Genomic DNA, 57,099 nt, shown 5'->3' on the forward strand with positions numbered 1-57,099 from the left:
GGTGGTCGTCGGCAGCGGCATCGCTGGTGCGGCAGCCGGTTACGAGCTGACTCGGGCCGGGGTGGATGTGGTCCTGGTGGACTCGCTGGTCCCAGGCCGCGCGACGTCGGCCGGCGCGGGCATCATCTCCCCGTGGTCGTCCCGGGTGGACGACGAGGACTGGTACCGGCTCGCGGTCGCCGGGGCAGAGCACTATCAAGAGTTGCTGGCGGCGTTGGCTGCTGACGAGGAGACCGAGTTCGGCTACCGGCGTGTCGGCTCGCTGCGCCTCGTCGATGAGGCCGAAGCCACTCAGGCGCTGGAGCGCGTGGCCGAGCGCGCCGCCAAGTCCCCGATGGCCGGCGAGGTGGAGTTGGTCAGCGCTCGCCGGGCCCGCGAGCTCTTCCCGCTCCTCGCACACGACGGCCCGGCGATCCACGTCCCGGGAACGGCGCGCCTGGACGGACGCTCTGTCCGCGACGCGATGCGCCGTGCCGCGGTCCGGCGCGGCGCCCGGATCATCGAGGGCACGGCCGCGATCGTCGCCGACGGCGCGGTCCGCGGGGTACGGGTCGACGATGTGTTCGTCGGCGCGGACGCCGTGATCGCGGCGGCCGGTGCCTGGTCGCCACAGCTGCTCGAACCGATCGGGGTCCGGGTACGCATCGCGCCCCAGCGCGGCCAGATCATGCACCTGCGGCTGCCTGGCGTGGAAACCGTCGACTGGCCGGTCGTGCTGCCGCGGTCGCAGCACTACATCCTTGCCTTCGACGACTCGCGGGTCGTGGTCGGCGCAACCCGCGAGGACGACGTCGGTTTTGACCACCGGGTGACCGCGGGCGGGATGGCGGAGGTGCTAGGCGAAGCGCTGTCTGTGGCCCCCGGGCTGGCCGGGGCGACGCACGTGGAGACCCGCATCGGGTTCCGCCCGGTGGGGCCCGACGTCCGGCCGCTGCTCGGCGTGGTTCCGCAGGTCGCCGGGTTGGTCGTGGTCAACGGCCTCGGGGCGTCCGGCCTGACGGTCGGCCCCTACGCGGGTGCGGTCGCGGCGCGGTTGGCCCGCCAGGTCGATCCGGGGATCGACCTGGCGCCCTATGACCCGCTGCGCTGAGGGCTCAGTCCCACCCGCCGACCCCCGACCTGCCGCAATGTGACGTCGCCGCACAGGAGTACGGCGGCATCACCTGCGCAGGCGCCGCATCCTCCCGGCCGCGGCCTGGGACGGTGAGCGGAATCCGCGCGCCGTGTGGTGGGCCGGTCCGTCGCCGGCCGCCTGTGCACCGGGCTCGCCGTGGACACGCCGGGGCTGGTCCGGGCGAGGCGGCGTGTGTCCGCAGCGGCCCGTCGGCGGGGACCGCGAAGATCGAGGGGAGACGGTCGGGTTGAAGCGGTCGGCGGGGCGGGGCCGACTGGACGGGGAGACTTCGAGGGCGCTTCCCCTTGGCCCCTCGCCGCACGGGGCGCGATCGGCGAACCCGGGGCAGCGCCGTTCTCGCTGGATGTGAAGGTGCGGGCCGGTATGAATCCGCCGGGGAAGGGCCCGGAGGAAGCCGTGGCGCATTCCCGCGGTCGTCCTGGCCGGCTTCCGCCCAGGGGCGCCTGATCGGCCGCACCGAACTCCCGCCCCTTCAACCGGCTCGCTTCGCGGGCCAGCAATGACCAACTCCTGCCCGGGCATCTGTCCATGGCGGCAGCATCGCCGTCGGCAGGTGAACCTGCCCAACCAAGGGCCTCATGCCATCCGCTACTTGACGAACAGTCAGTGCTGAGCACCTCGCGGTTCGTTCAGCCAGCGGATTGCTCCTCCTCGGCACCGGTGGCCAGGACCGTCGCGCGGAACGACGCGACGACCGGCCGTAGATCGATCTGGTGCCAGACCGCCCACAGGCGCACGGAATTTTCGAACCAGGGGAGTGGGCGGACGGTGACGCCTGACGTACGGCCATGCAGCATGCTCTTCTGTACGAACGCCGTGCCGAGCCCGGACGCCACAAGACCCAGCGCGGTGAGGGGTTCCGGAGCTTCGAACCGGATGTCGGGGGTGAACCCTGTTGCGGCGCATGCTGCGACGAAGCCGTCCCGCCACACGAGGTCTTGACTGTTCTCGATGGCGATCCACGGCTGGGCGTCGAGGTCTTCGGGCAGGATTTCTTCGGCCTCGGCCAGTGGGTGGCTGCTGGGAAGAGCCAGGAGCAGGGGGTCTTGAAGAAGCAGCGCGCTGCGCAGATCCGGATCCGTCTCGGGTGGCGCCTCGGGTACCAGGGCGATGTCCAGGCTGCGTTGGCGCAGGCCTTCGAACTGCTGCGAGGCGGTCAGGTCGTAGAGGGCGACGTGGATGCCGGGGCGCTCTTCGTGCAGGGTGCGCAGGGCCTGGGGCAGGAGGCCGGTGTGCATGGCGTCGCCCACATACCCCACGCACAGGCCACCTTCCTCGCCGCGGCCGAGGCGTCGGCCGAGGTTCTCCAGCCGGTCCGCGTGGCGCAGCAGGGCTGTGGCCTCGGTGAGGAAGACGCGGCCGTCGGAGGTGAGCCGGATGCGCTGCTGACTGCGCTCGAAGAGCGTCAGGCCCAGGTTCCTCTCCAGCTGGGCGATCTGCCGGCTGAGCGGGGACTGCGAGATGTGCAGGCGTTCGGCAGCCCGCCCGACGTGCTCCTCTTCGGCCACGGTCACGAAATAGCGAAGTTGTCGCAGGTCAAGCATGTAAGACCTCGGGGGACTCAAGTGTGTCCAAGCAAGTCTTGGACAGTCTGATTCCTCGATCCTAGCGTCGGTGGAGCAAGAGGCGCGGATCAGGAGAAACCTCCTCGAAGCCGCGTATCGCCAATCGAGACAAGGATCTTCCCCATGGGCATCAAGCACCTTCTGCCCGGCTCCCTCGGCTTCGGTACCGCGCCGTTGGGCAACATGTTCCGCAGCATCCCGGACGACGAGGCCGCGGCCACCGTCGAGGCCGCCTGGGACCATGGCGTCCGCTACTTCGACACCGCCCCGTTCTACGGCGCCGGCCTGTCCGAGATACGCCTCGGCGAGGTGCTCGCCGGCCGGCCGCGCGACGCGTACGTGCTCAGCACCAAGGTCGGCCGCGTCATCCTCGACGAGCTGGAGGACCCGGCCGCCCGCGACCTCGGCGAGAAGGGTGGCCTGTTCGAGCACGGCCACCCGAACAAGATGATCGACGTCTACACGGCCGACGCCACCCTGCGTTCGATCGAGGACAGCCTCACCCGCCTGAAGACGGACCGCCTCGACATCGTCTGGGTCCACGACGTCGCTCAGGACTTCCACGGCGACGACTGGCTGTCCGTCTACGAGACCGCGCGCACCGGCGCCTTCCGCGTCCTGCAGCGACTGCGCGACGAAGGTGTCATCAAGGCCTGGGGCCTGGGCGTCAACCGCGTCGAGCCGATCGAGCTGACGCTCGACCTGGACGAGCCCAAGCCCGACGCGTTCCTCCTCGCCGGCCGTTACACCCTCCTCGACCACGAACGGTCTCTGCAGCGCCTGCTGCCCGCGGCCACCGAGCAGGGTGTCGACATGGTCGTCGGCGGTCCCTACAGCTCCGGCGTGCTCGCCGGCGGGACGCACTTCGAGTACCAGCAGGCCCCGGCGGACATCGTCGCCAAGGTAGAACGGATCAAGGCCCTCGCCGCCGGGCATGGCATGAGCATCAAGGCCGCTGCCCTGCAGTTCGCCCTGGCCCACCCCGCCGCGGCCGCCGTCGTCCCCGGCGCCACCCGGCCCAGCCGTATCGCCGAGGACGTCGCCGCCCTCGCCGAGTCCGTCCCGGCCGCCTTCTGGACCGCCCTGCGCGACGAGAAGCTCATCGCCGCAAACGCCCCCACCCCCACAGCCTGACCCCCTCCGTACCGGAAAGCACTCACCATGGCTTCCACCGCCGCATTCATCGACATCCCGAAAAGCCCCGACCGCGTCTGGCAGCTCATCGGCGGCTTCGGGTCCCTGCCGGACTGGCTCCCCTACATCCCCGGGAGTGAACTGAGGGAGGGCGGGCGCGTGCGCCGCCTGACCAACCAGGACGGCGGCGTCATCGTCGAACGCCTCCAGGCCTTCGACCACACCGCGCGCAGCTACTCGTACGCCATCGAGCAGGCGCCATTCCCCGTGACCGGCTACCTCTCCACCTTGAGCGTGCATGCTGTCCCCGGCCAACCCGACGCCTCTCGCGTCGAATGGTCCGGTTCGTTCACCCCCGTGGGCGTCAGCGACGCCGATGCCGAGGAGCTCTTCCACGGCATCTACACCGACGGACTCGCCGCGCTCCTGAAGACCGTACGAGCCTGAGGAACAAAGGCATCACCGAGCGGCCGACGGTGCCGCTCGGTGATGCCACGCGTGAACTCACCTCACGCCGTGTCGGCGAGGGCTTCAGCGCCCTCCTTAGGTTCGCGGGGGGCCGTCGCCGCGCGCACCGCATCCGCGTCGAACGGGTCCGCCGCGTGCGCGGGCATCGGCAACAGCCGCCTGTCCCGAGCACCACTCGCGGCCGTGTCCCGGCTCGGCCATGTTGATCCGTATCCTTGCTTCGACACAACCCGGAGGTAAGGACCCGTGGCGCGGCGGCCGACTCCCTGACCGACGTCACCCAGACCCTCGCCCTGGTCGACGGCATCCCGCCCGTGGGCGGCAAGACCGGCAGGTCACGGCGCCGACCCGACGCCGTGCTCGGCGACAAGGGATACGACGGCCACCCCGACCGCCGCGAACGGTAAAGGCGCCGCCTCCTGCCGGTGATCTTCCGCAAGGGCGCTCCGACATCAGGGACCTGGCAAGCTCCGTCACGTCGTCGAGCAGACCCTTCTCGCTCCTGCACCACGACAAGCGCCTGGCCGTCCGGTGGGAGAGATGCCGCGATCCAGGCGACGCCCTCGTATGCCTGCCCTGTCCGCCGCGGCCGATGCCCGGCTGTCCGCGCCGATCGTCCTGGCCGGCCAAGCACCGTTCGACTTGCTGGTCAGTACGTGGCGCACCGGTACCGACCTCGTCGGCCACCTGCCCGCCGTTCTGGCACATCCCGCGCCTGCACCCGGTCTCTGCCGCAAGTGGTCCGAGGTGAACCGGTCAGTTTTCGAGAAGCGCCGAGCACCCGGCCGTTACTACCGTCGAAGGTATGAACTCCATCGATGCCGTCGTCTTGGAAGTGGCTGACCTCACGGCTGCCACCCGTTTCTACTCCACCGTCCTCGGGTCGGACTCTTCGCACGTGCGTCTGCGCGCATCCGGGGAGCTCACGGCCGGCTTCCGAGGGTTCACGCTGTCGCTGGTGGTGTCCCAGCCGGGCAACGTCGATGCCCTCATCGAGGCTGCCCTCCAAGCCGGCGCCACCAGCCTCAAGACCGCCTCGAAGTCGCTGTGGGGCTACGGCGGGGTCGTCCAGGCCCCGGACGGCACGATTGTGAAGATCGCGACATCGGCGAAGAAGGACACCGGCCCGGTCACCCGGGACTTCGAGGAGCTTGTGCTCCTGCTGGGCGTCGAGGATGTCAAGGCCAGCAAGCAGTTCTACGCCGATCGGGGCCTGAAGGTGGGCAAAAGCTTCGGCGGCAAGTACGTCGAGTTCGCCACGGACTCGGGTCACGTCAAGCTCGCTCTGTACAAGCGCCGCGCTCTCGCCAAGGACGTGGGTGTCCCCGCCGAGGGCACCGGATCGCACCGCCTCGTGCTCACCGGCGCTGCCGGCCCGTGCAGCGACCCGGACGGCTTCCTCTGGGAGGCCACTGTCCCGCTGACCGCCACGGCCTGAGCGGAGGGCCGCTTGCGGGTGGAACCCGAGCCCTTCGACCGGCTCCTGGCTGAACCGCCCCTGTTACATGGGAACGAGCAGTTCCGCGCACCGGACGCCTACCAGCAGCTACCCGCGCTCGCCCCGGCCGGCAGTCCGCCCGCCGACGACACTCCGCCCGGGGCCCTACGCGGACGCGCATCTGATCCGGGCCGCTCGCGGCTGCCGTTTCTGCCTCGGTCCTCGCCTCTCTGACCAGGACCAGGATCGACGACGCTATGCGCAGGGCGAACTTCGTCAAGCGCAACTCGGCCGGCTACATCGACAGTAACGCGCACGGTTCACCGGCCGGGTGGGGAGAGCTTCGTACGGGCCGTCCAGGGCCTCGCCCGCCGGCGCAACCAGCGCTCCGCAACTCACGAGGAGCTTCCCCAGGGGTGCTCCCAGAGCCCTGGATGGATCCCGCGATACCAGGTGAACGAATCTGCTCCTGCCGGCGTCGGTCTACTGTGAAAACTTACATGCTGGATCGTCGCACTGTGTCAGTGACCGTCGCGGCCCTGGTCGCCCTGACGGGATGTTCAGTATCAGCAGCAACCGGGGCGAAAACTGTCACGAGGAACGAGGCGATCACTCAAACGGTCACGGTGAGCGGCGACGATCGCACTCTCACCGTCATGGTGCAGTCGGGTGGATGCGACGGCCCTGCTCACCTGCGGGCATCCGAGACCCGCACGCGGGTCCTCCTCACCGTGCAGATCACCACACGGACGGGTCCGGACGTCGTCTGCCCGGCTGACGCCCGCATCGGCCCTGCCCGCGCGACCCTGCACGCGGCCCTCGGAACGAGGACCGTGACCGACGCGACCACCGGCCGCCGGTTGGCGGTGCGGAGCCATGCCGTCAGAGGCCGAAATTGACGCAGGCGGACCGGCCTTCTGAGCGTCGAGGCCGCAGCAGCCCGCGACGCTGTCGATCGGGCTGCGTACCCGTCCCTGATTGATGAGGTACGGTCCGGTAGTTGACCCAGACCCTGCTCGCGCTGGAACGGGATGGCCTCGTGAACCGCAAGGTCTACCCCACCGTTCCACCTCGCGTGGAGTACGGACTCACCGAGCTCGGGGTCGAGGCCGGACGGCTGACTGGTGTGATCGGCGCACGGTCCGTGGAGCATGCCCAGCAAGTCCTGGCAGCCCGCCAGGACTTCGAGAGTCAGGCCACCACAGCACCAGCACCCGTTCGATAGCCGGTCCGAGACCGATCGGCAACCCGGCGAAGCTATGCGGTCACAGCCCCAGCGCCCTGGCAGGCAACGTTCGCCCCGTCGCGACGCCCGGCAAGCACTCTCGCCGCACCCGTCCACTCCAGCGATCCCCGCGCCACAGCCGGGTCGGTGGTCGACGGGCACAACGTCAGCGGAGCATGAAGGCCGTGGTCCGTGAACAGCGCCTGAATGAGAGAGTCCGGACGCGTGGGCCGTACGGGCAGGCCAGTCCTTCTTGGTCAGCCCGCAGGGCCAGTACGACGTCGCCTAGTGGTGGCGCCGCAGGGACGAGCAAGGGCCACGGCCGGAGGACACCAGGTCTACGGACGTTTCAGCGCTGCTCACGACAGATCTCCGTGCGTACCGAGCACACCGGCCAGCCCTTTGACGACTTCGGCGGCCATCACGGCCTGGCCCGTGGCGGCGAAGTGGATGCCGTCCGTGCTCAACAAGTCGGAGCGGTCATTGACCGGGTGATCCCACATGTCCACCAGCACGGCGCCGTAAGAGCGGGCCAGGTCCCGGGTGATGGCGTTGACGGTATGGATCCTGTGGTCCCAGTCCGGAAAGGCCGCGACCTGGAAGGCCCGGCCGAGCGTGAACACGGTCAGCTGCGCACCGGTGGCCGCGGCGGCGTCGAAGACACGCCGCAGGGTTTGTTCGATCAGTGCGTAGTCCGGTTCCGGGCGGAACAGGTCGTTCGCGCCACACGGCACATGGACCAGATCCGGCTGGAAGTCGGCCAGCCGCTGCGCCTGTGTCGCCAGGATCCGTGCGGTTGTCGCGCCTATCTCGGCGATGTTCGAGTAGGCCAGGCCGGGGTGGATCCGGCGCAGCACGCCGACGACGCGGCCGGCCCAGCCGCCGGCAGCGTATCCGGGGCGCGGGTCGCCGGTCCCGGCCGAGAGGCTGTCGCCGATGACGGCGAACCGGCGCCAGGGAGCGTCGGCGAGCAGCGCGGCGGCGCGGTCCGCGGGCAGGCAGAAGGGGTCTGATTCCTCGTTCACGGGTGTGGTCAACTGAGTCACGAACAAACCGTACGACCGATCGTACGTATTCTTCAAGCATGGCAGGATGGAGCTATGAACGAGCTCCGGAAGGCTGAGGCTCCGGAACGCGCGGACCTCCGCCTGGTCCGCGGCGACCGGACCCGCAAGGCGATCACTCGCCACGCCGCCGACATGGCATCCCTGGAAGGGCTGTCCGGGCTGAGCATCGGCCGGCTGGCCACCGACCTGGGTCTGAGCAAGAGCGGGGTGGCGACCCTGTTCGGGACGAAGGAAAAGCTCCAACTCGCCACCGTCGAAGCGGCCCGTGACGCGTTTCTGGACGAAGTGGTGCGCCCGGTTCCGACCACCCCGCGGGGCGCCGAGCGACTGCGTTCCCTCACAGAACACTGGATCGCCTACGCGAGCACGCCGCTTTTCCCGGGTGGCTGCTTCTGGGCGGCGAACCTTCCCGACTTCGACAGCCGCCCCGGCCCGGTCCGTGACGCGCCGGCCCGGCAGCGGCGGGAGTGGCTGGCCCTGCTCGCGGACGAGTTCCGCCATGCCGCCGAGGTGAGGCAGACCCCAGAAGTCGACGCCGAGCTCGCCGCGTTCCAGATCGACGCAGTCCTCCTCGCAACCAACACCGCCCTGCGGCTTGGCGACACCGAGGCAGCGGATATGGCCCGGCGGGTCGTTGACGGCTTCCTGCCCCCTGGCTGAGGTGCCGACCAGAGGCTCCTCGAGAAACCTGCACAAGCCCCGACCCGGATCGACCGGCCGGCTCGTGTCGCCCGCTGATCCGGTGTCCGGTGGATACGCCGCGTCGACCAGATCAGCGGACGGTAGCGGTTACAGGTCGCGGACCGGCCACCAGTTGGCCTTCAAGTGCGCCGGGCCGCGGCCGTAGAGTTCTCGCTGTGACAGTTCGCCGAATGCCCGCCGCGGAGGTTTCGGTCTCTGTCGGCCTGGTGCGCCGTCTACTCCACGAACAGCACCCCGACCTGGTGGACCTGCCGGTCGAGGTGCTGGCCAACGGCTGGGACAACCTCGTGTGCCGGCTTGGCGAGGAGTTCCTCGTCCGATTGCCGCGGCGCGCCATGGCTGCCAAGCTCGTCGCGCATGAGCAACGGTGGTTGCCGGAGTTGTCCCGCCGCTTGCCGTTGCCTGTGCCGGCGCCGGTGCGTGTCGGGAGGCCGACGGCTCAGTACCCGTGGTCCTGGAGTGTCGTGCCGTTTTTCCCGGGCCGGATCGCGGCGCGGTCCGAGCCCGACGATCCTTGGTCGGCCGCGGCGGCGCTCGGCGGTTTCCTGGACGCGCTCCACGTCCCGGCCCCTTCGGAGGCGCCCGTCAACCCGTTTCGCGGGATTCCGCTGGCCGGACGCGCCGAGGGTGTCCTGACTGGGCTGGCGCACGTCGACCTGGCCGACCGTGCCACCGCACTGAGGGTCTGGGAAGCGGCTGTCGCCACGCCCGCTTGGGGCGGACCGCCGGTGTGGCTGCACGGGGACCTGCACCCGGCCAACCTCGTGGTCGACCGCGGCCGGATCAGCGCCGTGATCGACTTCGGTGACATCACCTCCGGCGATCCCGCCACTGACCTGTCCGTGGCCTGGATGCTGTTCACCGCGGAGCAGCGTGCTGCCCTTCGACAGGCGTATGGCCGTGCGGACGACGCGACCTGGGAGCGGGCCCGCGGGTGGGCGCTTGCCCTGTCCCTGATCTTCCTGTCGCACTCGGCGGACAACCCACTGATGCGCGGCATCGGTGAGCGTGCCTTCCGTGCGGTGCTGGAGTAGCGGTCGGCCTCCAGGTTCTACCCGGCAGAGCATGGCGCCGTGCGCTCCAGGGCGCTTGACCCGCAATAGCGGCCGAGGGGTGGAGGGCGGGCTGGTCGCGGGCGGGGCCGGGCGAGGTCCCCCACGCAGGCCCCGACGGTCAGCAGCCCGCCGGCGAGGAAGATGCCCCACACATCGTCGAGCGGCAGGACCAGGCCAATGGGCATCGGCGTGCGTTCTTCGTCAGCCGAAGGGGATAGGGCGTGACATCGGTGGGCGGCGGCGCTGAATGGGAGTACTGGTCTGGAGCCCCCTCGCCTTCGGATTCCTCACCGGCAAGCACCGCAGGCACCAGCCCATCGACCTGGCAGCCGGCCGCGCCGCGCTCCGCCCGGCATTCTTCGATCCCGCGATCGCCGAGAACACCGCCAAGCTCGACGCCGTCGAACAGCTCATCGAACTCGCGGCAGGCATCGGCTGCACCCTCCCGCAGCTCGCCGTGGCTTTCACCGTGGCCCACCCCGCCGTCACTTCGGCGATCATTGGCCCGCGAACCATGCCGCAGCTGGAGGACCTACTCGAGGGCGCCGCGCTCACCCTGGATGATGCGACCCTCGACCGGATCGACGAAATCGTGCCGCCCGGGGTGAACCGGTACAACCCCAGCGCGTCCCTCCCGCCACGATCACTGACCGACACCGCCTTGCGGCGCCGCCCACTCGCCGAACGCGCCGCGGCCTGAAGTTGGCCAAGGGGCCGCGACGACTCCGAGAGGTCCAGACCCTCACCCCGGGCACCGGCGTGCCCATGAGGCAACCGTGCGATGCAAGGGGGCCGCGAACGCAACGACGAACAAGCCGAAGAGTGTGATGGGCAACAGCCAGAGCAGCTGCGGAGGATCATCCCGCAGCCAGTGCCGGTTGCCCCACCAGTTCGCGCTGACGTCCATCACCATCACAGCACTTGCCAGCCAGATCCCTTCCCGCCGCACAAAACCCACCAGCATTGCAGCCAGCGGATCGAGGATCACCAAGCTGACGAGGAACACCTGCACAGGGACCTGATGAAACGACGCATAGGCGTGGATGCCGCCACGGATCAGGTCTGCGATGTGAGAACACGTGCCCTCAGTGAAACCGATCAGGTACACCGCGAGCACCCATCTCGCCCACAACGGCTGCGCACCCCACCGTTCTTGCAGCTCAAAGCCCACCGTGCCACCCTAGACGAGCGCCCGAGCCTCTGTGGAAGAGATGGGCGGCATCGGCGTGATCAAGCGGTCCGTCGCCCGGCAGCTCGGCATGACGCTCAACACAAGGCGCAAGATGGGCTGCGCGGGCGTCTGTCTCCTGGCTCTTACTGGTCCCCTTGCAGGCCGCGTCGTCATCGGCAACAGCGACGGCTACTGGGGACCCGATGTCTCCTCGGCCCAGGACTTCCTTGTTTGGTACGAGCGGTGGCTCGACCACATGGCCCCAGTCCGGGACAACTGAGCGCTCGAACTCACTTCGCCGCAACTCCGCAGCCATCCAAACAGACATCGGCTGGCGCCGGAGATCTGACTCTCCGTGGTTGCGGCACAGAAGGTGAGCCAGAGCCCGGACGTCGTGAGCAAAGCCAGTTGGGCGCTGGGCGGGCTGGAGGCGACGGTCGGCTGCTCCAGGGCGGCGAGCAGGGCGCAGGCCTTGGCCCGGTGCGTGGAGTTGGCGCTGAGTGCTGCGAGGTCCTCGGCCACCGTGACGCTCCTGTGGCGGAGGTCGTCCTCCGGTTTGCGGTGCGGGGTGAGCAGGGGGACGCGGCGGCGGGCGCGCAACCGGTGCCCATGGCGGATCGCCCCCAGGCGCGGAAGATCCTGCGGACGAGGGAGCCGGGCGCCAAGCTCCGGCTCTACGCCGCGTACGTGCGCGGAATCCATGAAATGTTGGGCCGGAGGCGGATCCGGCCCACTTGGCGGACGCCGTCTGGCCCTGACCGGCCCGCAGTTGTACACCCAGCTCACAGCGGGACGGGGCTGGTCCGCCGACACGTACGAGGATGGCTGGCAGACACGCTCACCGCCACGCTCGTGGCCCCTGCGCCCGGGAAGCGATAGGCCCCACGAGTACCTCGAGAAGCTGAACAAGGGCCAGCCCGGCGGCGGGAGCACTCGTACGGGCTGGAACCGAGGCGGCTCGTCCGGCATCAGTTCCACAGAGCCAGAGCCTGGTTCGCCGCTCACGGCATTACCTACATGGAGCGCATCGTCACCGACAAGGCGCGTTCTATCGCGCCGAAGCGTTCGTCCGGGCACTGTTCGCCTCTCGCCACCAGCGGACCACGCCCTACACTCCTCGCCACAACGGCAAGGTCGAGCGCCACAACCGGATCTTCGCCGAAGAGTTCCTCTACGCCCGCACCTGGCCGTCCGAAACGCAGCGCCACGAGGCCCTTTGGACCCGCTGGGTGTCGCTGCCGGACAGGCGAGCTCGCCGGCAGCCAGGGCCCGAAACCGCACCGGGGCGTGTGGGACGGGCCGAGCCAGCACTGTTGGGACCGGTGGCCTCAGGTGGACACGTCCAGCGCCCGATGCCCTCAATCGATCCCGGACCGTTCCACCCCTGCCACGATCCACCGCTGGAAGCACAGGAACACGATCAGCAACGGCAGGATCGATACGGCTGCCGCGACGAACAGCTCGTGCAGCCTGACGACCTGCGACGTGGTGAAGGACGACAGCGCCACCTGCACCGTCCATGCATTCTGGTCCTGCCCGATCACCAGCGGCCACAGGAAGGAGTTCCACGCGCCGATGAACACGATAGTCCCGACGGCGGCGAAGACGGGTCGGGCGTTCGGTACGACGATCAGCCAGTACGTCCGCCAGTAACCGAGCCCATCCACCTGCGCCGCATCCTCCAACTCCGCAGGGAATCCCAGGAAGTACTGCCGGAAGACGAAGCAGGCGAAGGCTGAGAACAGCGTCGGCACGATCAGGCCCCGGAAGGTCGAGATCCAGCCCAGCGACGACACGAGTACGAAACTCGGGACGAAGGTGACGGCGGCCGGAACCATCAGGGTGCCGAGGACCGCGTAGAAGACCTTGTTCGCGTGCCGGTAGGGGATGCGGGCGAGACCGTACCCCGCGAGCGAGGCGAGAAGCAGCGTGCCGAGTGTCGTCGCGACCGCGATCAGCGCGGAGTTGAGCAGGGAGCGGGCGAAGGGGACGGAGGAGTCGCCGAAGAGCTCCCGTACGTTCCCCCACTCCAACTCCGAGGGGAAGAGCGTCCATTCCGGTGAGGTGATGTCCTGCTCACTCGACAGCGCGTTGCGGACGAGGAGATAGAAAGGGATGAGGAAGAGCAGAGCCAGCCCGACCAGCAGGACGAACCGCAGGGCCCGCCCGACCCGTACCACCGCGTCCTCCACCGTCACCCCTCCTTCTTGCCCAGCCCGAACCAGCGTGCCTGACCCACCGTCACGACCACGATGACCAGCGCGAGGATCACCGCGCCGGCGCTGCCGAGCCCCAGGTTCTGCCCCTGGCCGAGGGCCACGTAGTAGAGATAGACGAGCGGCGGACGGGCGTACGGCGGGTATCCGCGGGCGTCCGAGAGGAGGTTGTAGAACTCGTCGAAGGCCTGGAAGGCGTTGATGACGAGGAGCAGGACGACCGCGATCGACGTGGCGCGCAGCTGTGGCAGCGTGATGTACCGCAGCACCTGCCAGCCGGGCCGGGCCCCGTCGACCTCGGCAGCCTCGTACAGCCCGCGATCGATCCGTTGCAGCCCGGCCAGGAAGAGGATCATGTAGAAGCCCGCCTGGAGCCACAACCGCACCGTCACGATCACCAGCCAGTACCAGGGCGGGTCGGTGGTCGAAAGCCAGGCGACCGGGTCGCCGCCGAACCAACCGAGCACGACGTTGGCGAGCCCGAACCGCACGCCGTTGAACACGGACATCTTCCAGATGAGGGCGGCGACGACGTAACTGCACGCTGCCGGAAGGAAGAACACGGACCGGAAGAACGCCTGCGCCCGGCGTACCCGGTTCACCATCAGGGCGAGGGCGAGCGAGAGGACATAGGTCGCGGGCACGATGAACGCCGTGAAGACCAGGAAGGTGCGCAGGCTGTCGACGAAGGCGTCGTCCGACAGCATGGCCGTGTAGTTGTCGAAGCCGACGAAGTGAGTGGGCGTGACGGTGTTGCGGGCGTCGAACAGGCTGAGGCCGACGCTCCACAGCAGCGGCACGTACGTGAACAGACCGAGCCCGACAACGAACGGGCCGACGAAGATCCAGAACCAGAGAGTGCGGTTGCGTACTCTGCGTTCGGCCGTCACGGCTTCTTCTTCACCCGGTCGAGTTCGGCCGACACCTTCCGGACGACCGTCCTCAGTTCGCTCTCCGGATCGGCTCCGCTCTTGATGATCCGGCTCAGCGCATCCTGGTAGGCGGTCTGGCTGGCGGGGGTCCACAGCAGTGGCTGGGCGTAGCCGTGTTCGGTGGTGAAGCGGACGGCGTCGGCGGCCGCACCCGTCTTCAGCTTCCCGGCCTTCTTGGCCAGAGAGATTCGTGCAGGGATGTGGAACCCGTAGGAGAGTGCGAAGTCCTCCTGATAATCGGTGTGTTCGACCCACAGCCACTTCACGAAGTCCTTGGCGGTCTCCTTGTGCCTGCTACGGGCGCTGACAGCGGCCCCGAACGCACCGACGGGGACGGAGGGACTGCCTGATCCGTCCTTGGGGAACGGCAGCACTCCGAAGTCGTCGCCGAGTTCCTTCTGCACCTGGGGCAGCGCCCACAGACCGGACCACTGCATGGCGGTGAGGCCCTGGAGGATGGCGGATGGGTCCGACCAGTCGGCGGGGGCGCCGAGGAGCAGAGACTTGTCGGCGTACAGCTGGTGGACCTTCGCAAGGGCACGTGCGGCGGCCGGGTCGTCGAATCCGACCTTGCCATCGTCCGTGACCAGCTGAAGTCCCGCCGCGTACAGCGGAGTTCCGCCGAGGACACCGGCACCGCCGTCGTTGCCGAGGAAGAGCCCCTTGATCTTTTTCGTGGTCAGTTTCCGGGCGGCTTCGACCAGTGCGTCGAGGGTGGCCGGCGGCTCCACACCCGCGTCCTTCAGCAGACTCTTGCGGTAGTAGAGCAGCTGCATGTCGATGACCTGCGGGATGCCCCAGATCTTCCCGTCGTACGTCTTCGGGGTGAGCACGGCCGGGTTGAAGTCGTCCTTGACGTCTTCGAGCAGGCCGGTGAGATCGACGACCTGGCCTCCCTGGATCTGGTCGAGGGTGGGGCTGCCCTCGAAGACGTCCGGACCGGAGCCGGTGAGCAGCGCGGCGGCGGTCTGCTGGTCGTAGTTGCCGGGCCGCCACTGCACGCTGACATCGGCCTTCTTGTAGGCCGCGGCGTACCGCTTCACCGCCTGCTCGGTGCCCGCCTCGCCGTACTGGTGGTACCACTGCGACAGCGTTGCCCCCGCACCGCTGCCCCCGCCGCGCCCGGTATTGGACCCGCAGGCGGTGAGCAGCCCGGCGCCCACCCCCGCGGCGAGCAGTGCCCTGCGACTGATGGTCATGGTGCGCGCCCCCTGACGGTTCGTCGATTCACGGCCCGAAGGTAAATCATGCGCCCTGTTTGCGGCAGGAGTGTTGCAACGGTTTGTACGTGTCAAGGGGCGCTGTTGCGCCGAAGGGATCCCGCGCGCGGGCACGGCCCCAGCTCAGTGTGTCACCGACCAGGGCGAGGGTGGGGGGTGCCGGCCTCGAGCCAGGTGCGCTTCACCGGGTCGACGGCGAGCGCCCAGGAGAGCTGGGCCGCCACGACGGTCGCCGCCGCCGCTTTGAGGTGTCTTCGCGGAACATCTCATGCACTGTGACCGCCTTCGCCCTTGAGCCGCCAGACACGGAAGTCGCTGATGTGGAAGTGGCTCCAGGTGGTGCGGAAGGCGAACCAGCCGCTGGTGTACGGGTCCTCGTCGGTGTAGTCGGAGACCAGCTCACCGTTGCCCCAGTACTGGATGTGCTTGCCGTCGGAGACCAGCCGGATCCGATTGGGCTCGTTCGCGGTGAGCAGCGGCGAGGTGTAGTCGTAGATCAGTGGCCGGGAGCCCGCCACGCCGACGTAACGCCGCAGCCGGGTGGTGGTGTTGTAGTTCGCGCCGATGCCCGCGTAGTACGTGGTGAGGTAGTCGTAATCGGCCAGGGCGCCGCTGCGGGTCGTGTCGAACAGGTTCTCGGAAGACCGAGAATCCCGGGCGTTCCAGAAGGAGTTCAGGTCGCTGACCCGGTCGTTGGGACCGCCCTGGAAGACCGGTGTCGCGGTGAAGTCGATCTCGTACTGGCCCGAGAAGGGCCGTTTGAACCACACGGACGCCCCGGCGGGCACGTCGACGTCCAGCATGCCGTTCTTCGCCGTGACACTGCCGCCGTTCTCCAGCTCGGCCGACCATTGGCCCATGCCGTGCCGGAAGTCGTCTCTGGCCAGCAACTGGCGGTGGTGGTGCGGGCCTTGACGGGCCGGGGTCGCGGCGGCACCGGTGGTGAGTGCGGTGGTGGCCGCAACGGCGAGGCTCACCAGAGCGGCGGACCAGGTAATGCGCATCGGCGGATCCCTTCCTGTGGACGGCCAGGAGCGTACGGAAACCAACACATCCGAGTAATGGAAGCCACGCAAGCGAAAAGAAGCCTTCATAGACAGTCGAATTCGCCGCCGCCGCTCGCGGATGCGTAGGGGGAAGACCCGACGTGCAGTCACTCAGACTTCGAAGGCGCAGATCACCCCCCCTCTTCCGGGCGCCCCCGTCGCACCAGGCCCTGGAGATGGGCGGCGTGGACATCGGGCGCTACGCCCTGCGTCGTCCCGTCCCCTCACCCGAAAGAGTTTGGTCGTGGTCGATGACAGAGCGCCGTTGACCAGCAAGGCGGATGCGGGGGGCGTCCTGTGGACGCTGAGCGCGCCGTCCGCAGGGCTGGGGCGGCCCGTCGTGGTGGGCGGCACCGTGTACGTACCTGTGTCGGGCGGTCGCATCGCCGCGGTCGACAGCCCGGTGCCGGGCGGGACGGTGGCGGGCAGGCCGACACAGTGGATGCCGTAGTCCCCCGGATCGGCCGCTTGGGGCGGTAAAGCCGGGTGGCTCGCCGTCGACCGGGCCCGCGGCCTCGATCCCCGACCGGTCGTACCGCGGAAAACGGTGTCCCTGCCCGCCTCCGCAGCCGTATGGCACACCTTGAAGACCCGCCGGTTGCCGGAATCGTCCGCGCACGACAAACCCGCTCACCTTCGCCTACCAGTTGCTGGACGCCGCCGGACTCGAACGCGGCCGTTTGACCAGCCTCGCGCTGAAGAGCGGATCGAAGACGAAGCTCTCCGGTTGACCGCCGGGCGACGCGACACCCGCATCGTCCGGCGCGATGTGAGCCGCGTGGCGGTGGTGCGTGCCGGGAGCGACAACACCTGGACGGTCGCTGTCTGGTTCAGGGACGGGGCGCAGATCCCGACGCCGTGGCACGTCGGCCGCTGCCTCCGACCGTGGTCCGGGGGGAGTACTCGTCACCCGCTGCGACGCCGCACTGCATACCGGGGTTACGGCCGGCCCCGCTTGGGTGCAACAGGCGTTACGACGGTTCGGCGGTCCCGCTTTTCGCGAAGGGCCCCAGGACTGACGCGGCCGGGTACAGATCAGGCGCCTGCGGCCCTACTGGGGTCGGGCTTGCGCATCCCTCCACCGCACGGTCGGCCTCCGCTGACACGCCGACATCCTTCAACCGGATTGCGCTTTTACGGGTTGCCGCAGAATTGTCCTGAGCTTGGCGGGGTCAGTCCTGCGTGGGTCACCGAGGTAGATCTCGTGGTGCAACCCCGCCTCCCGCAAGTTGTTGGCGGGGAGGTAATCGTGGTGCAGCCTGGTCAGGATCGGTGTCTCGTCGTCGTAAGGGCCGATGTGGAGGACCTGGGCGCTGGTGCCCTCGTGCAGCGTCTCTGTCCGAACGTCCGCAATGGCTTGAAGTTTCTTCTTGGTCAGGGCGGTGCGCTTGGCGTCTTCGATCATGCCGCCAGTAATCCAGTCGGGGACGTTGATGAGAAGTCTCCATCGCCAGTTGTCCTTGAGCCTGGCCAGAAAGTCGTCCATGTCGTCCGCCCACCACAGTCCCTCAAGTGGGCCCACGACGAAGTCCTTGCCAAGGTCGCCTTTGCTCGCGAACTTAGCGGTATAGGCGACCGCGTAGAGCGCCTCGACCGCGTGGCGGTACGCGGCGGTGGTGTTCGGGTCGCCGTGCCCGTCGATGGCGAGGAAATGGAGCTCGGGGATGTCGACGAGTTCCCAGTCAGTGTTCTTGGGCGAGTAGCACCTCTTGAACTGGCGCTTGACGTCGTACTTGGTAGGCATGCCGAGAAACCTTCCTGTGAGTACTGACTTCGGCTCGTCAAGGTGACGCTGGAACGTCGAGGGTGAGGCCGGTGCCCGCTGAAGCCATCGAGGGTGTCGGGCCGGTATTTGGTGGCGTTTGAGCCGGTTGTGAACGAGTGTATCCAGGCGGTCGAGGGCGACGACGGCGAGGTTGACCAGGCTGCGTTTGACGTGTGCCCACACGCCCTCGACGGGATTGAGGCCGGGCGAGTAAGCGGGCAGGGGGTACTCGACCGGGAACGGTGTTGGTCAGATCCCACCTCCAGCACCTACTGCATCGAGCTGGTGGCCGAGCACGACACCGGCAGGCGACGGACCGTCCGTCTCCAGGCCATGTCCGGCGGCACCTTCCGCACAGCCGTCGGCGACAAACACCTCGCCCATGCCGCCGCGCACCGGTGTGCCAGACCGACACCGCTCTCGCCGTCGCACCCCTTCCCCGGCCGTCCCGGTACTTCCCGAAGGAGCATGCCTCACACCTGCTCATCGCGACGGCCGGCGCGCTCCTGTCCGTGCCGTACCTGCTGGGTGTCGTCCCGCACTGGGCCGGCGTGCTGCTGGCTGTGGTCTCGGGGATCGTGGGGCTCTTCGCGGGGATGACGATGGGCGGAGTGGGCGTGGACCAGGAACCGTGGACCGTGAGCACGACGTCGCATCCGTCGCTGCGGTAGGAGCAGCCCGTCACAGACGGGCAGGTCTCAGATCGCGGCCGGCTCGCGCCGCGTCGTGCGCATGCATCAGCACACCGGCCCGCCCCGGACCGCTGGTCGGAAAGTCGGGGCTGGTCCTGTCACACCCCATGCACATTCCGATTCGGCGGCCGGTGCCCATTACCTCCCGAAATGGTGGACAAACGCTGCCGGGGAATTGACGGCAGCGTCGTCAGTGAGGGCGTTCCGGCAACCCTGATGTGACTGGTAACTCCGGTGCCTCCGGCTGGTCATGAACAGTAGCCTCGGGCCATGACCGTGGGCTCGGTGGCAGATTTTTACGACGAACTGGCCGACGACTACCACCTGCTCTATGCGGACTGGGACACCGGCATCCGCCGACAGGGGGAGGCTTTGGACGCCCTGATAGGCCAAGACCGCGCGGTGGTGCTCGACTGCTCCTGCGGCATCGGCACGCAGGCCATCGGCCTGGCGTTGCGCGGCCACTGCGTCACCGGGACGGACCTCAGCTCCCGCGCCGTTGCCCGTGCTGCCCGTGAGGCCGGCCACCGGGATGTGACGCTGCGCGCGGCTGCCGCAGACATGCGGCGCCTGCCGTTTCCCGATGCCCGATTCGACGCCGTCGTCTGCGCCGACAACGCGCTGCCCCACCTTCTGACGGAGCAGGATGTCCACGCCGCCCTGGCGGAGATGCGCCGTGTGCTGCGTCCCGGCGGCCTGCTGCTGCTCAGCACGCGCGCTTACGACGACCTGCTGCGCAATCGCCCCGCATCGGCGCTCCCACAGGTCCACCGGCCCGCGGACGGGGGAGAGCGGACCGTCACCTTCCAGCTCTGGCACTGGCACGAGGACGGCGAGCACTACGACGTGGAGCACTTCCAGCTCCTGCCCACGGGCGGAGAATGGCGTGTCAAGGTCCGCCGGACCGTCTACTGGGCGCTCGCCCGCGACCGGCTGACCGGCCTCGTGGCCGACGCGGGGTTCGTGGACCCCGAGTGGCGTATGCCGCAGGAGACAGGCTTCTTCCAGCCGCTGCTCACGGCACACGTCGGCGAGTAGGTGTCTCCACGCCACGCCGCGCTTCAAGAACTCGGCCGCGCGGTTCGAACGGTCTTCGCCTGCGGCTACTTGGGCAGCCCCGGTCTGCGCCGGGAGATCCACGGCGGGCTCCAGGACAAGGAGCACTGAGACCTCGATGCTCGCCTTGCACCGGCTCCAGTCCGCCCTCGTCCACGCCAACACCCTGCTGGTGCAGCAGGTCCTGGCCGAACCGGCGTGGGCGAAGAAGTTGAGCGACGAGGACCGGCGCGGCCTGACCGCGCTGTTCTGGTCCAGCGTCAACCCGTACGGCACCTTGCGCCTCGACATGGACAAGCGCCTCGACCTGGGGCCGGTCGCGGTCTGGCCGGCAGGGCCGGCTCCCTTCACCGCTGAGCGTCGCCGGACGCGCCCGGCACAGGTGACCGCGGCGACGTTCACAGCGGTAGCCGTCTCACCTCCGGCCGGCGACCGAGCCGGAGCTCCCTGGCGAGGTGAGAGATGCGGTTGTTCCGCGGCTGGGCCATGCGATGTCGTCAACGGCGAGAAACGGCTCGCCGGCCATGGTCGCGGGGGTTGCCCCGGTGAACGCCATGACGTCTCGATGCAGGTGGGACTGGTCGGCGTAGCCGGTGTCGGCGGCGACTTGGGCCGCGCCTTCACCCGCGACCAGGCGGTGGGCGGCATGGTCGAAGCGGACCAGCTTCACGGCGCGCTTGGGCGGCAGGCCGAGCTGCGACCGGAACCGGGACCACAGCCGCTTACGGCTCCACCCGACCTCGGCCGCGAGTCCGTCGACCCGGGTCAGGCCACGGCTGACGACGATCCGGTGCCAGGCCCAGGCCACCTCCGGGTCCACCGGCGGCCGCGCCTCATGCCGGCGGGTGAGCAGCGCGTCCGTCAACGCGAAGCGATCCTGCCACGACGAGAGATCGCCGATTTGCTCGCGGATCCGTGACGCCTCCCGGCCCCACAGGTCGCCCAGGGACACGACGGCGCCGTCGAGGTCGGCGGGGGAGGCGCCCAGAATCGCGCGTGCGATCACCGGGGACAGGCGCACCTGCACGCACTCGACGTTCTCTCCTCGCGCCTGAACCGCGCCTGCGGACCCGAGCCCGGGCCCGGCGACGATGCTTCCCCGCTGCTGCCGCCCTGCGGCACAGTCAAGGACGGGCGAACCGGTGCCGAACTCCAGGAGCAGCGTCACGGCCGGGTGCGGGACTATCCGGAGTGCTTCCAGGTCACGGACGCGGAACCCGGCCATGGTGACACCGGCCACCCGGCTGGGCCGCCGCGGGCATTCGACGTCCCACCTTGCCGCACCGTGCACGAAGGTCCGCATCAGCCCATGCTATGTGAGCCGGCTGAGGGGAACATTCGTCCAATCCACCGGCGCGTACCGGCGGAGACAGTGGGCTCATGACTGTTTCTGACGGCGGTCCGTACGCGAACGGCGGCGCCGAGGCCACCGAGAGTTCAGCCCTGTCGCTGGACGACGGCGACATCTACGTGTGCCAGGACGGCCCCCGCGACGCCCCCGCACTCCTGCTCATCCACGGGTCCGCATCCTCGACCCGCTCGTGGAACCCGATGGTTCCGCTGCTGACCGGCTCTCACCGCGTCATCCGGCTCGACCTGCTCGGGCACGGCCGGTCGGCCAAGCCGGCCGACCGCAGCTACGCCATCCCGGACCAGGCACGTCGGGCCGGCGTGGCGCTGGACCGGCTCGGCGTCGAGCACGCCGTGGTCGTCGGTCATTCCAGCGGCGGCGTGGTCGCCACCGCCCTCGCCGAACAGCGGCCCGACATGGTGACCGCGCTCGCGCTCGTCAACACCGGACCCAGCCTGGACGCCTTCATCGCACCGGAGTCCGCCGCGATCGGCCCCTCGCAGTGGCCGCCGACCGACGAGCAGCTCCGGCGGATGGCGAGCACGGGTTTCAGCCGCGCGGGCTACCAGATCCCAGAAGAACTCCTGGACGACGTGCGCGGTATGACCCACCACACGTTCACCACGACGATGCGGGCCACCCGCTCCTACCTGGAGCAGCGGGCGCTGCCGGATCGGCTGACGGTCCTGGGCAAGCCGCTACTGGTGATCTTCGGCGAGGACGACCGCAGATGGCGATCCTCATCCGCCTCCGATTACCGCGCCGTCCCGGGCGCGAAGGTCGAGTTGCTGCCCGGTCTCGGGCACTCGCCCCTGCTGGAGGATCCGACGCGGACCGCCGCCCCCCTGCTGGCCTTCACCGCGATCCACGCCGCACGGGTGGACTGAATGAAAGGGAGGGGTGCCATGCGGATTCTCGTCTCCGGCGCCAGCGTCGCCGGTCCGGTACTGGCCTACTGGCTCGCCAGGCACGGCTTCTCCGTCACCGTCGTCGAGCGCGCGCCGGCTCTGCGCAAGACCGGCGGCCACGCGGTCGACCTGTTTCGGCCCGCGATGAACATCTCGGAGAAGATGGGCGTGCTCCCGCATGTCGAGGAGCGGGCCACCGGCACGGACCGGATGACCGTCTACCGGGAGGGCTCACGGCGTCCCGTCCGGGCGGACCTCTCCAAGATCTTCAGCGCCGGCTCCGACCGGCACATCGAGATCATGCGCGACGACCTGAGCGAGATCTACTACGACGCCGCACGCGACGACGTCGAGTACGTCTTCGGCGACTCGATCACCGCGATCTCGCCCGACGGCGAGGTGCGGTTCGAGAACGCCGCGCCGCGCCGCTTCGACCTCGTCGTCGGCGCGGACGGGCTGCACTCCAACGTGCGCCGCCTCGTCTTCGATGAGGAGTGCCGCTTCAACGCCTTCATCGGGGCCTACCTCGGGGTGCTGACCCTGCCGAACGTCTCCGATCTCGACGGCGAGCTCCTCATCCACGTCGGCGTCGGCCGCACTGCCGGCATGTACGGCGCGCGGCACCTCGGTGACGCGCGGCGTTGTTCCTGTTCCGGAGCGAGCGCGAACTCGACTACCACCACCGCGACGTGCCCCGGCAGAAGGAACTGCTGCGTGGTGCGTTCGCCGGCATGCACGCCCAGGTGGACCGCTGGCTGGACGAACTCGACCGCACCCCGGCGTTCTACTTCGACTCGATCACCCAGCTCCGCATGGACACCTGGTCCCGGGGGAGGGTGACGCTCGTCGGCGACGCGGGCTACTGCCCCGGTCCGGCCGTCGGCGGCAGCACCAGCCTGGCCGTCGTCGGCGCGTACGTCCTCGCCGGAGAGCTGGCACGGGCGGGCGGCGACCACGAGCGCGCCTTCCCCGCCTACGAGCGCGCGATGGCGGAGCACGTGCGCGGCAGCCGCGAGGTCGCGCTGAGCGCGGCGAAGACCCTGATCCCCACATCCCGCCTCGGCGTGTGGGGACTGGCCCAGGGCGCCCGCCTGATCTCCGCCCTGCCCGCGGGCCCCAGCCGCGCCCTCGTCCGCCTCACCACCAAGAGCGCACGCCTCTACAACTCCGTGACCGTCGACGACTACTCGCCGTCGCCCGCCGCATCAGGAGGTCGGGGCGGCCTCGCGGGCGACCGCGGAGGTGGCCTCCGGGCGGAGTGAGGAGTGCTCGCCGCCCTGCTGTCGCCCCGGCGTGCGGAATGGTCAAGAAGTAGCCCAACGAACGCCCGCGACGTTGTTATGGCGTCGATCGGCCTGGGCGGGTGTGTTTCATCCGTGGCCCCAGCCCTGCTCAGGGTCCTCGCTCTAGTGAAGAGCTCGACGGCTCCGGCTGATCGGGAGGTGATCCTGGACATGGCTCGAACCACGGCAAAGTACGGCGCCCCGAAGCGACACGGCAGGGGCTGGAACACCGGCCCTCTTGTCGAAGCGCTCCGGCGCCGCGTATGTCCCAGACGTCTCCCCAGCCCCCGCCTGGATCGGCCCAACAGCCAACTCACATGGCTATTACGCGTACTCCTCCCGCGCGATCCGGTTCCATCTGCGTCGGCGCAGGATCCGGGCGGTGATCCCGCAGCCCGCCGACCCGACCGCCCACCGCAAACGCCTCGGCAGCCGCGGCGGCAGGCCACCGGCCTTCGACCGCGAGGCGTGCAAACAGCGGAAACTCTCCTGAAGTCCGGGGACGTGCTCATCACGGTGCCGGGAGCCGGCGTCGGCAAACCTTCGGAAAAGCTTGAATCCGCCTAGGACCAAAGGTCGGTGGCGCCCAGAGTGTGGCGTGGAGATGATCGGGAGACGCAGGGGGTGTGATGGCCACGCGCTTCGCAATCCTGGGGACCATCGAGGTTCGGCGGAACGGGGTCCCGATCGACGTGGGGCACGGGATGCAGCGGCGAGTGCTGGCGGCGTTGCTCGTCGACGCGGACCGGGCGGTGTCGGCCGACGCGCTGGTGGACCGGGTGTGGGGGGAAGCCGAGCCGACGTACGGCCGCCGGAAGCTGTACGGATACGTCTCCCGGCTGCGGCGCGCACTGGCGGCCGACGGCACGGCCATCACACGGGAGCGGGGCGGCGGCTACCGGCTGGCGGTCGAGCCCTCGGTGGTGGACGCACACTGCTTCCGCGATCTGTCGGGCCGGGCCCGGAAGGCGGGCAGTGACGAGCAAGCGGAGGCTCTGTGGCGGGAAGCCTTGGCGCTGTGGCGGGGCAGCGCGTTCGCCGGGGTGGACACCCCATGGTTCAACGCGCAGCGCCACCTCCTCGACGGCGAGTGGCTGGCCGCCCAGCTGGAGCTGGTCGATGTGCGGCTGCGCCTGGCGCAGCACGATGGGATGATGAGCGAACTGGCCGCCCGGGCCGAGGCGTATCCGTTCGACGAACGGGTGATCGGACAGTTGATCCTGGCCCTGTACCGGTGCGGACGGCAGGCCGAAGCGCTGCAGGTGTACGAGCGCGCCCGGCGGCGACTCGCCGACGAGCTGGGTGTCGACCCCGGCGCGGCGTTGCGGCGGCTGTACGAACGGATCCTCGCCGGCGCCCCGGAGCTGGCCGTGCCCCGTCCCGCTGCACCGCCCGCCACCACGAAACCGGTCGGCAAGAGCGGCACGGTGGTGAACCCGCCGATGGCACGCCAGCCCGTACCCCGGCTCCTCCCGGCGGACCTGTCACTGTTCGTCGGCCGGGAGCACGAGGTGGACGAGGCTCGTCGGCTGCTTGGCGAAGAGCGGCCCGGTCCGGTGACGCTGCTGGTCACCGGCCCCGCCGGAGTGGGCAAGACTGCCTTTGCCGTACGTACGGGGCACCTGCTCGCCTCCCGCTTCCCGGACGGTCAGCTCCATGCGGATCTGCGGGGCTTCGGCGACGAGCCAGCCGAGCCGTTCACGGTCCTCGGCACCTTCCTCCGCGCGCTCGGCATCCCCGGCGGTACTGTGCCCGCGGAGCTGACCGGCCGCGTCCATCTCTACCGCACCCTGCTGGCAGGGCAGCAGATGCTCGTCGTCCTGGACAACGCCGCCAGTGCCCAGCAGGTGAGTGACCTCCTGCCAAGCGGCGTGCGCTGTGCCACCATCATCACCAGCCGGACGACCATGGCGGAACTGGGCGGCCGCCGGCTCCCCCTGGGCGTACTGGCCCCCGCGACGGGGCTCGACCTGCTGCGCGAGATGCTGGGCCGGGACCGGACCGACGCGGAGTCCGGGGCGGCCCGCTCCATCGTGGAAACCTGCGGTGGCCTTCCCCTGGCGGTATGGGTCGCCGGTGCGCGGCTGGCCGCCCGACCGCACTGGCCTCTGGCCAAGGTGGCGCGCGCCCTCGCCGACGAGCAGCGCAAGCTCGACGAGTTGGCCGTCGGCCACATCGCCGTACGGGCCAGCCTCGAACTGACCTACCAGCAGATGGCCGCGGCTACGCAGCACGCTCTACGGATGATCGCCCTGCTGCCCGGACCGAGCTTCGCCGCCTGGGCGCTGGCCGCGCTGCTGGACGCGGGCCTGTCCGAGGCGGAGGCCGTCCTCGACGACCTGGTCGAGGTACACCTGGTGCAGATCGGTTCGGCGAACGCCACCGGAATCCGCTATCAACTGCACGACCTGGTACGGATGTTCGGCAGGGAGCGAGCGGAGCAGGACGTCCCGGAACGGGATTGTACGGCCGCGCTCACCCGGTTGCTCGGCGCGAGCCTGCACCTCGCCGACCTCGCTGCGGACACCCTCAGCGTCGACTTCCAAGGCATCTCACAGCTGGACCTGGCCTCCTGGCGGCTGGCCGCGGCCGATCAGCTGCTCGCCGATCCGCTGGCCTGGTTCAACGACGAACGCCAGTTCCTTATCAACGTGGCAGAGCAGGCACTGGACGGAGGGGAGGGCGTCGCGCCCGCCGCCGGGCTTGCCACCGCCCTCACGACCCTCTTCCAGGTCGGCAGCCACTTCGATGATTGGGAGAGGCTCCAGAACCGGGCGCTCAAGGCGGCCCTGAGCAGCGGCGACCGGCACAGCGCCGCGAAGGTCCACCGTTGCCTCGGCGAACTCACCACCATCCTCGACCGCTATCCGGAAGCACTGAACCACTTCGAGCAGGCCCTGCTGCTCGCCGAGGGTCAGGGGCCCACCTATCGGGCCAGTGCCACGGCCGGGCTGGCCTATGTGCACCGGCTCCTCGGCCAGTACTCCTCCGCCGTGCTCCATTTCGAAGAGGCCGCCGAGCTCGCCGAATCGGCAGGCAACGTCAACTGCCTCGTCTACGCGACCAATGGCCTCGGCGTCATCGACCTCGAGCAGGGACGTGTTGAGGCCGCCGTCGCGCGGTTCACGAAGTGCCTGCGGGTCAGCCGGGTCGCAGGCTACCGGCCGGGGGAGGCCCAAGCCCTGCGATGTCTTGGCCAGAGCCATCGCGCACTCGGCGCCTATCCGGCCGCCGCCGACGCCTACCGGCGAGCCGCCGCGATCAGTGAGGACCTCGGCGACCGCCTCAGCGCCACACACGCCACCTGCTGGCTCGGGGACATCCTGGTCCGGCAGGGCGAGCATGGAGAAGGACGACGCCTGCTGGCCCGGAGCCTGTGGACCTACCGGGAATTCGGCAACCTCTGGGGCGAGGCGGCGACACTGTATGCGCTCGCCGAGGCACAACTCGCAGTGGGCCGTTCGGTACCCGCCCGCAGGCGCGCCGAAGCCGCCGTCAGGCTCTGGAGGCAGATTGGCTCCAGCAGGTGGCTGGCCGTCGGCCTCGACACCCTGGCCGAGGCACACGCCCTGGCCGGGGATCACACGGCCGCGGCTCGTGCCCGCGACGAGGCCGAAGAGGTACGGACGGCTTGAGCCGACGACCCCGCCCAAGACCCAATCATGCTTGCAATCGCCACGGCCCTAACAACGATGACGAGGGGATGGACGGGTACATCACCCTCACTTCCCGTGCGTTCACCAACCGGCCCACTCTGCGCGGCGCCCGGGCCGTCCTGACTGCGACCACCACACTCAGGTGCGACGCCGCAGCCGGGCTCTACATCGTCTACCGGCATGATGTGGACCAGGGCCAAGGACACTCCGGCAACTGCTGCACCACGGGGCCGAGATCGCCCTGCTGCGCGACCTCTTCCGCGCCCGATCGCACCGACCCCCGCCACCGGCGGTTGACGCGCCGCGGCAACCAAGTCTCGCTTCAGGGAGAGACCCGTGTGAGGCGGCGGCGGAGTTCTGCCGCCCGTGGCCCGGGGGGACTTCGCGTCCAGAGGGCAGTGGCGCCACCCACCCACATGTGATGATCTCGGCCGTGGCTGGTGTGATCACGGCGTCGCAGCCGTCTTGGACAGCCTCCTTCACCGGACTGAGCCCGCGCTGCTTTGCCAAGCTGGTGGCTGCCCTGCGCCGTGAAGGTGCGGACCCGGTTCCGCAAAGGCCGGCCGTGGAGCCTGCCGCCTCAGGACCGGGTGCTGCTGGTGGCCGCCTACTGGCGCACGAACGTGACCATGCGGCAGCTCGCCCCGCTCTTCGGCGTCTCGGAGTCATCCGCGGACCGGATCATCGATCACCTCGGTCCCCATCTTGCACTCCGGGTCTGAGTGACCTGGGCCTGCGGCCGCCCGGTGGCGGAGGCGGGGCCCGTGAGGGCGGAGCGAGTGACGCTTCCTACGCCGGTCCCAGTCCGGCGATCCGGGCTAGTCGCCGGTACGAGTCCACCAGCGCTGTTCGGTCGTACGTGCTGGTCGTGACGAGCACCTCCTGTGCCCCGGTCTCCTTGAGCAGTCCCTCCAACTCGTGCGTCACCTGCTCCTCGGTGCCCGCCATGTGACCGACGAGCCCGGCCTCGTAGAAACCGCGTTCCTTGGCGGTCATGGTCAAGGACCCGACGCGCTCGGCCGACGGCAGAGGCGGGAAGGTGCCGTGGGTCCGCGCGTGCGCCATCGACCACGCCTCGGGAAGCAGGATCTGGTGGGCGTCCTGCGGCGTGTCCGCCACCACGACCGTGCCGGAGACGACGACATACGGCTCGCTCGCCCACTCGGAGGGCCGGAAGATCTGCCGGTAGCGCTCGATGCCACGCAGCATCCTCTCGCGGTTTCTCAAGTCCCCGATGACCAGGGGCAGCCCGGCGCGGGCGGCGATCGCGGCGCCCTCGCCCATGGCCAGCACGAAGGGCGGCACGGTCAGGCCCTCCGGGGGCCGTGCGTGGACGCCGGTGGCGGAGGTGCCCCGGAACCACCCCAGAAGCTCGGCTAGTTGGCCGGCGAAGTCGTCGGCGTCGTCCTTGTCGCGGCCGAGCGCCTTGCGCACCCCGTCGGTGAAGCCGACGGAACGGCCGAGGCCCATGTCGATCCGACCAGGGAAGAGCGCCTCCAGCACGCCGAACTGCTCGGCCACGATGAGCGGCCGATGATTGGGCAGCATCACGCCGCCGGTCCCCACCCGGATGCTCCGGGTGGCGGCTGCGACGGCCGCGGCCAGCACTGTGGGCGCGGAGCCGGCGACGCCGGGCACTCCGTGGTGCTCGGAGACCCAGAACCGGTGGTACCCGAGCCGCTCCGTCTCCTGGGCAAGTCCCACGGTGTCCCGCAGGGCGTCGGTGCCGTCGTGCCCCTCGCGCGTGCGGGAGCGGTCGAGCACGGAGAATCGGGTTTCTGCGATTGGTGAACTCACAACGTTTTCAACACCCGGGAGAGCGTGGGATTCCCTGGCGCCCCGGCCTCAGCCGCCGGAGACGTTCACGGTGAGGAGGCGCAGCAACTGTTTGGCGGTGGCGTCTTGCCGGGGGAGACAGGCCCATGGCGTCGCCGACGGCGAGGGGAATCGTGCGCGCCCTCTCCCGTGGCCGGGCCCCGGCGTCGGTGACCGGCATGACGCTGGGTTGGCGAAGATCTTCCTGACCTTTGATGTGGAGGCTAGCGAGCCGACCCCGGGATCGAACCGGCTCCCGTTCAGCGCAGACGCAGCACCGGCGGCGTGCGGGCGCGGTCGGCACCCTGGCACAGGCGGCCTTCGATGCCTCCAAGAAGGTGGCGAGCACCGAGTACGGTGACATCACCCTGAGGTCGGAAAGTGGCTCACGGCCATCCAGGGCATCATCACGCGGAGCCGCGCGGCGGCGCACCCTGTGCCGGACGAGACAGTGGTAAGCGGGCACGCCACGCACTTGCCCGGCACCGGCGGTGGTGACCGTCAGCGCCCGTCGTCGGCTACGACCTGAGCGGCCCCCATTTCGTTACCCGGGCCGCGAACGCCGTCCCTGCCCGGGTCAGGGCGCCAGCACAACTCTGCCGAACACCTCCCTTGCGTCCATCTGGCGGTGGGCCAGCGCCGCCTGGTCCAGAGGCAACACCTCGTGCACGACCGTGCGCAGGTCCCCGTGGGCAGCATCGGCGAACTGGGACGACCGCACGGTCTGCCGGTCGGGGCCGGGCACGGTGTCAGAGCTGAGAGTGGCGAACGACAACGACCTGCGGAAGGCGTCCATCAGCCGCATGCCGAAGTCCGCCGGCGGCTGCCCACCGACCACACCGACAGCCACAAACCGCCCGTTGGAGTTCAACTTGTCCAGGAAAAGTGGAAGCTGGGGACCCCCCACGACATCGATCACCACGTCGAAGCCCACCGGTGTGTCCGGGCCGCCCTCGCCGGAGCGGTCAAGGACATGGGTCGCGCCCAGGTCTCGCAGGCGGGTGCCACGTTCCACAGACGAGGTGGTGACCGCCACCGCACTCGCGCCGTGCCTGGCTGCGAGCTGGACCGCCGTGATCCCGATGCTGCCCGCCGCACCGCGCACGAGCACCGTCTCGCCGGGCGTGAAGCGGGCCCGTTCCAGGGCGAAGTGGGCGACCACGCCGGAGCCGCCGAGGGTCACCGCGTCGGCGTCGGTCAGATCGTCGGGCAGCGCGAGGACGTCCTCGACCGCGGCGATGGCCTGCTCGGCATACCCACCGGACAGGCCGGTGAACGCCCACACCCGCCGCCCGATCCACGAGTCGTCCACGCCCTCTCCCACCGCGGCGACCCTCCCCGCGACCTCGCTGCCGAGGAGATGGCCCTCCCGGAAGCCGTAGGCGGCAAGCGTTCCCCGGCGGATCGCGGCGTCCACGCCACCTACCCCGATCGCCTCCGTGGCGATCTTCACCTGCCCCGGGGCAGGAACAGGCGCGGGTACATCGACGACCTCCAGGCCATCGGGGTCGCCGAACGTCCTGATCACGACGGCTTTCATCTCTGCTCCTCGAGTCGGTGGAGGGACGGATCGCAGCTGCTGCGGCCATGGCCGACGAGTCCGCCCTGACAGCCGAGCGTCACCGGCGAGGTGCAGGGACGGGGCGGCAGCACCGCCATCGGACCGTAACGGACGCCCCCGTCCGCTTGGCTAAAGTGAGAAACGATGACCCACCAATTGCCTCAGACGGTGCGCTCCGACGCCCGCGACAACCGGGCCCGCATCCTGGACGCCGCCCGCGCGGTTTTCGGCGAAGAGGGCCTGAGTGCGCCCATGCGCGAGGTCGCCCGGCATGCGAGCGTCGGCCCCGCCACGCTGTACCGGCACTTCCCGACCAAGCAAGCACTGATCGTGGAGACCTTCACCGAGCAGCGGCGGGCCTGCCAGGCCGCCGTCCGCGACGCCCTTGCGGACTCCGACCCGTGGCACGGATTCCGGAGCCTGATCGAGCGGATCTGCGAACTCCACGCGCACAGCCGGGGATTCGCCGACGCCTTCATGACGGCCTTCCCCGAGGCCATGGACTTCACCGCCGACCGAGAGCAAACTCTGCGCGCGGTCGGCGAACTGGCTCGCCGCGCCCAGAAGACCGGCCAACTGCGTCCCGGCTTCGTCATCGACGACCTGATCCTCATGCTCATAGCCCACCGGGGCCTCCAAGACACGCCGCATGCCGCCCGGGCCACGGCCTCCCGCCGCTTCGCCGCCTACGTGATCGAGGCGTTCCGCGCCGTACCAGAGACGGGAGCGCCTACGCCGCTGCCGCCAGCACCACGCCTTCAGCTCACGCACTCGCCCCGCACGCTATAGATCCGTCACCTGGAGGTTCGTCAATCCTTGCAGACAGACAGCCTTGTCGGGTCCCTGTCGCAGCCAGGTTGGAAAGGGCTCATTGATGGTGACGCAGGCGGGGCTGTAGCGGAGCCTGTGCAGCAGCCGCCAGGACTTCAGGGTGGCCCTCGCTTATTCCGTAAAACCAGAGGCACCACGCGACGTCCAGTACCGCCTACACCGCCGTGCTCGATGCCCGCAGGGCGACCGCCGAGCATCTCGCGAAGCTGCTGCGCGAACACCGCGAGCGGCTCGACACCCGCAAGGGCACCCGTGCGGTGGGCGTCTCCAGACAGGCGGTGCTGGTGCTGCGCTGGTTCGTCGACGGCACCCGGCTGGTCCAACTCGCCCGGGACAACGGCATCTCGATCCCCACCGCCTACCGCTACCCGCACGAGGGACTGACCGTTCTGGCCGACCACGCGCCCGATCTGTCCATCGCAGTGGAGCGCGCGGCAGCGGCCGGTTACACCCACCTCAACCTGGATGGGACCGTGATCCGCACCGACCGCGTGGCCGCCGCCGGCCCCAACGGAGCGGACCTGTGGTGGTCCGGGAAACACAAGCAGCACGGAAGGAACGTGCACGTCATCTCGGCCCTGGACGGCTGGCCGTTGTGGGTCTCCCCGGTCCGGCCGGGCCGGGAGCACGACACCACCTGCGCCCGCGCCCATGGCCTGGTCGACGCCCTGAACCGGCTCGCCGTCACCCTGGGCATCCCCACCCTGACCGACCTCGGCTACGAGAACGTCGCAGACGGCTTGCGACACCCGGTCACAGCACAAGGGCTACCGAGAAGGGTTCATTGCGATAGGAGTCCTTGCTGGACGCTCCAGTAGCGACCGCTCCAGGGAGCTGGGGCGCATCGCGCCACCTGCCGTGCGGTTGTCTCGGCGCCAGATACTGGTTCTGGCTCACCGGCGCATGGCACTGCGCATCAGTTCCTCGAGGGCACGTTCACCTGTGGGTGTCTGCGCCCCATTGCGCAGTCCTCGGCCCAGCAATTGCTGAACAGCAGGCAAAGCAATCTGAGCGGCCCACGCCTCGTTCTCGCGGAGGAGTCCGTCCGTGATGTGTTCGGCAGGCAATGCGCGCTTGGCCGCTTCGATGACGCCATCGGGCAGGGCAGCGATATTGCGGACAATACGGTCGACGTACTCATCGAGTTGGTCGGCTGGCAGAGCCCGGTTGATCCAGCCGTAAGACGCTGCGGTCTCGGCATCGAACAGGTCTGCGGTGAGCACCACCTCCAGCGCACGGTTGCGGCCCACGCGGTCACGGAGGTACTGCGTTCCGCCTCCGCCGGGGACGATGCCCATGAGCGCTTCGATCTGGCCAATTCCGGCGGTCTCGGCAGCGGCGAATGCCATGTCCGCTGCGGCTACGAATTCCGCCCCGCCTCCGCGGGTCTTCCCGGCGAGCTTCACGATGGTCACCTGGGGCTGATGGCGGAGGAGCTCGCCTACGGCCTGGAAGACGTTAACGTCCGTCGGCGCCGACGCAGCGAGCTGCTCCAGAACGTCCATGCTCTCCCCGATCCGCATGTCCACATGAGCGAGGAAGAACTCCGGGTTGGCGCTGGAGAAGACGATCACCCGGACCGACGAATCGCCCCTCAAGGCGTCCAGTGCCGTGCGGAGCTCGCGCATCATCGTCGCGTTGAGCACGTTCACCGGCGGGTTATCGAGGACGATCCGGGCGACGCCGTCTTCGATGCCCACGTGCAGAGTCGAGTAGACATTGGTGGTCAAGAGGCTCTCCATCAGTTACCGATAGGTGTGTAGGTTTGCAATGCATACCTACCGTCGGCGACGCCTCTGAGACCCGTCAAGAACGCACTCTGGGAGAACCAAGGATCATGAGGGATACCGACCCGCACGGCCCTGAAGCGGGAACACACATCGCTTTCCGGGCGGACTGCCCCAGCCGGCCGATCCTCGACCAGATAGCAGACAAGTGGTCAATGATGGTCATGGCGCTTCTGGAGCGGCCGATGCGGTTCAACGAGCTGAAGCGCCGCTTGGAAGGTGTGACGCAGCGGGTCCTCACTCAGACACTGCGCCGTCTTGAGCGAAACGGCATGATCCAGCGGAAAGTACTGCCGACCTCACCGGTCGGCGTCGAGTACTCGCTCACGGCGCTGGGTGAGTCCCTGCGCGAGCCTTTCGGGCATCTTTACAGCTGGACTGTCGAGCACAGCGAGGAAATCCAGAACTGCCAGCGGGCGTACGACAGCAGGACTGACACATAGCCGCCTGCTCAATCATCCATAGACATGTGATCTGAGGCCGGGCCTCTGGTCTGGTGCGGTTGGCGAGCGCGGTCTGGGCCAGCAGGGTGAGCGCTGCCCGAGAGCCGGCGTCGGCCGTGGGCGTGCACCGTGATGGTTCGGAATGATCTTCGAGGTGGTTGGACCACTCCGGAACCGATGATCCGGGGACGCGAGGTGGTGCGGCCGGCCGAAGCCGTGGGAAGTCGACGACGAGCTGTGGGCGGTGATCGAGCCGCTGCTGCCCAAGATTGGGCGCCGGACTCGGCACGCCGTGCGCAAGCGGCATCCGGACCGGCTGGTCTTCCAGGGCATCCTGTTCGTTCTGCCCACCGGGATCGCCTGGGAACATCTACCGCAGGAACCCGGCTTCGGCTCGGGCACAGGAACCGCCCCCTCACGCGCACGAAGTCCCCGGAGGGCGGTCCGTGCAGGTAGAGCACGGGCAGCACTTCGGCGATCATTGCCAGGACGCCTGGTCGGGATGGGACCGGACACCCCGTCCGGCGGTGAAACAGCGAAGATGGGTAAGGACGTCCGGTCCAGGGACGGCCGGCAAACCTACGCCCGCTCCCCGCGGCGCAACCGCGCGATCCTGCTGGGCCGTGTGGTGATCGATGTCGCCAGTCACGGTCAGCACGCGGATACCGCTGGTGGCGATGGACGCCACCGACAGACGGCCGGGCGCATGCGCTTTGTCGGAGTCCGCCACGCTTGCCTCAACGCTGTCGGAGTACTAACGGACCGGTTCTGCCGGCAGGCTGATGTGCATAGTACGGGGAGCGCCTGTGCGGTTGGGCCGGGCGGGGCAGGCAGGGCGTGGGGTATGAGCCGGGCGGGTAGACGCCGGGGGTGAAGGGTGAGGGCGGCCTTGGTGGAAGCAGTAGCTGTGGGTGAGGAGGGCATCCCGCCGGAGGCTGAGCCGGTCCAGACCGCGATAGCGCTGGAGGGCGATGGCAGCTGTATCGCTGAGGCGCGCCACGTGGCCTCCCGGTTCCTGGCTGCCGCGCAGGCGGAGCACGGGCTGCCGGTGTCGGCCCGTGCCATGGATCTCACCCGGCTGGTGGTGAGCGAACTGGTCACCAACGCCCGCAAGTACGCGCCGGGCCCGGTGCTGATGGAGCTGCGGATCGTCGGTGGCCTGGTCGAGGTGACGGTGTGGGACGGTGATCCGGTGCTGCCGGTGGCGCGGGCAGCGGATCCGGGCCGGGTGGGTCAGCACGGCCTGGAGATTGTGATGGCCGTCGCCCAGGGTCTCGAGGTGGCGCGGGAGCCGGTGGGCAAGCGCATCACCGCCCGCATCGCCCTGCCGGACGACCCCGGCGGCGGCATCGCTGGACGCTCGCCCCTGTAGGACAACGGTCCCGGTCAGCTGTCCAGGCGGTGAGCGGGTGGCGTGGCGGGCGAGAGCGGCGTGCAGTTCGCCCAGCGGCAGGCCGGGAAGGGCGGCACCCTGACCGTGCTTGATGATCTCTTCGGCGATCGCGGACAGTTTGATGTTGGTGTGCTGGGAGATCCCCCGCAGCACGGTGAACCCCTGGCCCGGGGGATCGGCCCAGGACGGTCAGCACGCCGATGGCCTGGTCGACGACGGCGTGCGAGGCGAGCGCCTGGGCAACCAGGCTCACCGCGGACGGACCTCCGGTGTTTCACGACGACCCTGCGCCCTGGCACCCCCGGCGCTCGAGCCTTCGTACGCCGACGGCTCCCAGGTAGCCCCATCGCGGTGCACTCCTGTGATCAGGGCAGCGTGGGAGCGGGGTGGCATCGGGGTGTCTTGACCAGGATTTTCAGAGACACTTCTCACGGTGGTCGCCGGCATCGCTTCCTAGCACGTGGCAGCCGCGGCCGGTTACCGACAGCGGTCGCAGTTGCGGGGCATGAGCTGCACATGCCTGGGTACGCGGCCGGTCGTCGGCCCGTAGCGGGGTTGACAGCGGGCAGCGATAGGGGAGGGAAGCATCATGGCGACAGTGACTGCGGCGAAGACTGACACGGACGTAGCCGGCCTGCCGGAGGTCGCCGACCCCTCCAGGGTTGCGCCGAAGGACGCACGTGAGCTGTCGCGGCTGTTCTTCGACCAGATGGCGGTGCTGGAGGAGGGCACACCGGAGTACCAGTACGCGCGTAACACGCTGATCGAGATGAACATGTCCCTCGTCCGCTTCGCGGCCGGCCGCTTCCGCAGCCGTGGGCCGGAGGAGATGGAGGATATCGTCCAGGTCGGCATGATCGGACTGATCAAGGCCATCGACCGGTTCGAGCTGTCCCGCGAGGTGGAGTTCACCTCCTTCGCCATCCCCTACATCGTCGGCGAGATCAAGCGGTTCTTCCGCGACACCACCTGGGCCGTGCACGTGCCCCGCCGGCTGCAGGAGGCCCGTGTCCAGCTAGCCCGCGCCACCGAAGAACTCCGCAGCCGCCTGGGCCGCACCCCGACGGTGAAGGAACTCTCGGAGCTGATGAGCCTGCCCGAGGAAGAGGTCCGCGAGGCCCGCCTGGCCTCCAACGGCTACACCTCCACCTCCCTGGACGCGGCGATCAGCACCAGCGAGGACGGCGAGAGCGCCCTGGCCGACTTCATCGGCAGCGACGACCAAGCCCTCGAGCTCGTGGAGGACTTCCATGCCCTCGCCCCGATGATCGCCGCACTCGACGAACGAGACCGGCAGATCATCCACATGCGCTTCGTGGAGGAGCTCACTCAGGCACAGATCGGCGAACGCCTCGGCGTCTCCCAGATGCACGTATCCCGCCTGCTCTCCCGCACCCTCGCCCAGCTGCGCGAAGGCATGCTCAGCACCCGCTGACCGCAACAGGCGCCCGGGTACAGTCGCTGCGTCCTCGGCATCGTCTTGCACGTCGTCGGTTTCGTCACCGGCATATCCATTCTGTGGACCATCGGCATCATCCTTGCCGTCATCGGCGTCGTGCTGTGGATCCTGGGCTCGGTTGGCCACGCAGTCGCCGGTCGTCGGCACTACCGGTGAGGATTGCTGAAAGGGAGCTGTAGCCGCTTGGGCCGGTGACACGAGCACTCACTGTTGCCGGCCCTGGTCGGCGATGTGCCGAGCGGAGGCGCGGGCCTGGTCGCCGCGCTGTGCTGCCTCTTCGGCGCCTTGCTTGAGGTTCTGCGCCGGGCGGCCGGAGACGGCGCAGACAAGGGCGATAGGCCGTTCCCCTCCCCAGACTCGCCTCGCCGCTGAGGATCGCGGGCCGCACGCGGTTGCTTCGATGAATGTGGCCTAGCGGGCAGGACGCGGGCGCCTCGGGGATCGAGCGCCCGCTGAGGTGCTCGCGCCCGGGCCGCCGCGCGTGCCGCCGTCAGTGCGGCGACCAGCGGGAGACGTCGGTGGGGGAGAAGTCGGGGCGAGTGCGGTGCCGGCGCGCCGGGTGGTGGCACCGGCCGGCGCTGTCCCGGGCGGCGTCGACGTCGACTTCCGCGACCAGGTCGGGCTGCTCCAGGGTGACGTTCAAGGTCTCCTTCGTTCCCCACCCTGCCGAGAACGTCCAGCCCGTCCACGGGTGCCCGCTGGCGGCGGGGCCAGCAGACCGGCGAAGGTGGCGGCAGCCGCCTTGGAGAGGATGATGCTGAGGCCGGTGTGCTGCGGCAGGTGCCCGTCGGCATCGAGATGACCCAGCAGCAGACTGCGGGGCGCGGCGAGAGAGCTGGTGACGGCGCCGACGATCGCGGGCAGCTCCGCGCACCGCCGACCAGCCCGATACCACCACGGCGTTGACGTCACCGGCGGGGGCAGGCGGCCCCGGTCGACGACGACCATGCGACAGCGCTGCGCGAGGCCTACGACGGGGAACGGGGAGGGTGTGAGTGTTCGGCCGTGGATCGTGGATGACGACTTGTGGGCGCTGGTCGAGCCGTTACTGCCGCCCTGGCCGTCGATGAGGTCCCCGGCAACGCGGGATGCCTCCGGTCAGGCCGCAGGTCGGGGCCGCATTCCTAGTGGTTGCGGTGTGCCTGCCTGGCAGGTCCGCCTCGCTACTCGTACCTGTGTTTGGTCTAGGGGGATGGGGGCTACTCGCTCATGCGAGCCTGCGTCCCGGCGAGGGACGGTGCCGACGGGACCGCGCGGAGACAGATGACAAGGGGTTGGTCGCGATGACCGTGGCGACACAGCAGGGCGGCGGGGGCGGTTCCAGTGGCCTCTACGACGTTCTGGAACTCATTCTCGACCGCGGGCTGGTGATCGACGCGTTCGTGCGGGTCTCCCTCGTCGGTATCGAGATACTCAAGATCGACATACGGATCGTGGTCGCCAGTGTCGACACCTACCTTCGCTTCGCCGAGGCGTGCAACCGCCTCGACCTGGAAGCGGGGCCGCGCAAACCGGCCGGGCTTACCGAACTCACGGGACAGCTCACGGAGTCCGGCGCCCGCGGCAAGACCAAGGGAGCCCTGTCCGGCGCCGCGCAGACGATCTCCGATGCCTTCCAGCAGGCACGTGACGAGGGCCGGGAGCGTCAGGGCGACGACCGGGCCGCGCGCGGGAGAGGGGAATGAGAGATGAGCACCTACGTCTACGGGATCATCCGCGCCTCGCGCTCGCCCCTGCGACAGGACCTGGACGGCATCGGAGACCCCCCGCGGCCGGTACGCGTGCTGCGCCAGGGCGAGCTGGCGGCGATCGTCAGTGACGCCCCCGAGGAGCTGCGGCCCAAGCGCCGTGATCTGCTGGCCCACCAGCGTGTACTGGACGAAGCCGGAGCGGGCGGCGTGGTGCTGCCCATGCGGTTCGGCAGCGCCTCTCCGGACGACGACACGGTGACCACGGTGCTCGCCGAGCGTGCGGAGAACCTGCTCGAGCGGCTGCGGGCGCTGGAGGGCACAGCGGAGTACAACCTCAAGGCCAACCACGACGAAGAGGCCGTGCTCCGCCTGATACTGGCGGACAACGACGACATCCGGTCCCTGGCGGAAGCGAACCGCGCGGCCGGTGGCGGCACGCAGGAGCAGAAGATCCGTCTCGGGGAGATGATCGCTGCCGCCGTGCAGGCCCGCGAGGCAACTGACGCGGGGCTGCTTCAGCAGGCGTTGGAGCCGATGGCCAAGGCAGTCAGCGCCGGGCCGCAGAGCACCGGCTGGCTGGCCAACCTCTCTTTCCTGGTGGACCGCGGCTCAGCGGAGCAATTCCTGGCCGCGGTCGACGAGCTCCGCCAGCAGCACCCTCACCTCGAGCTGCGTGTCAACGGCCCGCTGCCGCCCTACAGCTTCGTCGACACCCCCTCGTCCCAGCAGGCCGAAGGCGGTACCGCGGAAGCGTTCGGAGCCGCGACAGCCCAGCCGAACAGGTAAGGAGTTGCGATGCCTCAAGCAACGAACGCCTCTTCGTCACGGTAGGCCCCGCGAGGATTCGGGTCGTGTCGCGCCCGGCGCGCGTGGCCCCGACTAGGCCAGTGGGCGGGATCAGGCGCGGCGCGCGGCGGGTGAGCCAGGCGCTGGTCAGGCCGATGGCGGCGCCGGTGGCTACGTCCCGCCGCGCCGTGAGCGTACCGAGGGCTGTGCGCCGGGCCGCCCGCGCTTTCGGGGCCGCTCCTGCCACCAGCAGGATCAAGAATGTGGTCGAGGACCCGGCATCGAGTCGCGCGCTCCCCGGATCGGACCGCGACCGCCGCGAGGTGGCTGACGAAGCGGCCGTGCGCAAGCTGATCAGCGCCCTGGTCGGCTCCTGACGCTCAGCACTGTTCACCGTCGTCGTCCTCGTCCAGCTCCAGCGCGTCCGGGTCGCGCAGCGGGCCCGGCCCGCGAGGCGCGCTGACCCGGTCCAGCTTGCCGAACTGCCGTGGGCTCAGCCCGGTGAACGGGGTTACCCAAGACGGGTGGGGGAAGGCGGGCTGCGGCTCAGCCCGCCTCCAGCCGGAAACGCTTGTCCCACTGCGGCTTCAATTGATCCGTGTTCCGGCCCACCAGGAATTCAGGGCGGGTCGGACGGGGTGGAGCGTTGTCGACGGAGTTGTACGACACCATCAGCAGCGCCCGCCGGTCCGGTGAGGTGTTGTCCGACGAGGAGTGCACGATGTTCGGATGGAAGGCCTGAATCGTGCCTGCCCGACCGGTTGCCTGGGTACTGCCGAGGGACCCGACCAGTTCTCGGGCACGGTCGGCGTCCATGACGTGCTCAGGATCTGTCGCAAAATTCCGGCGCCAGTCCCCTTTGCCGCCCGGCGTCACCTTACCGGGGCCGAGGTATCCCAGGCGATGGGATCCGGGGATGAGAACCAGCGGACCGTTGCCCTCGTGGACGTCGTCCAGCGGTATGGCGAGAGTGACTGCCGTGGGCTTCGGCATGCCGTCCTCCGCATTCCAGAAGGCGAAGTCCTGGTGCCACGGCCAGGCCCGGCCCTCCCGGGCCTGCTTCAGATTCACCTTGAACTGGTAGACGTACACCGGCGTCCCCGTCAGCGCTTCGGCCAGCGCGAGAAGATAGGGCTGGCGTACGAGCGCTGCGCACACCTCGTCGAATTCGTGGCAGCCATGCACCGCGCGGACAGCCGTGCTGCCCTTCTCGTGGACCGCCTCCGGCCCTCCTCGGCGGCAGATGGCGTTCACCCTGTCGCGGAGCAGGTTCACCGCCGGGCTGCTGAATCGGAAAGGAGAACGGCACCAGCCATTTTCTTCGTACTCCGCAATCAGCTCTGCCAGATGTCCGTCGTCAGTATCGATGGTATCGATCACGATCGCAGCCTCACCGGTTGTCGGGACGTGGGGGAAGGGGATCCTGCCGGTCCGACTGCTCCCGGATCCACTCGGCCAGCGCAGAGATCGTCGGCCGCGCGATGAACTTCTCCAGGTCCGCGTACGCGCCGAAGCGCTCGTGGATCCGGGATATCAGCACCGCGGCCAGCAATGAAGTGCCTCCCAGCTGGAAGAAGTTGTCGTCGACCGCAACGTCCTTGGCATCCAGCACCTCCTCCCACAGCAGGGTGAGCTCATGCTGTACCGCGTCCCCGGCCGAGTGGACACCGCTGCCCGAGACGGTCAACTCGCGGGCGGCCAGGGCCTGGCGATCGAGCTTGCCGCTGGGGGTGAGAGGCAGGCGATCGACCGGGATGAACGCCACCGGCAGCATGTACTCGGGCAGGGTCTCGGCGAGCCGGGCCCGGAGGTCACCGGGCAGCGGCGGCTCTCCTACGACATAGGCGACCAGCCGATTGCCCGCCGTGCGACTCGCGTTCACCACGACCGCGGCGTCGGCCGCTTCCGGCAGCGCCCTGACCGCCGACTCGATCTCACCGAGCTCCACGCGGTATCCGCGGATCTTCACCTGCCCGTCCTCGCGGCCGAGGAAGTGAATCCGCCCCTGCGCATCGACCCGGCCGAGGTCTCCGGTCCGGTACATCCGCGATCCCGGCCGGCCCAGCGGATCCGGCGCGAACCGCTCCGCGGACAGCCCGGGCCGGTTGAGGTAACCACGGGCGAGTACCGGCCCGCCGATGACGATCTCTCCGGTGACTCCGGCCGGGACCTGGCTGCCGCGTCCGTCCAGAACCCGCACGCGCGCGGCGTTGATGGGCCGGCCGATGGCGGGACGTTCCGGCCAGGAGGCGGGATCGTCGGGCAGCCGCAGGGCCGTCACGTTGTGTGTCTCCGACGGTCCGTACTGGTTGTGCAGCACGACATCCGGAAGGGCACTGAAGAACCGTCGCACAGCGGGAGTGACGTAGAGCTGCTCACCCCCGCAGACGACCTCTTGGAGTGAGCGTGGATGGCGACTCACGTCCTGGGCCGCGTGGGTGAGGGCCTGCAAGGCCACGAACGGCATGAACACGCGGTGCACCCGATGCTCGTCGAGGAAGCGCAGGAGCCGGTGGGAGTCGCGGCGTATCTCCTCGTCGACCAGCACGAGGCAGCCGCCTGTGCCCCACGTGCTGAACATCTCCTCGAAGTGGACGTCGAAGCTCGCCGCCGCGAACTGGAGGGTCCGGGAGCCGACCCCGCACGTGAAAGCCCTACGCTGCCAGGTGATGAGGTTGCACAGCGGGCCGTGCGGCATGGCGACGCCCTTGGGCGTGCCCGTGGATCCCGACGTGTAGATGACATACGCGAGGTCGTCGGCGGTCGAGGTGAGGGCTTCCTGCCGGCCAGGAGCGATGGGTATGTCGTCGTCGAGCAGTACGACCCTCGTCCCGGAGGGCACGGGCGGCAGTCCTGTACGGGTGCGGTGCGTGAGCAGTACGCGCATCCCGCTGTCCCGCATCATGAAGTCCAGCCGCGCCTCCGGGTAGGCGTGATCCAGGGGCATGTACGCGGCGCCGGCCCGCAGCACGGCCAGGATGGCGATCGGGAGCCGGAACGACCGGTCGGTGCGGATACCGACGACCGTGCCGGCGACAGAGAGGCGGTGCAGACGCGCGGCCAACGTGTCTGCCGCTGATCCGAGTTCCTCGTACGACAGTTGGCGCCCCCGGTATTCCACTGCGGGCAGCTCGGGTGACGTGCGCCGCGTGTCGTCGAAGAACCGCAGCACCGTCTGTGGCGGCGGGGATGCCGTGGCACGGGCTTCTTCAGCCGTCAAAGGGTGACTCCCTTCAGTCAAGGGGAACGTCCGCTTCCTGAAGTGTCTTCTCCATTTCCGCCGCCAGGCCGGCTACGAACGGCTCGTCCAGCATGGAGTAGTGGTCACCGGCGATGACGCGTGGCGGGGAGAGGGCCGGGCACAGCTCTGCCCAGGCCGCACCGGCCGCCGCCCGCATCCGTGGGTCGCTCTCCTGCGCTTGGAACAGAGCTGCTCGACCGGCGTAAGGTACCGGCCGGTACCGCAGGGCCGCACGGGTGTGCGCGTCGCCCGGAGCCGATCCGGCGTCGGCAGGGAGCTGCTCGGCCAGGTAGCTGTCGAGAAGGACCAGCATGGCGACCTGCTCCCCGAGCCGGGTGAGTCGCTGAGCCATCTCGAATGCGACAAGGCCGCCCATCGACCAGCCCATCAGAAGGTACGGGCCGTGCGGCCGGACTTCTCGAACCGCAGCGACGCCGTGCTCCGCCAGAGCCTCGATATCGGCCCCCGGCCCCTGTTGAGCATCTTCCGGCGGCGCGCCGTCGTGCACGGCGTACAGCGGACGCCGCAGCACAGACCCACTGGCCAGGTTCCGGAAGCCGATGGCGTCCCCACCGCCGGGGTGGATGCAGAACAGCGGGGTCCCGTCGCCCCGGCTCTGGAGTGTGACGAGGGCACGGGGACGCTCGGCTCCATCGGCACCGCGGAGCAATGCGGCAAGTGCGCCGGCGGTCGCGGGGTCGACCGGTGGTCCGCCGACCGCCGCCGTTTCCTCGAACAGCACGGATACCGGCAGCTCGGTGGAGAACTCGGCGTTGATCCTCGCGATCAGCCGTACCGCCAGAATCGAGTGGCCGCCGAGGTCGAAGAAGCTTTCATCCACACCTACGGAGGGGATCCCGAGCACGTCCCCGAAGATGGCCGCGACTCTCCCTTCCAGAGCATCGCGGGGCTGCGCGGACGTCTGCGCGCCAGGGTCTCGCGGGGTATCGGCGGCGAGCAGCGCATCGCGGTCCATCTTGCCGTTCGCCGTGAGGGGTAACCGGTCCAGCCAGACGTACGAGGCGGGGACCATGACGGCCGGCAGACGCTCGGTGAGATGGCCGCGCAGTTCTGACGGCGCGACCGCCCCGCCGGCCGTGGCCGAGAGGAACGCGGTGAGCCGGCCGCCGTCCGTACCGTCCCGCCTGAGCACCACGGCCGCCTCGCGGACGGACGGGTGTCCGAGCAACGCGCGCTCTATCTCGGCCGGCTCCACGCGGACGCCACGAACCTTGATCTGCTCATCCTGGCGGCCGAGGCAGTGCAGCGATCCGTCGGGGGCGTAGTAGCCGATATCGCCGGTCCGGTAGAGGCGTTGTCCGGGTGCTCGGGAGAAGGGATGGGGGACAAAGCGTTCCGCCGACCCGGCCGGATCCGCGATGTAGCCGCGCGCCAGGCCTATGCCGCCCACGCAGATCTCGCCCGGCGCTCCGACCGGCACCGGTGCCAGGCGGTTGTCCAGAATGTATATGTCGATGCCGTCCACAGGCCGGCCGATGGGCACGTCACCGACCGCGGGATCCTCGGCCGTGACTTCGTGGAAGGCACACCCCACCGCGGTCTCCGTAGGACCGTACTCGTTGAAGATCCGCGTGGTCACCGCGTGCCGGCGCCACGGGACGATGTGCTCCCAGGAGAGGTTCTCTCCGCCCAGCACGAGCGAGTGCGTGACGCCGGACGTGTCGTCGGAATCGAGCGTGTGGTTGACCACGCTCAGATGTGACGGCGTCATCTTGAGCAGGTCGAGGCCGGTTCGTCGCCGCAGTTCACCCGCGAGGTCGAAGACGTTGCGCCAGGCCGGGTCCAAGTGCACCGTACGCCCGCTCACCAGGGGCACGAACAGGCTGGTCACTGTCATGTCGAAAGCCACGGAGGAATGCGCCATCGCCCCCGTGCCTCCCTCGTGCACGTAGGTCCGGGCCGCCCAGAGCACGTAGTTGGCCAAGGCCTGGTGGGGCAGCATCACGCCCTTGGGAACACCGGTGGAGCCGCTGGTGAACAAGATGTAGGCAAGATTCTCCGGTGTCACCTCGGGCAGTGGGCCGACCGGGTGTTCGGCCGCCGGCAGTCTGCCGACGTTCAGACAGCGGATGGTGCCGGCCAGGTCTTGCGGGGTGTCCGGTCCGGTGAGGATCAGGGAGCAACCCGAGCGCGACAGCATGTCTGTGGTCCGGGTCCGGGGCAGCTCCGGATCGAGCGGCAGATACGCGCCACCCGCCTTGAGTACGCCCAGCATCGCCACCAGAAGGTGACGGGTTTGCCCGATGGCTATGGCCACCGGTTGATCCGGTCCGACACCGTACTGTCGCAGCACCAGAGCCACATTGTCGGCCTGCTCGTTCAGCTGCCGGTATGTCAGCCGGCCCGCGGGATCCACGACCGCGACGGCGTCCGGCGACCGTTGTGCCTGACGCTCGATGATCCGGTGCAGGCACAAGGGCGTCCGCCGGGCGTCACGGCAGCGGTCGGCAGCAGCCCGCACGATGCCACGGCTGTACTCGTCGAGCACGCTGATGGTGTCGAGCGGCGCCGACGGGTCGGCGACGACACCTTCCAACAGGGTCAGATACTGCCCGGCGAGGCTCCGCATGTAGTCGGCGGAGAACTCGCCCCGGCGATAGCGCCACACCAGCCGCAGTGAGTGGTCGCCTGTGATGCTTTCGAGCTTCAGCGCGCAGGGCTCGGCTTCGATGTCGTCCCAGGCCAAGGTGAAGGTGACGCCGCCGGCACGCTCGGCGGGTTCCTCTTCCTTCGCCTCGAACGCGGCTGCCCAGGTGGTTGGGCCGGCGGCGTACGAAGCCGGTATGCGCTCGGCGGCACGCTCGGAGTCCGACCTCTCGTACTGGACCTGGGTCAAGAGGCCGGAGAATGTGGTGGCCGCGTCCAGCCCGGTGCGAATCGGCGACCAGTGAGCGAAGTGACCGGCGCAATCGCGCAGTTCGTCGTACGGGCGCCCCGGCAGCGCGGTCGCAGTGGTGACGTGGGGCCGGCCCGTGATCCTGCGCAGGAGAGCCGTCAGGCAGGCGAGCAACACGACATCGGTCGTGACCTGGTGCTGCCGTGCACATGCCCGTATGGCCCGCGCCAACGGGGGCGGCACAGTGCGGTCAAGGCGTATGACGGCGGGAGCGGTGAGTGCCCCAGGCTGGAGCGGACGACGCAGGGGCAGGTCCAGAGGGTCGGAGTGCGGTGCATCGACGTCGTGGGCGTCCTCCCCGGCCATCGGCTCGGCGGCGTCGAGCTGGTGCTGCCATTGCGCGTACTGGATGTATTGCAGAGGTGGGGCCTCCGGTGCGCGCCCGTCGTATGCGAGGGCGAGCTCGGCCGCGAGGCGGCGGGTGGTCCGGCTGTCGGCGGACAGACTCGAGGTCGTGATCAGCAAGGCGTAGCGCTGATCGGAGAGCCTGAACAAGCCCGCGCGCACAGGGGCGGCATCATCGATGCCCGCCGGTCGCAGACGCTCGGCCTGCGCTGCGGCGTCCACGTGCCCGGGGATTTCCCCGTCGGGGAGTGTCCGCAGGTCCTGCACCGTCCACTCGAGGTTTCCGCCGCCCTTTCCGCCGATGTCCGCAAGTGCGGTACCTGCCCCCGGGACCCGGCGATACCGCGCTCGCAGTGCCCCGTGGCGATCGGTGACCGCACGCAGTGCGTCGGCCAGCCGATCCGGGCGGACGGCACCATCGATGTGGAGAAGCGCTTGTGCCCATCCGGGGGAGGCGGAGGGGTACGCCTGCCAGATGCGCTGCTGCTGGAACGAGAGCCGGAATCCCTCGACCCGGCCGGCCGTCCCGCTCCGGTTCCCGTCCTGAGCGGTGTTCTGCCCCGTCATGCGAACCGCACCATGTCGCCCATGGCCACGAGCAGTTCGCGTGGTCCGCGGAAGGGGTTGCGGGCATGCGCGACCAGGATGTTGTCCAGCACCAGGACATCGCCCCTCTCCCAGGGGAAGCAGACTTCGAGCTCGGCGTACACCCGGCAGATCTCGGCCATCGCCTCGTCGGGGATCGGGGATCCGTCGCCGAAACGGCATTGCCGCGGCAGCGTGTCCGGGGTATGGGTGGCCTCCAGAGCAGCCCGGGTCTCGGGGGCCAGGCAGGCCGGGTGCCAATGCTGGGCCTGGCTGATCCAGGACCACACGCCGGTTCTCGGATGCCGGAGGGCGGCCGGCCGTACCGCCTCGGTGCGCAGGCGGTCACCACGCCAGAGAGAGCGCAGGCCCTGCCGGGCGCAGCGCGCTTCGGCCTCGCGCCGGTCGTCGGTGCGCAGTACCTCACGCCAGTCCAGTCCGAGTCCCGTCCCGTAATTCCGGACGTACATCACGCCCTTGGCCAGAAACTCGGATCGCAGATCCGCGTCGAGCCGTTGGAAGACCCGCCGGCTGTCGACGATCGGGGTCTCGCCGCCGGAGGTGGCGGGCCGCGCACAGCAGAACATGATGCGAGCGGGCCCGGTGTCGTTGAAGGAGTTCTCGGTGTGCCACAGCAGCTTCTCCTCCGGTGGGAAGAACACGGGGGAGGAGATGCTGCCGCTCGGTGAGGCCCGGGGATGCTCGCCGTTGTCGCAGAACAACTCGTCGATGAGCGCGTCGGCGAGCCGTTCCAGGTCGTCTGCGGTGGTGACCGGGAATCCTCTGAACAACACGGCGCCGTGGTCGTCGAGGGCTTCGTCGAGCCATGTCCTCGAGTGGGTGGCCCAGGCCGCGACGTCGACGCCGGCGGCGGTCGGCCGGATGAGCAGTGGCGGGTCGCCCTCAGAGGCGAGCGGCGCATGGGTGACAAGGGATTCGGAGGTGAAGGTGACCTGGGCGGGAACAACCTGCCTGAGGCCCTCGGGGCCCGGAATGCCGCCGCGTGGTGGATTCGTCATGTGTACGGACCTTTTCGGCGCTGGGGCGGGCGGTAACGGACCGATGCCTGCCGGGGCATGGGCCCGAAGAACTCGCGGGCCGTCACGTCGGCTCCTGCTGGTGCAGTGCCCGGCCGAGGCGGTCCACGGCAAGCGCATACAGTGCCTCGACGTCCTGGCCGGTGATGGCGGAGAACTGATGAGCGGTCTCGAAGGCCGGGTGGCGCACCAGTTTCTCGCGGTAATCGGGCAGCTCGGCGCCCGACCGGAGCATCTGGAGCCATTGGCCGGTGCCGGGGTAAGGGCTGTTGACGTTGAGGGCGACGCAACCGTCGGGGATGCAGCCCTCCCGGTGCAGTTCGGCAATCAGGTCGAGCGTGCGCAGCCGCTGTCCGGGCGTTTCCCCGAGGCCGAACTGCAGGGACGTACCGACCCGGATCCCGGCCTCGCGGCACCAGTGGGCCACGTCCCGGAAGCGCTCGGTCCAGTCGGCCTCGGACACCAGCAACAGCTGGCGGACCTTCTGGACGCGTACGGTGTCGGGTTCGGCCGATTCGACGCCGAAGTACACGTAGCTGCAACCGGCCCCGGCCATCCGCCGCAGGAGGTCGCGGCTCACGTCGTTGACGGTGGTCTGGCAGCCCCATTCGAGGCTGCCGTGCCCGGCCGAGAGGTCCTCCAGCAAGGTCAGGAACTCCAGCAGCCAGCGGCGGTTCTGGGTGAAGGTGCTGTCATCGAAGAAGACTGCCTCGAAGCCCTGATCGATGCGTAGGCGGATCTCTCCGATGACGTGCTGCGGAGACCGCTGGCGGATCTTGGGTTGCTCATAGAGGAACGCGTCCGCGGACTCGTGACAGAAGGAGCACGAGTACTTGCAGCCCAGACAGGCCATGATCTGTGCGGTTCGACGATGCCCGAATATGGGGAAGCGGTTCTCGTGCGTCAGCCGGGTCACGTCGATGTACGGGAGCCGGTCGCCGTCGATCGGAATGCCGCTGAGCGGTATCGACTCGATGCGCTGCGCGTTCCGGTCGTACAGGAACAGGCTGCCCACTCCTGGCAGTTCGGCGAAACGGTCCTGGTCGGCGAGTAACCGCTTCTTGACGGTCTCGGCGTCGCCGGGCAGGCAGTCCGCCACCACTTTGAGTACCTCGGGCAGCGCGAACGCGGCGTCCCCCGCGAACACGATGTCCATGAGCTCCCGCTCGTCGGGGCGGGCAAAGGTCTGCAGTGCGGTGAGCCGGCCGAGTGCGTCCGCGCCGATCCGGAAGGCGTTGTGGTTCTCCTGCCGGCGGCCGCTCATCCCGGCCACACGTTGCGAGGCTGCCCGGTAGGCGTCCGGGTTCACGGCGTCCTCGTGTTGACCACCGAGCAGGACGATGGCCTGCGGACATTCCTTCTTGACCGTTTCCGCGATGCGCAGGGCGAAGTGGTGCCCCTCGGAAAGGTTGCTGATGCCGACCACAACGGGGCGGTGCTCGCGCAGACAGGCGACGAGCTCCTTCTCGAAGGCGGAGGAATAGGCAGGGGGGTTGAGGACGGCCACGACTTCGGGGACTCGCGTGCCGGGGAACTCGTCGATGCGCAGCATCCGGTCCAGCACACAGGTCGCGTAGAGCAGCGGAGTCGGCATGCCGGGGAACGCGCCGGTCGCACCTTCCTCGATGTGCGGGGCGCTGACGAAGAGGACCGGGAAGTACTTGATGCGCCGTCGCTCTCCGTGCCGGCGCGGGCCATCGGGCCCGGTCGCGGTGGGACGGGCGGCGAGCTCCTGTTCCACCGCGGTCTCGCGGCGCAGCGCTTCGTGCGAGACGGTGCGGGGGTCCTCGCCGTCGCCGGGGTGCCAGCGCCAACGCTTCTCTTCCTCGTACAGCTCACGGTCTATCCGGTCGGCACGCGCCCTGCGCACGCTCTGCGCCAGGGCCTCCGGGAGGTCAAGCGGTGTGGGCTCCATGAGCGTCACCCGCCCATCACATGGGAGACATACGCCGCTACCTCGGGGTCGGCGAGGAGGTGGGTCCGGTCCACGGCGAACCGGGTGATCCTGCCGCGAGGGTCGGCGCCGCTGGTGCCGATGCCACCGGTGGCGGAGAGTACGGTCGTCGCGGGGGGCGTATCCGCCGGCGGGCCCTCCGCGTGCGTCCAGGCCGACGCGGCAAGGTAGGCGAGGTAGTGGGAGAAGCGGTCGGAGAGTTGCTGTTGCACCGAAGGGGCGACGGCGAGCTGCCGGCAAGCGGCGGTCACGGCCGTCCGGTAGGACGCTTCCAATGCCTCGGCGAGCGGCAGAACGTTCGCTCCGGTCGCCGCGGGTTCGGCATCGCACGGCTGTGCCGCGGCGAGGGCGGTCTCGAGATCCGCCGGGGAGAGCTGGGCGGTAAGCGTGCGTACGGCGGTGCGGTACTCCTCGCCCAGGGTGCGGCTGTCGACCACGATCGGATCGAAAGTGATCAGGCAGGGCGTGCCGAGCCCCAGCATCCGTAATCGGCCGACCAGTTCGCGGGCCAGTCCGCTGCCCGCGCAGTGTCCGAGCACGGCCTGCACCGGTTGCCCGTGCTCCTTGACGGCCTCCAGCCAGGGCGTCACGTACTCGCCGGGCCCGTGCTGCCGAAGCTCGGCGACCGTGCTGCGTCTTGGTACACCCTCCAGTACGTGCCGCCCGTCCAGGAAGGACGCCAGGTCGGCGAACCGGGCGTCCCCGCGTCCGGCGTCGAAGGCCACCGTGAGGATCAGGCTCGCGGCGCCGTCCCGCAGTACGTGCCATCGAGAAGAAGTCATGGTGCTCCCGTCTGTCCGAGGCCGCGGAAGGCTATACGTGGGCGTCGGCCCAGAAGGTGCCGTACTCGTGAGCGGTGCCGGGGGCCGGCGCGGAACCGAAGTACGGGGTCTTGCCCATGGCCCGCGCGAACAGGTCCAGACCCTCCAGGAACACGTCGTAGACCTGGTCCGGGGTGGCCTTGTCGGTGGCGAAGACGGGGGGCAGGTCCTCGTGGTAAAGGCGGAAGTCACGGTGGAGCAGCTTCATCCCGAAACGTTCGGGGTGCTCGAACATGGCGCTTCCCGGATATGGCACGAGGCCGAAAAGGTACGTAGCCTGTAGCAGGTCCTCGTCGAGTAGTTGGCATACCCAGTCGATGCTGCGTCGCATGTCGTCAGGGCTCTGGTCGGGAAAGCCGTTCACGGTGAAGGAGCAGGCGGCGAGCCCGGCGTCCCGAATCTTCTTGAGGGTGTCCCTGGTCGCACTCAGCTTCATGTGATGTTTGTGCGTTTCATGACTTTCCTGGAAGCCGGTCTCCAGTCCTATTTCCACCCATTGGCAGCCACTGCTCTTCAGCTTGCGCAAGATGCGGTCATCGGTCAGGCAATTCAGTCGGGTCTGGCAGTCGTAATTGATGTCACCTTCTTGTTCCAGTAGTTCCAGGAGTTCAAGGGTGCGCTCCGGGTGCAGAGTGAATGTTTCGTCGCCCCAGTAGATGTTGTGGCGGTCGCCGTAGTGGGCCCGGTAGGCGCGGATCTCTTTGAGAACGCGGTCCAGGGGGAAATAGTCGGGGCGTCTGCCGATGGTCTGGATGGTGCAGAACGTGCACTGGTAGGGGCAACCCAGAGCATAGACCTGGCGTAAGTAGCGAATGTCGTCGCCGGTGCTGGAGGGGAAAAGGTCCACCTTGGGGAAGGGGATCTCGGCCGGGTGCAGCTGTGGATAGCGGAGTGTCGTCCGCGCGGTGGTGCCGTCGGGCCGCCGGTGCACCAGGTTGCCCACGCCGGTCACGTCGCGCCCGTCGGAGAGGGCGTCCAGGAGCGCGGGAAGGGCCTGCTCGCCGCGGTCGACCACGACGTAGTCGACGCTGGGGTGGCCGGCCACCTCATGGGCCAGCGGCGTGGCGACGACCCCGCCGTAGACGACGACGGCCGTGGGATGGATCCGCCTTACGGCGTCCGAGATCTCGTACGCGTAGCTGAGGTTCACCGTCATCGGGGAGAACAGGTAGACGTCCGCGGGATGCTGGCGTATGGCCGCCTCCACGACGTTCACGGACATGTGTCCCGGCCGTATGAACGCGTTCGGTTCGGTGTAGAGGTCGACCACTTCGATATCGGTGTAGCCGTGCGCGACGAGCACTCCGCCCAGCCAGTGCATCCAGTGCGGAAGCTCCCACATGTTTTTTCTCATGTGGTCGAGCCCCGGATGTGCTGCATGGTATTGAATGTCGAAGTTGCGCCAGAAATCCTTGCGCTGTGCGACGGGAACGGTGGACATGGGCGTATGTACAAAAGCGACCCGCAATTTCTCTCCAGGCAAGAGGGGACTGGGGGTGCGTACAGACGTTCCAGGTGAAGTCAAAATCCTTACATGCATCATGGAGCAAGGTCAAGAAGCTGCACCGGGGAAGATTGCCCGAGGTGACCTTGACGTCCTCTGGGGCGTGTGATCTACTACTTTCGGCAGATCTGGATTGGGGGAACCTGTGCCGTCAGGGGAACTGTCCAAAGATCAGGCACGGCCGGCGGGTACGGGGGATGGTCCGCCGTCTTTGTGGAGCAACCCTGCGTATCGCATATTCTTAAGCATTCAGACTCTTTCGGCCCTAGGCGACTCCTTCTCATATGTCGCGTTACCGCTGCTGGTGCTGCATAGCACGGGTTCGATCCTGCAAATGGGCCTTGTCACCGGGCTCACCGGTGTCGCGTCGATCCTGACCGGCCTGTTCGCCGGTGTCGTCGCTGACCGCTTCGACCGCAGGCGGCTTCTCATGCTCGCCGACGGAGCGCGCTGTCTGCTCTTCCTTCTGATCCCGCTGGCATGGATCCATTCGACGCCTGTCTGGCTGATCTATACCGTCGTCCCCCTCGCGGGCGGCTTCTCGATGCTCTTCGAGGTCACCTACGTGACCGTGGTGCCGGCCATCGTCCAGCCGGACCAGATCACCAAGGCCAACGGCCACATGTACGCCACGTACGCGGTCGCCAGCGTCGCGGGACCGGCGCTCGCGGGCTTCGTGGCCTCGTCCGTGGGGCCGGCCGCCGCCATCGGCATCGACGCTGCGACCTTCGCGGTCTCCGCACTCGGCGTCCTGTTCGTCAAGTTCGACGGCAAGCCCCGGCCGTCCGATGCCGCCCGACGCGGAAACACGCGCCAGGAGTTCCTGGCCGGCGCGAAGTTCCTGTGGGCGCACCCCGTGTTGCGTCCCCTGACCCTGTTGCTGTCGTTGATCACCTTCCTCATCTACGGCCTGACCGACCTTGTCATCTACCTCGTCAAGCACGAGCTGGACCACCCGGACACCACGGTCGGCTATGTGCTGACGGCCGGGACCGTCGGCTCGTTCATCGCCTCCGCGGCGGTCGCCCGGGTGCGTGAACGGCTCGGGTTCGGTGTGAGCTGGATCAGTGCGTTCTCGCTCGCGGGTTGCGCCGTCGTCGGGATCGGCCTGTCCCGGAGCGTTCCGGTGATCGCCGTGCTGATGACGATCACGCTGATGTGCACCGGCATCGCCGGCATCTGTTCCATGTCACTGCGTCAGGAGGTGACCCCGGCCCATCTGCTGGGCCGGGTCACGTCCTCGTTCTGGACCATCCACACGGCGCTGGGGCCGATCGGCGCGGCCTTGACCACCGCGGCTGCCGCCAGAGTCGGCGTCCCCACGATCTGTCTCGTCATCGGTGTCGCCGTACTGACGATCGCAGTGACCGGGACGCTGACCGGTATCGCCCGGTCCCGCGCCGACGACCGCCCGGCAGGAGAGGTCGCATGAGCTTCGGCACACCCGGCACCCGGCCCCGGTCCGGACACATGTCGTCCGGGACGGACGTGCTGTCCCCGGCCCAGGAGCGCCTGTGGTTCCTGGATCGGATGCACCCCGGCACCGCGCTGTACACCTCGTGCTCGGCGATCCGGCTGACCGGACCGCTCGCCCCCGACGCGACCGCCCGCGCCGTGGCTGAGATCGTCCGCCGGCACGACGTCCTGCGCGCCGGCTTCCCCGCTGACGGCGGCATCCCCCGTATACGCATAGAGCCCGTACTGCCGGTGACCACTCCGCTGATCGACCTGACCGGGCTGCACCCCCGGCTCCGTGCCGCCGAGGCTCAGCGTCTCGCCGGGGAGCACGCCCGGCGTGCCTTCGATCTGGAAACCGGCCCTCTGATCCGCACCGTGCTGCTGCGCTCGGCCGACGACGATCACACCTTGCTGCTGAACTGGCATCACATCATCTGCGACGGCCGGTCCCGGCAGATCTTCCTCGACGAGTTCCTGGAACTCGTCGCTGCCCAGGCCGAGCGCCGCGACCCCGACCTGGCTTCGCTGCCCGCCCAGTACGCCGGTCTCGAAGCCCGACGTCGGCACCTGCGCGAGGGCACCCCCGCATACGAGGCGGGACTGTCCTATTGGCGCGAGCGGTTGTCCGGGCTCACCGATGTCCGGCGGCTGCCTCCTGACCGCACGCCCCCCGAACGGTCCACCCCACCCGCTGCCACCGCACGCCGGACGCTCGACTCCGAACTGATGCACCGCGTCAGGGATCTGGCCCGTACCGAGCGCGTCACCCGGTTCATGGTGTTGCTGACCGCCTTCGTGATCACGCTCTCGCGCCAGTTGGACCAGGACGACATCGTGGTCGGCACGCCGGGCACGCTGCGGGAGGACATCGACGCCGACCCGCTGATAGGCCCCTTCGTCGACATGCTCGCCCTGCGCACCGACCTGTCCGGCGAGCCGACCGTGCGGCAGGCTCTGGCCCGGGTGCGGCAGACCTGCCTGGGGGCGTACGAACACCGAGCTGTCGCCTTCCAGGACGTCGTCTCCACGCTCAGCGCCGAACGCGCCGAGGGTGACGCCCAGTTCTTCGGCATCACCTTCCAGTACCTCGATACACCCTCCACCCGCACCGGACCCGGCGGTCTGACCGCGCGCGTCGAGGAGGTGGAACTCGGTGTCGCCCAGTTCGACCTGGCCGTCGACGTACTCGCCGAGGAGGGGAACACCGCCGTACTCGCCCGGTACGACAGTGAGCTCTACCGGGCCGAGACCATCGACGGGCTGCTGCGCCGGTGGCAGTCCGTGCTGGACGACATGACCTGGGACCCTGAGCAGCCCGTCGGCCTGACCGGTGCACTCGCCCCCGAGGACCGCGCACTGCTGCTCGACGCCGCGACGGGCGCCCCGGTCGCGCCTGCCGAGGACTGCGTCCTGGACGTGTTCGAGCAGTGGGCCGAGCACAAGCCGGACGCTCCCGCCCTGGTACACGGTGATGTCCGGCTCACCTACGGCGAGCTGGATCGCGCCGCCAACCGGCTGGCCCACAGGCTGCGCGGCGCGGGTGTCACGCCCGATTCCCGCGTCGGCATCTACATGGAGCGCTCCGCCGAGAGCGTCGTCGCCGTCCTCGCCGTGTGGAAGGCGGGCGCCGCCCACGTACCGCTGGACCTCGACAGCCCCGCCCCCCGCCGCGCGATGATCGTGGCCGACGCCGGCGTGGACGTGGTGGTCACACAGCAGTGGCTCGTCTCCGACCTGGCCGGCGATCCGGTGCGCAGCATGGTCGCCGACCCCAACGGCGCCGACCCCACGCACTTCCCCGACAACCGGCCCGAGCGTCATCTCGGCGCCGAAAGCCTCTGTTATGTCATGTATACGTCGGGCTCGACGGGGCGCCCGAAAGGTGTCATGGCCACACACGGATCGCTCCGGCGCATCCAGCTCGCGTGGGAGCACGCCTTCGCACTGCGCGGACGGATCCGCAGCCATCTGCAGATGGCCAACTTCAGCTTCGACGGCTACCTCGGCGAGCTCGTCCGCTGCTTCGGCTCCGGCGCGACCCTCGTGGTCTGCCCACGCGAGACGCTGCTGCTGCCTGCCCGGCTGCTGCGACTGATGCGCGACGAGGGCGTCGACGTGGCCGACTTCGTGCCCACTGTGCTGCGCACCCTGGCCGCGCACGTCGCCGAGAGCCGCGAGGACCTGGCATTCCTCAAGCTGCTCATCGTCGGCTCCGACACCTTCCCCGCCGACGAGCTCGAGCGGATCCGCCGGCTGTGCGGACCGGAAACGGACGTGGTCAACTGCTACGGGCTGACCGAAGGCACCATCGACAGCACCTACTTCACCGTCGGCGCCGAGGACCGGGACACCCGATCCGTGCTCATCGGCACACCCCTGCCCGGCACCGAGGCATATCTCCTCGACGACCGGATGCAGCTGGTACAGCCGGGAGTGCCCGGCACCCTGTACATCGCGGGCCCCACCCTCAGCCGCGGCTACCTGGGCGCCCCGGGCCGCACCGCGGATGCCTTCGTGCCGCACCCCTTCGCCACCCGGCCCGGCGCGCGTATGTACCGAACCGGCGACCGCGGCTGCTACCGGCACGGGCCGCAAGGCCTGCGCATCGAGTTCCTCGGTCGCCGCGACCATCAGTTGAAGGTGCGCGGCTATCGCGTCGAACTCGGCGAGATCGAAGCCGCGTTCCGCCGCTCCCCGAGCGTCCGGGACGCCGTCGTCCTCACCGAGGGTGAGCAGGACACGCGGCGCCTCCACGCCTACCTCGTACCGGGTTCCGGTCAGGAAAGCGTGGACTGGCACGCCGCTCTGCGCGAGCACCTGCCGCTGTACATGCTGCCCGACCGTCTGGTGCTGCTGACCGAGCTTCCGCTCACCCCGAACGGCAAGCTGGACCGCGCCGCGCTGTCGCGGGCCCGCGGCACCGAGGTCGCCCCGCCCGGCACCGGTCGTCCCGCCCGCACCTCTGTCGAGCACACCCTGCTCGACCTGTGGCGCGCCGTGCTGCGGCGCGCGGACATCGGCGTGCACGACGACTTCTTCAGCCACGGCGGCGACTCGCTGATGGTGATGCGAGTGATCGCGGCCGCTCATGACACCTGGGGCGTGGACATCACCGTAAGGGCCTTCTTCCGGGCTCCGACGGTGGCCCGGCTGGCGCCGCTGGTCGAGCAGTTGCTCGCCGAGTCCGGCGCATGCGGCGGGACGGACGACGGCCCCGGCGCGTTCGATCGGATCGTCCCTGTGGCTCGCCAACGCATCGCCTACGAGGAGGGTTAAGTGACGCCTGAACCGCACGGCGGCAACCCGGCAGAGTACCGGGTCGTCGTCAATCACGAGGAGCAGTACTCGATCTGGCCTGCCGAACAGCCGCGACCGGACGGCTGGGAGGACACCGGGCACGGCGGATCGCGCGAGGAGTGCCTGGAGTACATCGAGACTGTCTGGACCGACATGAGGCCGCTGAGCCTTCGCCGCAGGATCGAGCGGGAGGCCGCAGGATGACGCCGTACTACCTGGGCTGTCTCCTCGGCGATGTGCGCGGCTTCGCCGACTGGGCCGAATCGGCGGCGCAGGAGCAGCGCGATCTGCCTGACGACACCGTGGTGTATCTGCGGGAGGATCTGGCCGTCGTACGTCACCCGGTCCAGGCCGACCAAGGGGTGCTGTGGGAGGCGGTGACGCCGCAGTGGCGTGCCTTCTGCTCCGATGAGCTCCGCTTCGAGCCGCCGGCCGAACGGAAGTGAGGGCCGTGGAGCTGCCACACGTCATCGAGGCTCACGACGGCGAGGAACTCGTCGACCGGATCAGCCGGGACCGGGCCGGGATACGGCAGCGGCTGCGCGGGAACGGCGCCGTGCTGCTGCGCGGCTTCGATGTCGGCGGAGTGGACGGGTTCGAGTCCGCCGTCCGGGAACTGTCCGGTGAGGCCCCGTTGCCCTACGAGGAACGGTCCTCGCCACGCAGCACGATCAAGGGCCGCGTGTACACCTCCACCGAGTACCCGCCGCACGAAGAGATCTTCTTCCACAACGAGAACTCCTACCGCACGTCCTGGCCGATGAGCCTGTACTTCTACTGCGTCGAACCACCGGGGAGCCGGGGGGCGACCCCGCTGTCGGACACGCGCCATGTGCTGCGCTCCCTCGATCCCGCCGTGCGCGAGGAGTTCGAGCGGCGCGGCTGGAAGGTGGTGCGCAACTTCGGCTCCGAGTTCGGGCTGAGCTGGCAGGAAGTCTTCGGCACCGACGACCGGGTGCGGGTGGAGCGGTTCTGCGCGGCCAACGGTGTCGCCGTCGAGTGGCGTGCGGACGGCAGGCTGCGGACGTCCTCGGTACGTGAGGCCGTACACCGGCACCCGGAGACGGGGGAGGACGTGTGGTTCAACCA

General features: G+C 69.1%; 48 protein-coding genes and 8 pseudogenes (2 of these 56 only partly in view). 35 read left to right on the plus strand and 21 right to left on the minus strand.

The features are described from left to right. Positions 1-1,090: the 3' portion of an NAD(P)/FAD-dependent oxidoreductase gene (locus ACWGJM_RS20485; RefSeq protein WP_453413102.1), read on the plus strand. The gene continues 8 nt to the left of window position 1, outside the view; 1,090 of the gene's 1,098 nt are visible here — the last part of the coding sequence; the start codon falls outside the window, past its left edge; the stop codon is at positions 1,088-1,090. Between the two features lie 674 nt (positions 1,091-1,764). Here the strand turns inward: ACWGJM_RS20485 and ACWGJM_RS20490 are convergent. Continuing rightward, entirely contained in the window at positions 1,765-2,679 is a 915-nt protein-coding gene (locus tag ACWGJM_RS20490) for a LysR substrate-binding domain-containing protein (RefSeq protein WP_453413103.1), read from the minus strand. 144 nt (positions 2,680-2,823) lie between these two features. On the opposite strand from ACWGJM_RS20490, the gene ACWGJM_RS20495 reads away from it, so the two are divergent. From ACWGJM_RS20495 to ACWGJM_RS20515, 5 genes are all read left to right on the plus strand, one after another. Continuing rightward, a complete protein-coding gene (locus tag ACWGJM_RS20495) occupies positions 2,824-3,834 on the plus strand; it encodes an aldo/keto reductase (protein ID WP_453413104.1) in 1,011 nt (336 codons plus the stop codon). Positions 3,835-3,861: 27 nt separating this feature from the next. Beyond that, positions 3,862-4,281 (plus strand): SRPBCC family protein, encoded by a 420-nt coding sequence (locus ACWGJM_RS20500; RefSeq protein WP_453413105.1) that lies wholly within the window; start codon positions 3,862-3,864, stop codon positions 4,279-4,281. Positions 4,282-4,517: 236 nt separating this feature from the next. Further along, positions 4,518-4,709: a hypothetical protein gene (locus tag ACWGJM_RS20505; protein WP_453413106.1), complete on the plus strand. Its 192-nt coding sequence runs from the start codon at positions 4,518-4,520 to the stop codon at positions 4,707-4,709. A gap of 398 nt (positions 4,710-5,107) precedes the next feature. Beyond that, positions 5,108-5,740 carry a glyoxalase gene (locus ACWGJM_RS20510; protein ID WP_453413107.1) on the plus strand — a complete coding sequence of 211 codons (633 nt, stop codon included), beginning with the start codon at positions 5,108-5,110 and terminating at the stop codon, positions 5,738-5,740. Between the two features lie 1,000 nt (positions 5,741-6,740). Beyond that, complete coding sequence (locus ACWGJM_RS20515; protein ID WP_453413108.1) at positions 6,741-6,965, plus strand: winged helix-turn-helix transcriptional regulator; 225 nt, start codon at positions 6,741-6,743, stop codon at positions 6,963-6,965. A gap of 359 nt (positions 6,966-7,324) precedes the next feature. Here ACWGJM_RS20515 and ACWGJM_RS20520 read toward each other — a convergent pair whose 3' ends face one another. Continuing rightward, on the minus strand, positions 7,325-8,011 hold the full coding sequence (locus ACWGJM_RS20520; protein ID WP_453413109.1) for an SGNH/GDSL hydrolase family protein: 687 nt from the start codon (positions 8,009-8,011) through the stop codon (positions 7,325-7,327). 54 nt (positions 8,012-8,065) lie between these two features. Between ACWGJM_RS20520 and ACWGJM_RS20525 the strand changes: the two genes are divergently transcribed. The 3 genes and pseudogenes from ACWGJM_RS20525 to ACWGJM_RS20535 form a co-directional block, all read left to right on the plus strand. Continuing rightward, on the plus strand, positions 8,066-8,692 hold the full coding sequence (locus ACWGJM_RS20525) for a TetR/AcrR family transcriptional regulator (RefSeq protein WP_453413110.1): 627 nt from the start codon (positions 8,066-8,068) through the stop codon (positions 8,690-8,692). Between the two features lie 212 nt (positions 8,693-8,904). Continuing rightward, positions 8,905-9,768 carry an aminoglycoside phosphotransferase family protein gene (locus ACWGJM_RS20530; protein ID WP_453413111.1) on the plus strand — a complete coding sequence of 288 codons (864 nt, stop codon included), beginning with the start codon at positions 8,905-8,907 and terminating at the stop codon, positions 9,766-9,768. Between the two features lie 268 nt (positions 9,769-10,036). After that, positions 10,037-10,489, plus strand: a pseudogene (locus tag ACWGJM_RS20535) (aldo/keto reductase); the annotation flags it as partial. A gap of 42 nt (positions 10,490-10,531) precedes the next feature. Here ACWGJM_RS20535 and ACWGJM_RS20540 read toward each other — a convergent pair. Next, positions 10,532-10,960 (minus strand): hypothetical protein, encoded by a 429-nt coding sequence (locus tag ACWGJM_RS20540; protein WP_453413112.1) that lies wholly within the window; start codon positions 10,958-10,960, stop codon positions 10,532-10,534. A 40-nt stretch (positions 10,961-11,000) separates the two neighbouring features. Here ACWGJM_RS20540 and ACWGJM_RS20545 point away from each other — a divergent pair, with 40 nt between their 5' ends. Both ACWGJM_RS20545 and ACWGJM_RS20550 read left to right on the plus strand, forming a co-directional pair. Beyond that, the gene (locus ACWGJM_RS20545; protein WP_453413113.1) at positions 11,001-11,240 is read left to right on the plus strand and encodes a hypothetical protein; all 240 of its coding nucleotides are present in this window, start codon (positions 11,001-11,003) and stop codon (positions 11,238-11,240) included. Positions 11,241-11,932: 692 nt separating this feature from the next. Further along, positions 11,933-12,192 (plus strand): annotated as a pseudogene (locus ACWGJM_RS20550) (integrase core domain-containing protein); the annotation flags it as partial. 126 nt (positions 12,193-12,318) lie between these two features. Here the strand turns inward: ACWGJM_RS20550 and ACWGJM_RS20555 are convergent. From ACWGJM_RS20555 to ACWGJM_RS20570, 4 genes are all read right to left on the minus strand, one after another. After that, positions 12,319-13,152: a carbohydrate ABC transporter permease gene (locus ACWGJM_RS20555; RefSeq protein WP_453413114.1), complete on the minus strand. Its 834-nt coding sequence runs from the start codon at positions 13,150-13,152 to the stop codon at positions 12,319-12,321. Between the two features lie 2 nt (positions 13,153-13,154). Then, on the minus strand, positions 13,155-14,066 hold the full coding sequence (locus ACWGJM_RS20560) for a carbohydrate ABC transporter permease (RefSeq protein WP_453413115.1): 912 nt from the start codon (positions 14,064-14,066) through the stop codon (positions 13,155-13,157). Further along, entirely contained in the window at positions 14,063-15,307 is a 1,245-nt protein-coding gene (locus ACWGJM_RS20565) for an ABC transporter substrate-binding protein (RefSeq protein WP_453413116.1), read from the minus strand. Before ACWGJM_RS20565 ends, ACWGJM_RS20560 begins: the two co-directional genes overlap by 4 nt. Positions 15,308-15,594: 287 nt before the next feature. Beyond that, on the minus strand, positions 15,595-16,332 hold the full coding sequence (locus ACWGJM_RS20570; protein ID WP_453413117.1) for a DUF6250 domain-containing protein: 738 nt from the start codon (positions 16,330-16,332) through the stop codon (positions 15,595-15,597). A 286-nt stretch (positions 16,333-16,618) separates the two neighbouring features. Here ACWGJM_RS20570 and ACWGJM_RS20575 point away from each other — a divergent pair, with 286 nt between their 5' ends. Then, positions 16,619-16,825 carry a hypothetical protein gene (locus ACWGJM_RS20575; protein WP_453413118.1) on the plus strand — a complete coding sequence of 69 codons (207 nt, stop codon included), beginning with the start codon at positions 16,619-16,621 and terminating at the stop codon, positions 16,823-16,825. A 666-nt stretch (positions 16,826-17,491) separates the two neighbouring features. On the opposite strand, the gene ACWGJM_RS20580 is transcribed toward ACWGJM_RS20575, so the two are convergent. Next, positions 17,492-18,118: a GyrI-like domain-containing protein gene (locus ACWGJM_RS20580; protein ID WP_453413119.1), complete on the minus strand. Its 627-nt coding sequence runs from the start codon at positions 18,116-18,118 to the stop codon at positions 17,492-17,494. A gap of 37 nt (positions 18,119-18,155) precedes the next feature. Further along, positions 18,156-18,361: pseudogene (locus ACWGJM_RS20585) on the minus strand (IS630 family transposase); the annotation flags it as partial. Positions 18,362-18,537: 176 nt separating this feature from the next. On the opposite strand from ACWGJM_RS20585, the gene ACWGJM_RS20590 reads away from it, so the two are divergent. The 3 genes and pseudogenes from ACWGJM_RS20590 to ACWGJM_RS20600 all read left to right on the plus strand — a co-directional run. Beyond that, on the plus strand, positions 18,538-18,810 hold the full coding sequence (locus ACWGJM_RS20590) for a hypothetical protein (protein ID WP_453413120.1): 273 nt from the start codon (positions 18,538-18,540) through the stop codon (positions 18,808-18,810). Between the two features lie 291 nt (positions 18,811-19,101). After that, on the plus strand, positions 19,102-19,869 hold the full coding sequence (locus ACWGJM_RS20595; RefSeq protein WP_453413121.1) for a class I SAM-dependent methyltransferase: 768 nt from the start codon (positions 19,102-19,104) through the stop codon (positions 19,867-19,869). Beyond that, a pseudogene (locus tag ACWGJM_RS20600) lies at positions 19,870-20,152 on the plus strand (Tn3 family transposase); the annotation flags it as partial. Between the two features lie 150 nt (positions 20,153-20,302). Here ACWGJM_RS20600 and ACWGJM_RS20605 read toward each other — a convergent pair. After that, a complete protein-coding gene (locus ACWGJM_RS20605; RefSeq protein WP_453413122.1) occupies positions 20,303-21,190 on the minus strand; it encodes a helix-turn-helix domain-containing protein in 888 nt (295 codons plus the stop codon). 77 nt (positions 21,191-21,267) lie between these two features. On the opposite strand from ACWGJM_RS20605, the gene ACWGJM_RS20610 reads away from it, so the two are divergent. The 6 genes and pseudogenes from ACWGJM_RS20610 to ACWGJM_RS20635 form a co-directional block, all read left to right on the plus strand. Then, complete coding sequence (locus tag ACWGJM_RS20610) at positions 21,268-22,125, plus strand: alpha/beta fold hydrolase (protein WP_453413123.1); 858 nt, start codon at positions 21,268-21,270, stop codon at positions 22,123-22,125. An 18-nt stretch (positions 22,126-22,143) separates the two neighbouring features. Next, positions 22,144-22,986 (plus strand): FAD-dependent monooxygenase, encoded by an 843-nt coding sequence (locus tag ACWGJM_RS20615; protein WP_453413124.1) that lies wholly within the window; start codon positions 22,144-22,146, stop codon positions 22,984-22,986. Continuing rightward, positions 22,878-23,408 carry a hypothetical protein gene (locus tag ACWGJM_RS20620; RefSeq protein ID WP_453413125.1) on the plus strand — a complete coding sequence of 177 codons (531 nt, stop codon included), beginning with the start codon at positions 22,878-22,880 and terminating at the stop codon, positions 23,406-23,408. The genes ACWGJM_RS20615 and ACWGJM_RS20620 overlap by 109 nt, the downstream gene beginning before the upstream one ends. 349 nt (positions 23,409-23,757) lie before the next feature. Continuing rightward, a pseudogene (locus ACWGJM_RS20625) lies at positions 23,758-23,916 on the plus strand (IS5/IS1182 family transposase); the annotation flags it as partial. A gap of 142 nt (positions 23,917-24,058) precedes the next feature. Next, the gene (locus tag ACWGJM_RS20630; RefSeq protein ID WP_453413126.1) at positions 24,059-27,064 is read left to right on the plus strand and encodes a BTAD domain-containing putative transcriptional regulator; all 3,006 of its coding nucleotides are present in this window, start codon (positions 24,059-24,061) and stop codon (positions 27,062-27,064) included. A gap of 454 nt (positions 27,065-27,518) precedes the next feature. Then, positions 27,519-27,801 (plus strand): annotated as a pseudogene (locus ACWGJM_RS20635) (helix-turn-helix domain-containing protein); the annotation flags it as partial. A 73-nt stretch (positions 27,802-27,874) separates the two neighbouring features. On the opposite strand, the gene ACWGJM_RS20640 reads toward ACWGJM_RS20635, so the two are convergent. Together ACWGJM_RS20640 and ACWGJM_RS20645 are read right to left on the minus strand one after the other, a co-directional pair. Beyond that, positions 27,875-28,882, minus strand: a complete 1,008-nt coding sequence (locus tag ACWGJM_RS20640; RefSeq protein WP_453413127.1) for an MsnO8 family LLM class oxidoreductase — start codon at positions 28,880-28,882, stop codon at positions 27,875-27,877. Between the two features lie 595 nt (positions 28,883-29,477). Further along, on the minus strand, positions 29,478-30,440 hold the full coding sequence (locus ACWGJM_RS20645) for a zinc-dependent alcohol dehydrogenase family protein (RefSeq protein ID WP_453413128.1): 963 nt from the start codon (positions 30,438-30,440) through the stop codon (positions 29,478-29,480). A 165-nt stretch (positions 30,441-30,605) separates the two neighbouring features. Here ACWGJM_RS20645 and ACWGJM_RS20650 point away from each other — a divergent pair, with 165 nt between their 5' ends. Next, positions 30,606-31,250 (plus strand): TetR/AcrR family transcriptional regulator, encoded by a 645-nt coding sequence (locus ACWGJM_RS20650; RefSeq protein ID WP_453413129.1) that lies wholly within the window; start codon positions 30,606-30,608, stop codon positions 31,248-31,250. Positions 31,251-31,456: 206 nt separating this feature from the next. Further along, positions 31,457-32,044: pseudogene (locus tag ACWGJM_RS20655) on the plus strand (transposase family protein); the annotation flags it as partial. Positions 32,045-32,185: 141 nt separating this feature from the next. Here the strand turns inward: ACWGJM_RS20655 and ACWGJM_RS20660 are convergent. Further along, positions 32,186-33,022 (minus strand): enoyl-CoA hydratase/isomerase family protein, encoded by an 837-nt coding sequence (locus ACWGJM_RS20660; RefSeq protein ID WP_453413130.1) that lies wholly within the window; start codon positions 33,020-33,022, stop codon positions 32,186-32,188. 107 nt (positions 33,023-33,129) lie between these two features. Here ACWGJM_RS20660 and ACWGJM_RS20665 point away from each other — a divergent pair, with 107 nt between their 5' ends. The 5 genes and pseudogenes from ACWGJM_RS20665 to ACWGJM_RS20685 all read left to right on the plus strand — a co-directional run bounded on the left by ACWGJM_RS20665 (position 33,130) and on the right by ACWGJM_RS20685 (position 36,530). Further along, positions 33,130-33,522, plus strand: coding sequence for a winged helix-turn-helix transcriptional regulator (locus tag ACWGJM_RS20665; RefSeq protein WP_453413131.1), 393 nt, complete (start codon positions 33,130-33,132; stop codon positions 33,520-33,522). Between the two features lie 235 nt (positions 33,523-33,757). Next, positions 33,758-33,922: pseudogene (locus ACWGJM_RS20670) on the plus strand (transposase); the annotation flags it as partial. 492 nt (positions 33,923-34,414) lie between these two features. Further along, entirely contained in the window at positions 34,415-34,894 is a 480-nt protein-coding gene (locus ACWGJM_RS20675; protein WP_453413132.1) for an ATP-binding protein, read from the plus strand. A 610-nt stretch (positions 34,895-35,504) separates the two neighbouring features. Beyond that, on the plus strand, positions 35,505-36,350 hold the full coding sequence (locus ACWGJM_RS20680) for an RNA polymerase sigma factor SigF (protein ID WP_453413133.1): 846 nt from the start codon (positions 35,505-35,507) through the stop codon (positions 36,348-36,350). A gap of 39 nt (positions 36,351-36,389) precedes the next feature. Continuing rightward, a complete protein-coding gene (locus tag ACWGJM_RS20685; RefSeq protein WP_453413185.1) occupies positions 36,390-36,530 on the plus strand; it encodes a DUF6131 family protein in 141 nt (46 codons plus the stop codon). Between the two features lie 334 nt (positions 36,531-36,864). On the opposite strand, the gene ACWGJM_RS20690 is transcribed toward ACWGJM_RS20685, so the two are convergent. Further along, complete coding sequence (locus tag ACWGJM_RS20690) at positions 36,865-37,017, minus strand: ATP-dependent DNA ligase (protein ID WP_453413134.1); 153 nt, start codon at positions 37,015-37,017, stop codon at positions 36,865-36,867. 640 nt (positions 37,018-37,657) lie between these two features. Between ACWGJM_RS20690 and ACWGJM_RS20695 the strand changes: the two genes are divergently transcribed. Together ACWGJM_RS20695 and ACWGJM_RS20700 are read left to right on the plus strand one after the other, a co-directional pair. Continuing rightward, on the plus strand, positions 37,658-38,059 hold the full coding sequence (locus ACWGJM_RS20695) for a gas vesicle structural protein GvpA (RefSeq protein ID WP_453413135.1): 402 nt from the start codon (positions 37,658-37,660) through the stop codon (positions 38,057-38,059). 3 nt (positions 38,060-38,062) lie between these two features. Continuing rightward, complete coding sequence (locus tag ACWGJM_RS20700; protein ID WP_453413136.1) at positions 38,063-38,851, plus strand: GvpL/GvpF family gas vesicle protein; 789 nt, start codon at positions 38,063-38,065, stop codon at positions 38,849-38,851. Positions 38,852-39,397: 546 nt separating this feature from the next. Here ACWGJM_RS20700 and ACWGJM_RS20705 read toward each other — a convergent pair. The 7 genes from ACWGJM_RS20705 to ACWGJM_RS20735 form a co-directional block, all read right to left on the minus strand. Continuing rightward, positions 39,398-40,231, minus strand: coding sequence for a phytanoyl-CoA dioxygenase family protein (locus ACWGJM_RS20705; protein WP_453413137.1), 834 nt, complete (start codon positions 40,229-40,231; stop codon positions 39,398-39,400). A 10-nt stretch (positions 40,232-40,241) separates the two neighbouring features. Then, the gene (locus ACWGJM_RS20710) at positions 40,242-42,071 is read right to left on the minus strand and encodes a non-ribosomal peptide synthetase (RefSeq protein WP_453413138.1); all 1,830 of its coding nucleotides are present in this window, start codon (positions 42,069-42,071) and stop codon (positions 40,242-40,244) included. Between the two features lie 13 nt (positions 42,072-42,084). Beyond that, complete coding sequence (locus ACWGJM_RS20715) at positions 42,085-45,921, minus strand: non-ribosomal peptide synthetase (RefSeq protein WP_453413139.1); 3,837 nt, start codon at positions 45,919-45,921, stop codon at positions 42,085-42,087. Then, the gene (locus tag ACWGJM_RS20720; RefSeq protein WP_453413140.1) at positions 45,918-46,958 is read right to left on the minus strand and encodes a TauD/TfdA family dioxygenase; all 1,041 of its coding nucleotides are present in this window, start codon (positions 46,956-46,958) and stop codon (positions 45,918-45,920) included. Before ACWGJM_RS20720 ends, ACWGJM_RS20715 begins: the two co-directional genes overlap by 4 nt. An 82-nt stretch (positions 46,959-47,040) precedes the next feature. Then, positions 47,041-48,891, minus strand: coding sequence for a B12-binding domain-containing radical SAM protein (locus ACWGJM_RS20725; protein ID WP_453413141.1), 1,851 nt, complete (start codon positions 48,889-48,891; stop codon positions 47,041-47,043). A 5-nt stretch (positions 48,892-48,896) separates the two neighbouring features. After that, positions 48,897-49,712 (minus strand): hypothetical protein, encoded by an 816-nt coding sequence (locus ACWGJM_RS20730; RefSeq protein WP_453413142.1) that lies wholly within the window; start codon positions 49,710-49,712, stop codon positions 48,897-48,899. Between the two features lie 31 nt (positions 49,713-49,743). Continuing rightward, positions 49,744-51,192 (minus strand): B12-binding domain-containing radical SAM protein, encoded by a 1,449-nt coding sequence (locus ACWGJM_RS20735; RefSeq protein ID WP_453413143.1) that lies wholly within the window; start codon positions 51,190-51,192, stop codon positions 49,744-49,746. 274 nt (positions 51,193-51,466) lie between these two features. On the opposite strand from ACWGJM_RS20735, the gene ACWGJM_RS20740 reads away from it, so the two are divergent. The 5 genes in view from ACWGJM_RS20740 to ACWGJM_RS20760 are tightly spaced (at most 5 nt apart) and all read left to right on the plus strand, a layout consistent with a single transcriptional unit that may run on beyond the window. Further along, entirely contained in the window at positions 51,467-52,687 is a 1,221-nt protein-coding gene (locus tag ACWGJM_RS20740; protein WP_453413144.1) for an MFS transporter, read from the plus strand. After that, a complete protein-coding gene (locus ACWGJM_RS20745; RefSeq protein WP_453413145.1) occupies positions 52,684-55,989 on the plus strand; it encodes a non-ribosomal peptide synthetase in 3,306 nt (1,101 codons plus the stop codon). The genes ACWGJM_RS20740 and ACWGJM_RS20745 overlap by 4 nt, the downstream gene beginning before the upstream one ends. After that, positions 55,990-56,214: an MbtH family protein gene (locus ACWGJM_RS20750; protein ID WP_453413146.1), complete on the plus strand. Its 225-nt coding sequence runs from the start codon at positions 55,990-55,992 to the stop codon at positions 56,212-56,214. It begins immediately after the preceding gene. Next, the gene (locus ACWGJM_RS20755; RefSeq protein WP_453413147.1) at positions 56,211-56,456 is read left to right on the plus strand and encodes a hypothetical protein; all 246 of its coding nucleotides are present in this window, start codon (positions 56,211-56,213) and stop codon (positions 56,454-56,456) included. The genes ACWGJM_RS20750 and ACWGJM_RS20755 overlap by 4 nt, the downstream gene beginning before the upstream one ends. Before the next feature lie 5 nt (positions 56,457-56,461). Next, on the plus strand, positions 56,462-57,099 hold the 5' portion of the coding sequence (locus ACWGJM_RS20760) for a TauD/TfdA family dioxygenase (protein WP_453413148.1). It continues 301 nt past the right edge of the window; the window shows 638 of its 939 coding nt (coding positions 1-638); it begins with the start codon at positions 56,462-56,464; the stop codon falls past the right edge of the window.

The organism is Streptomyces sp. NPDC054834 (assembly GCF_053611185.1).

What these genes read in the sequence shown, in the direction of transcription:
- ACWGJM_RS20725 (WP_453413141.1), bottom strand. Translation starts at nt 48,891, where the DNA reads ATGGAGCCCACACCGCTTGACCTCCCGGAGGCCCTGGCGCAGAGCGTG.
- ACWGJM_RS20580 (WP_453413119.1), bottom strand. Translation starts at nt 18,118, where the DNA reads ATGCCTACCAAGTACGACGTCAAGCGCCAGTTCAAGAGGTGCTACTCG.
- ACWGJM_RS20695 (WP_453413135.1), top strand. Translation starts at nt 37,658, where the DNA reads ATGACCGTGGCGACACAGCAGGGCGGCGGGGGCGGTTCCAGTGGCCTC.
- ACWGJM_RS20620 (WP_453413125.1), top strand. Translation starts at nt 22,878, where the DNA reads ATGCACGCCCAGGTGGACCGCTGGCTGGACGAACTCGACCGCACCCCG.
- ACWGJM_RS20745 (WP_453413145.1), top strand. Translation starts at nt 52,684, where the DNA reads ATGAGCTTCGGCACACCCGGCACCCGGCCCCGGTCCGGACACATGTCG.
- ACWGJM_RS20720 (WP_453413140.1), bottom strand. Translation starts at nt 46,958, where the DNA reads ATGACGAATCCACCACGCGGCGGCATTCCGGGCCCCGAGGGCCTCAGG.
- ACWGJM_RS20565 (WP_453413116.1), bottom strand. Translation starts at nt 15,307, where the DNA reads ATGACCATCAGTCGCAGGGCACTGCTCGCCGCGGGGGTGGGCGCCGGG.
- ACWGJM_RS20730 (WP_453413142.1), bottom strand. Translation starts at nt 49,712, where the DNA reads ATGACTTCTTCTCGATGGCACGTACTGCGGGACGGCGCCGCGAGCCTG.
- ACWGJM_RS20715 (WP_453413139.1), bottom strand. Translation starts at nt 45,921, where the DNA reads ATGACGGGGCAGAACACCGCTCAGGACGGGAACCGGAGCGGGACGGCC.
- ACWGJM_RS20525 (WP_453413110.1), top strand. Translation starts at nt 8,066, where the DNA reads ATGAACGAGCTCCGGAAGGCTGAGGCTCCGGAACGCGCGGACCTCCGC.
- ACWGJM_RS20605 (WP_453413122.1), bottom strand. Translation starts at nt 21,190, where the DNA reads ATGCGGACCTTCGTGCACGGTGCGGCAAGGTGGGACGTCGAATGCCCG.
- ACWGJM_RS20680 (WP_453413133.1), top strand. Translation starts at nt 35,505, where the DNA reads ATGGCGACAGTGACTGCGGCGAAGACTGACACGGACGTAGCCGGCCTG.
- ACWGJM_RS20495 (WP_453413104.1), top strand. Translation starts at nt 2,824, where the DNA reads ATGGGCATCAAGCACCTTCTGCCCGGCTCCCTCGGCTTCGGTACCGCG.
- ACWGJM_RS20510 (WP_453413107.1), top strand. Translation starts at nt 5,108, where the DNA reads ATGAACTCCATCGATGCCGTCGTCTTGGAAGTGGCTGACCTCACGGCT.
- ACWGJM_RS20490 (WP_453413103.1), bottom strand. Translation starts at nt 2,679, where the DNA reads ATGCTTGACCTGCGACAACTTCGCTATTTCGTGACCGTGGCCGAAGAG.
- ACWGJM_RS20530 (WP_453413111.1), top strand. Translation starts at nt 8,905, where the DNA reads ATGCCCGCCGCGGAGGTTTCGGTCTCTGTCGGCCTGGTGCGCCGTCTA.
- ACWGJM_RS20755 (WP_453413147.1), top strand. Translation starts at nt 56,211, where the DNA reads ATGACGCCGTACTACCTGGGCTGTCTCCTCGGCGATGTGCGCGGCTTC.
- ACWGJM_RS20570 (WP_453413117.1), bottom strand. Translation starts at nt 16,332, where the DNA reads ATGCGCATTACCTGGTCCGCCGCTCTGGTGAGCCTCGCCGTTGCGGCC.
- ACWGJM_RS20615 (WP_453413124.1), top strand. Translation starts at nt 22,144, where the DNA reads ATGCGGATTCTCGTCTCCGGCGCCAGCGTCGCCGGTCCGGTACTGGCC.
- ACWGJM_RS20545 (WP_453413113.1), top strand. Translation starts at nt 11,001, where the DNA reads ATGGGCGGCATCGGCGTGATCAAGCGGTCCGTCGCCCGGCAGCTCGGC.
- ACWGJM_RS20700 (WP_453413136.1), top strand. Translation starts at nt 38,063, where the DNA reads ATGAGCACCTACGTCTACGGGATCATCCGCGCCTCGCGCTCGCCCCTG.
- ACWGJM_RS20735 (WP_453413143.1), bottom strand. Translation starts at nt 51,192, where the DNA reads ATGTCCACCGTTCCCGTCGCACAGCGCAAGGATTTCTGGCGCAACTTC.
- ACWGJM_RS20595 (WP_453413121.1), top strand. Translation starts at nt 19,102, where the DNA reads ATGACCGTGGGCTCGGTGGCAGATTTTTACGACGAACTGGCCGACGAC.
- ACWGJM_RS20645 (WP_453413128.1), bottom strand. Translation starts at nt 30,440, where the DNA reads ATGAAAGCCGTCGTGATCAGGACGTTCGGCGACCCCGATGGCCTGGAG.
- ACWGJM_RS20500 (WP_453413105.1), top strand. Translation starts at nt 3,862, where the DNA reads ATGGCTTCCACCGCCGCATTCATCGACATCCCGAAAAGCCCCGACCGC.
- ACWGJM_RS20610 (WP_453413123.1), top strand. Translation starts at nt 21,268, where the DNA reads ATGACTGTTTCTGACGGCGGTCCGTACGCGAACGGCGGCGCCGAGGCC.
- ACWGJM_RS20665 (WP_453413131.1), top strand. Translation starts at nt 33,130, where the DNA reads ATGAGGGATACCGACCCGCACGGCCCTGAAGCGGGAACACACATCGCT.
- ACWGJM_RS20650 (WP_453413129.1), top strand. Translation starts at nt 30,606, where the DNA reads ATGACCCACCAATTGCCTCAGACGGTGCGCTCCGACGCCCGCGACAAC.
- ACWGJM_RS20630 (WP_453413126.1), top strand. Translation starts at nt 24,059, where the DNA reads ATGGCCACGCGCTTCGCAATCCTGGGGACCATCGAGGTTCGGCGGAAC.